The organism is Pseudomonas sp. 21615526 (genome assembly GCF_013386245.1).
In the GTDB taxonomy this organism is placed as follows: domain Bacteria; phylum Pseudomonadota; class Gammaproteobacteria; order Pseudomonadales; family Pseudomonadaceae; genus Aquipseudomonas.
Genome location: NZ_JACAOM010000063.1, coordinates 110,915 through 167,064, shown reverse-complemented (window position 1 = coordinate 167,064; position 56,150 = coordinate 110,915). Strand labels below are relative to the sequence as shown.

Genomic DNA, 56,150 nt, shown 5'->3' with positions numbered 1-56,150 from the left:
CGATGCGCGAAACGGTGGCAATCGGGTCGTGGAGCATTTCGCCGAACACCGGCAAGGTGCCCGAGACGATCACCACGGTGACCAGGGAGAACGCCAGGAAATTTACCGGCAAGCCCCAGAAACTTCCGCGACGCACGTCTCTCATCGTGCGGCAGTAGCGGCTGAAATCACCGAAGTTCAAGGTCGGCCCGGAAAAGTACGACACCACCAACGCGGTTGCCACGATGATTTGGCCAAACGCCTGCCAGCCTGAGAGGGATTTTTCCGCCAGGGTGAAGCTGATATTGGCCCAGCCAGCCTTCCAGACGATCCAGCCTGCCAGGGCAAACATCACCGCATAGACCACAGGCCCCGCCCAGTCGATGAAACGACGGATGGACTCCATGCCCGCCCAGAACACCAGCGCCTGGAGCGTCCACAGGCTGAGGAAACCGAACCAGCCCAGGTACGACAGGCCGGCAAAGTGCGGCTCTGCGTATACCGCCATCTGTGGGAAAAAGCGCAGCACCACGATGATCAATGCACTGGACGCCAGGTATGTCTGGATCCCGTACCAGGCCACTGCGATCAACCCACGAATCACCGCCGGGATATTCGCCCCGAATACCCCAAAGGCCAACCGGCAGATTACCGGGTACGGCACTGCCGCCTGCTGGCTCGGCTTGGCCACCAGGTTGGCGATCAATTGCACAATACAAATCCCGGCGAGCAAGGCGATCAATACCTGCCAACTGGCCAGCCCCAGGGCGAACAGGCTGGCGGCGAATACGTAGCCGCCGACGCTGTGCACGTCGCTCATCCAGAAGGCGAAGATGTTGTACCAGTTCCATTTTTGCGGCAGCGGTCCCAGGTCCTGGTTGTACAGGCGCGGGCTGTAGCCTTTGGGCAATTGTTCGGTCATCGCAGGGCTCCTCGTAAATACCGGCCTGCCACCCGCGACGGGAGTGCGTACGGGAGGCGGCATGGTTTGTATACGAGTTGTTGAGCAGAATGCGTGCCAATGCAATAAAACTCGGCACAATCCCCCGTGGAGCTTGGCTCTTCAGGAGGCGTAGAGACGATTGAACGGTGGAGATTCGCTCAGGGATGGTGCAGGGCAATACTGTACACAATCAATTGTGCACCCTGCGCGCACATTGATAGCCCACGGTGCAGCAAACGGCAGTCAGGAAGGTGCCCCAGGCGATGTCCATGAAGGCCAAACCGGCCGACCAGCCCTGCAGGGTTGCCCAATTGCTCAGGTCATAGGTGCCGTAGGCTACCAATCCCAGGAGTGCACCATGCCGCGCGGCACGCTGCCAGCCGCCGCTCGCCAACGCAGGCAGGACGACAAGCACCACACAACCGAATACATAGAGGAGATAGAACGCCACGGCTGGGAACAGGCGCGGCTGGTCAAGCATCAACGGGCCGAGCAGCGCTTTGTAGGTCGGGCCCATGAGGACACCGAGCCACAGGCCGTCAAGAATCAGAAAGGCAAGCAACGTACCGAGGTAGGCGAAAAGCGTTTTTCTGGACATTGAGGCGGCCTTCTGCAGGAGCAAGCGTGCTCCTACAGAAGAGCAAACCGCGATCAGCTTAGTTCAATGCGATCCGCGTGGATCACGATGTGCCCCTGCTTGTAGAGGGCGCCGATGGCCTTCTTGAAGTTGCCTTTGCTGACACCGAACAAACTGCTGATCAGTGCCGGGTCGCTTTTATCGCTGACCGGCAAGGTGCCGTTGTTGTCGCGCAACTTGGCGAGGATCTTCGAGTTCAGGCTGGAGGCCGCTTCTTCACCCACAGGCTGCAGGCTCAGGCTGATATTGCCGTCGGCGCGGATTTCCTTGATGAAGCCTTTCTCTTCCTTGCCCGGGCGCAGGAACTTGAACACTTCGTTCTTGTGGATCAGGCCCCAGTGCTTGTTGTTGATAATGGCCTTGAAGCCCATGTCGGTGGCTTCAGCCACCAGCAAGTCAACTTCCTGGCCGACCTTGTAGGTGGCCGGGGTCTTGTCCAGGTAGCGGTCAAGGCGTGCGGTGGCGGTGATGCGCTTGGTGTGTTTGTCGAGGTAGACGTGTACCACGCAATACTCACCGGCGGTCAGCTGGCGCTTTTCTTCGGAGTAAGGCAGCAGCAGATCCTTGGGCAGGCCCCAATCGAGGAATACACCGATACTGTTGACTTCAACCACTTTCAGACTGGCAAATTCACCCACCTGTACTTTTGGTTTTTCGGTGGTCGCGATAAGTTTGTCATCGCTGTCCAGATAAATGAAAACGTTGAGCCAGTCTTCATCTTCACTGGGAATATCTTTGGGGATATATCGGTTGGGCAAGAGGATTTCGCCCTCTTGATCACCATCCAGGTACAAACCAAAGTTAGTGTGTTTAACCACTTGCAAGCTGTTGTAGCGCCCGACTAAAGCCATCTCAAATACCCTCATTGCGTGGGCGGCATTCTACCCGAGTTGACGACGGCGGTCCCGCGTACCGGCGTACAGGCCTGAAAAATCATGGGTTTGCCGAGAAGCGCCCCGCTCGTCAGGTCATCGGGCTGAATCCAGCCAGTACCCACGGCCGGATTTCCTCGAGGGATTCGAGTTAAAACAGCAAGTTAGGTGAGTATTTCACTTAATAATCCAGGCGAATCATAAACCCTGCGTATATTTCAGGGGGATATTTGCCAAGCAATTGTCAAGCATTTCATGTACGATGCATGGCCAAGTTAATTCTCTACAGGTTAGTGGCCGCCATGCGCGTAAAAGCATCCAACAGCAAAGCAAAGCCAGCTCCCGCCGTTGAAACCAGCGAATCGATCAACAGCCAAATTGCTGCATTCCTCAAGCAGGGCGGCGAAATCCAGCAGATTGCCAAAGGCGTAAGCGGCCAGACTTTCGGCCCGTCCAAGCAGATCACCCTGGGTAAAAAGTAAGACTCGCGCATTACACCTGGTCCCTATGCGCTTTGCCTTTCAAGGCGCTAGGACTAGAGCCCGCACTACCCCCTGATACACCCCTTTATTACGCCAATCGACGAACGGGCCTCATCTGCGAACCATCGCCGGTATGCTTGCACACGTCTAGATCGGGCATTTGCCTGATATTTCCCGTTACTGCTCCTCGCTTTTCATGGAGTGAAGCATGCTCAAATCCTGCATATTCCTGGCCGGTGCCCTGTTGGCCAGCCCCCTCGCCGAAGCGCAGGTTTTCCAGCGTGAATTGGGTGATTTCGACCTGAAATTGGGCACGACACCCAGCCGAAGCATGGCTCAAGGCCTGGTAAAGCCCACGGCACCCGGGAGCGACTCGTTCCATGGCGGCCTGGACCTGAGCCACGGCAGCGGCCTGTACCTCGGCCAATTCTCACCGAGCATGGGCATTTCCCCTACCAGCAACCTGGAAGTCGACTCCTACCTGGGTTTCAAACGCCCCTTCGACCAGACCCTGGGTTATGAACTGGGGATGATTCACTACAGCTATCCCAAGCTGAGCCTCCTCGACAGCCAGGAGTTCTACGGCGGCCTGACCTTGCTGGGCAATCGCTTCGGCGCCTCCTTCAGCAACGACCCGGACCGGCAGGACAGCACCCTGTTCGCCGACCTCGGCGGCACCAAGCCGTTCGGCATCGGCGTCAGCATGAAATACACCACCCACCAGCTCGGCACCCCGGTCTCGGTGGCCGATGGCAGCTCGATCCGCAGCTTCAGCGACTGGTCGGTACAATTTTCCAGGCCATGGATGGGCGTCGACCTGAACCTGATCTACAGCGACTCCAGCCTCAGCGGCGGCGATTGCTCGGCCTACTCCGGACACAACTCGCAATGCGACGGGCTGTTGACCCTGAAGGCCGAGCGGGCGTTTTATTGATGGGCTGAACTGTCGCTGCCCTGACGGGTTCAGATGCAATACTCTCGTCTGCGCAAGGACTCGCTCATGCTGCGTCGGTTAAAATTTCTGGTGATGTTGCTGACCCTCAGCCTGGTGCTTGCCGGCTGCAATCGGGTGGGCCTGGCCTATCGCAATCTGGATGTGATCATCCCCTGGACCCTCAGCGACTACCTGGAAATGAACGCCGGGCAGAAGAGCTGGTTCAACGACACACTCAAGGAACACCTGGCCTGGCATTGCACCACCCAGCTGCCGGGCTACCTGGACTGGCTCGATCGCCTGCAACAGATGGTCGACACCAACCAGGTGACCGACGCCGCCCTGCAAACCCGTACCGCCGAAGCCAAACAAGCTATTGCCGAGAGCGCCCGGGCGATCACGCCGTCCGCCGTCGAGCTACTGCAGGGGCTGGACGACCAGCAAGTACAGGATATGGAGCAAGCGTTCGCCAAGGACCTGCGCAAGCGTCAGGACGAATACCTGAAACCGCCCCTCGAGCAGCAGATCAAGGAACGCGCCGAGCGCATGAACAAGCGCCTCGATGCGTGGCTCGGGCCGTTAAGTGCCAGCCAGCAGAATCGCGTCACCGCCTGGTCGATCGCCTTGGGTGAGCAGAACCAACAATGGATTGGCAACCGCGCCCACTGGCAAACACTATTTATCGCAGCCGTCAAAGACCGCCACAGCAGCGATTTCCCACAGAAGATCGAGCAACTGCTGGTGAACCGCGAAAGCCTGTGGACGCCGGAATATCGCCAGGCCTACGCCCAGACCGAAGCCGCTGCCCGCAGCCTGATCGTCGACCTGATGGCGGAAAGCACCGTGCAACAACGCCAGAAGCTGACACAAAAGATCGACAAGGTGCGCAGCGACTTCAAGGCCCTTAAATGCCTGAAGGCTGGCACCCCATAGTCATCAGGCAATCTGTGGTTTGGAAGCCAGTTCATCAAACGTCGCCGGATCCAGAGCATCCGCCTGCTCGTCCAGCACCTGACGCGGGTGATTATCACCGGGGATACAGCTGTCGATCAGGCTCAGCAACTGTGAGCCGCGCTGGGTCAATTTGAAGTTCTCACCATTGCCGCACTCTTCCTCTGACCGCGACTCAATAAAGCCGTGCTTGAACAACAACGCCTCGTAATCCGCCGCGAGCTTTTTAAATTCATCGAGATTACCGATGGGCTCTCCGGCGGCGGCCCTTTTAGTCGCTTCTTCCTCGGCGTATTTGCGTGGGGCGAAGCTGGCGCCACCGTTCTGTACCTCATGCAGCAGTCGTTCGATCAAATCCCAATCGTAAGTCGTCATCCTGATTCCTCCTGAAGGCACACGAAATAGGCCCTTCAAAGGTGTGACATGCCGGACCCGTCGTCCGTTCAGCCTAGCGGACGGACGCGATTTCGCTGAACTTTTCAGTGCTCACGGCCCTCAACCGTTCATCACCGCCATGGAGGTCCGAATCATGAAAACCCTGCTGAATATGGCCGTCGCCGCCACGCTGCTTGCCGCCCTGCCCGCCTGGGCCTGCACGCCGGAAGAAGCCACCGCCAAACGTGAGCAACTGGCCAAGAAGGTGACCGAGCTCACCCAACAGAATCCAGAGAAGGCCAAGGAGATCAACGAAGAACTGCAGAACATGAAGCTGGAAACCGCCAGCGCAGACCTGCCCGACAAGTGCCAACTGATCGACCAGCGCCTCACGGAACTCAATGAGGCGACCGACAAAACTAAAAACTGAGGCGAAAAAAAACCGGACATTGTCCGGTTTTTTTATGGCTCAAGCCTTACTCGGCAGCCGGTGCTTCCGGCTTGCGGCGCTTCAGAGGCGCCATGCCGTCCTTGCTGACCAACGACAGGTTGTCGGTCTTTGGACGGTTGGCAATCTTGCGCTTGGTCGGCGACTTGGCACCGGCCTTCTTCTTGTCGCCCTTGGCGTCGACCTTTTTCTTCTTCACGCCAACGGCCTTGCCCGATGCCTTGACCTTCTTCGGCCCGCCGTAGGTGCCTTTGACTTCCTTGATGGTGCGGCGCTCGAACGACTGCTTCAAGTAGCGCTCGATGCTCGACATCAGGTTCCAGTCGCCATGGCAGATCAGCGAGATCGCCAGGCCATCGTTGCCGGCACGCCCGGTACGACCGATACGGTGCACGTATTCGTCGCCGCTGCGGGGCATATCAAAGTTGATCACCATGTCCAGGCCATCCACGTCCAGGCCGCGGGCGGCAACGTCGGTGGCGACCAGGATCTTCACGCCGCCTTGCTTGAGGCGGTCGATGGCCAGCTTGCGGTCCTTCTGGTCTTTCTCACCGTGCAGGACGAACGCCTTGTACTCCTGAGCCACCAGGCGACCGTAGATGCGGTCGGCCATGGCCCGGGTGTTGGTGAACACGATAGCCTTCTGATAGGTCTCGTTGGCCAGCAACCAGTTTAGGATCTGCTCTTTGTGCACGTTGTGGTCAGCAGTGATGATCTGCTGACGGGTGGTCGAGTTCAGGTCGCTGACGTTGTTGACCTGCAGGTGCTCAGGGTTGTTCAGGACCTTGGCGACCATCTCGCGCAGGGTCGAACCACCGGTGGTGGCCGAGAACAGCATGGTCTGCTGGCGATTGACGCACTCTTGCACCAGGCGCTGCACGTCGTCGGCAAAGCCCATGTCGAGCATGCGGTCGGCTTCGTCGAGCACCAGCACTTCAACTTCCTTGAGGTCCAGGTTGCCGGCGTTCAGTTGTTCGATCATCCGGCCCGGGGTGCCGATCAGGATGTCCGGCACCTTGCGCAGCATGGCAGCCTGGACCTTGAAGTCTTCGCCGCCGGTGATCAGGCCGGACTTGATGAAAGTGAACTGCGAGAAGCGCTCCACTTCCTTCAAGGTCTGCTGGGCCAGTTCGCGGGTCGGCAGCAGGATCAGGGTCTTGATGCTGACACGGACTTTCGCCGGGCCGATCAGACGGTTAAGGATCGGCAGGACGAAAGCGGCAGTCTTGCCACTCCCGGTTTGAGCCGTCACCCGCAGGTCACGCCCTTCGAGCGCGAGCGGGATGGCCGCTGCTTGCACAGGCGTTGGCTCGACAAATTTAAGCTCGGCCACGGCTTTGAGCAGGCGTTCGTGCAGGGCGAATTGGGAAAACACGGGTGCTACCTCGAAGAAATACAAAAAAACAGCTGCATAGGGTAACGGTTTCGGGCGCCGAGGCCGAGTTTCTTTACGCGAACTGCGTTAATCAGGCGCTTTTTTGTCAGGGGATTTGTCCACAACCACAACTTTGACGTACTTAAATGCTCTAATCGGCCCGTCACGTCTTACAGAAGAATCGCGTTTACCCATGGATATCAAACAGCTCTGGCTCAACGTCAAAGACCTTTGGGGCACCCTCGACGAACACCCGCTGCTGCATTCCAGCCTCGCGCTGATGGTGTTGCTGGTAGTGGCATTGCTGCTCGGACGAGTGGCCCGCTACCTCATCCTGCACGCCGTCAAGCTGCTGGGCCGGCAACCCGCGCTGCACTGGCTCAATGACCTGCGGCACAACAAAGTCTTCCATCGCCTGGCGCAGATGACGCCGTCACTGGTGATCCAGTTCGGCCTGTACCTGGTGCCGGACCTGAGCAAGACCGCCACCCTGTTCATCGGCAATGTCGCCCTGGCGTTCACCATTCTGTTCATGGTGCTGGCGATCAGTGCACTGCTCAACGCCCTGCTGGACATCTATGCCCGCACCGAACACGCCCGCACCCGCTCGATCAAGGGCTATGTGCAGTTGGCGAAGATGGTGCTGTTCGTGTTTGGCGCAATCATCATCGTCGCCACGTTGATCGACCGCTCGCCACTGCTGCTGCTTTCCGGTCTGGGTGCAATGTCGGCGGTGATTCTGTTGGTCTACAAGGACACCCTGCTGTCGTTCGTCGCCAGTGTGCAACTGACCAGCAACGACATGCTGCGGGTCGGCGACTGGATCGAAATGCCCCAGGTCGGCGCCGACGGTGACGTGGTCGACATCACCCTGCACACCGTCAAAGTGCAGAACTTCGACAAGACCATCGTCTCGATTCCCACCTGGCGCCTGATGTCCGAGTCGTTCAAGAACTGGCGCGGCATGCAGGCCTCCGGTGGCCGGCGGATCAAGCGCAGCCTGTATATCGACGCCAGCGGCGTGCGTTTCATCCGCGACGACGAAGAGCTGAAGCTCACCCAGGTACACCTGCTGACCGACTACATGAGCCGCAAGAAGGCCGAGCTCAAGGCCTGGAACGAAGCCCAGGGCAATGTCGCGGCGATGTCCGCCAACCGCCGACGCATGACCAATATCGGCACCTTCCGCGCGTATGCCTTGGCCTATCTGAAAAGCCATCCGGAGATCCAGCCGAACATGACCTGCATGGTGCGGCAGATGCAGACCACCGCCCAGGGCATTCCGCTGGAGATCTACTGCTTCACCCGCACCACCGCATGGGCCGACTACGAGCGGATCCAGGGCGATATCTTCGACTACCTGCTGGCGGTGCTGCCGGAATTTGGTTTGAGCCTGTACCAGCAGCCGAGCGGCGGTGACTTGCGGGCGGGGATGTTACCGGCGGTGCTGGGGGCCAGTCACCTGCCCCCGGCGGAAAAGGCAGTGATGTAACAACAAAAAACGGCACAACCCGAGTTGTGCCGTTTTTTTTGCGTTGGACCTTACTTGACCTGACGCTGCGGCGCGCCGTGAACCATGGTGTAGGCGTAATCCACGCCCATGCCGTAAGCGCCGCTGTGCTCCTGTACCAGGCCCATCACCGCGTCGTAGGTTTCCTTGTGAGCCCAGTCACGCTGGTATTCCAACAGCACTTGCTGCCAGGTGACCGGTACCGCGCCCGCCTGAATCATCCGTTGCACCGACATGTCATGCGCTTCTTTGCTGGTGCCGCCGGAGGCGTCGGTGACGATGTACACCTCGTAGCCTTCGGCCAGGGCTTCCAGGGCCGGGAAGTTCAGGCACACCTCGGTCCACAGGGCCGCCATGATCAGCTTCTTGCGCCCGGTGGCCTTCACCGCGGCCACCAGCGCCTTGTCTTCCCAGGAGTTCATCGAGGTGCGCTCGATCGGCTGCTGGTCCGGGAACACGTCCAGCAGTTCCGGCCAGATGTAGCCGCTGAAGCTCTTGGTCTCAACCGAGGTCAGGATGGTCGGCACGTTGAAGATCCTGGCGGCCTTGGCCAGCGCCACCGTGTTGTTCTTCAGAGTCTGGCGATCGATCGACTGCACGCCAAAGGCCATCTGCGGCTGGTGGTCGATCAGGATCAGGGTGGAGTTGGCTGGGTTGAGCAATTCGCGAATAGACATGGTGACTTCCTTTTAATGGTTTCGATTCGGTAAGGGGTGCGTTCAGCGCCGCTGTGAAGCTTGGCTGGCGGCTTGGAAGTAACTTTATGGGATGGATAAAATCGAGACAATTACCTAAAATAGAGAATCATTGATTCTAAAAAAGGGACAATAATGGACCGTATCGAATGCATGCGGGCGTTTGTCGTCACGGTCGGCGAGAACGGCTTCGCGGCCGCCGCGCGAGCCATGGACGTACCGCGCTCAAAAGTCAGCAAACAGATTCAGGCGCTGGAAGAAGCCATAGGCGTGCAACTGCTTCAGCGCACCACCCGCAGCCTGCATTTGACGGAGGCCGGGGCCGAGTATTTTGAAGCTGCGCGTGAAGTACTGGCCGCCCTGGACGAAGCCGAACAGCGGGCCCGGGATGGTATCGGTGAGCTACGGGGCGTGTTGCGGGTCAATGCGCCGATGTCGTTCGGGCTGCATCGCCTGGGGCGGTTGATTCCGCTGTTCCATGAACAGCATCCGCATATCGAGCTGCAACTGGTGCTCAGCGACCAACAGGTCGACCCGGTACGCGGTGGTTTCGACGTGACCATCCGCATCGCCAGCATGCCCGACTCAACGATGATCGCCCGCCAGTTGGCACCTGCGCCACGGATCATGGTGGCTGCGCCAGCCTACCTGGCACGCGCGGGCATACCGCAGACCCCGCAAGACCTGCGCCAGCACCAGTGCCTCAATTATGGGTATCTGCAAAGCGGCGTCAGCCTGCAATTGAGCAAGGGCCAGGAAACCCAGCGGGTCAACGTTACCGGCCCTCTGCACGCCAACAACGGCGACCTGCTGGCCCAGGCGGCAGAGGCCGGGATGGGCATCGCGCTGTTGCCGGACTTTATCGTCGAAGACGCCCTGAGCGCCGGGCGCCTGGTGCCGGTGCTCTGCGAATGGCAGGCGCCGGCAATCACCATCAATGCGGTTTATTCGTCAGCGCGACGCGTGCCGCAAAAGACCCGCGCATTCATTGATTTTTTGCTGACGCAATTGGCGCCGACGACCGCAGGCCCAGCCGGCTGATCCACACCGCCCCGAGAATCACCAACCCGCCCAGCAGCAACCTGCCCAACGGTTCATGCTGATTCCAGATCAGCAAGTTCAGCAACAACCCCACCGGCACATGCAGGTTGTTCATCACCGCCAACGTGCCACCGTTGACCATGCACGCGCCCTTGTTCCACCAGTACATACCCAGTGCCGTGCTGACCAGCCCGAGGAATACCAGCACGCCCCATTGCAACGGCGCTTCCGGCAGGTAGTTGGCCTTGCCGAACATCAGGAACGCCGGCAACGCCACCGCCAACGCACCGAGGTAGAAGTAGCCAAAGCGCCGGTAATGCGGCAGATCACTTGGATGACGGGCCACCAGATGCTTATAAAGCACCTGCCCGGCGGCGTAGGTGAAGTTGGCCAGTTGCAGCAGCAGGAAACCCATGAAGAAGTTCGGGGTGATCTGGTCGAAGCGAATCACCGCTGCCCCCGCCACCGCCACCAGTGCGGCCACCAGCGCCCACGGGTTGAAGCGGCGGTTCAGGGCGTCTTCGATCAAGGTCACGTGCAACGGTGTCAGGATGGTGAACAGCAACACCTCCGGCACCGTCAGTACGCGAAAGCTCAGGTACAGGCACACGTAGGTCACGCCGAACTGCAGTGCGCCGATCAACAGCATGCCGCGCATGAACGCCGGCTCCACCGAGCGCCAGCGGGTCAGGGGGATAAACACCAGCCCGGCCAACAGTACACGCACCAGCACCGCGAAATAACTGTCGACGTGACCGGCCAGGTATTCGCCGATCAAGCTGAAGGAAAACGCCTGGATCAGCGTCACAACAAGTAGATAGCCCATGCTCGCCTCATTTTGAATGGGCGCGACATTAGCGGTTTTCCGCGCGTTACGAAACTCAAGGCAAAAAAAACCCGACCTCGCTAAAAGCGTCAGTCGGGCGGGAGCACTCAGGAGCAAAAAGTGCAAAGGGAGGTTCGATACGCGTACTTGAAGGGTTGCGTGGGGCTATCTAAACAGCGGGCGATTATCTGACGATTAACATCTCACGCCACTTGGGCCAACAACGCCTTGGCCTGGTTCAAACCCTTCTTCTGGAAATCACCGCCCAGGTTCACACCCTCGGCATGAATGAACGTGACGTCATGGATGCCGATAAAGCCCATGACCTGACGCAGGTACGGTTCCTGGTGGTCGGTGCTGCCACCGGCGTGAATGCCGCCGCGGGCGGTCAGCACAAAGGCGCGCTTGTCGGTCAGCAGGCCCTGGGGGCCGGTGGCGGTGTACTTGAAGGTCACACCGGCACGCAGCACATGGTCGAGCCAGGCTTTGAGGGTGCTGGGAATCGCGAAGTTGTACATCGGCGCGGCCATCACCAACACATCGGCGGCCAGCAACTCATCGGTCAGTTCGTTGGAGCGGTCCAGGGAGGCCTGCTCAACCGTGCTGCGCTGCTCGGCAGGTTTCATCCAGCCGCCCAACAGATTGGCATCCAGGTGCGGAACCGGGTTGATGGCGAGGTCTCGTACGGTGATCTGATCAGCCGGATGGGCGACTTTCCATTGGCTGATGAATTGTTGGGTCAGCTGCCGGGAGATTGAGTCCTGCTGACGGGCGCTGCTTTCGATGATCAGAACACGGGCCATGATTATGTAAGCTCCATCGGTGAATGCTGTAAGGCGATGGAGTGAAGGTTAGACAGGGTCCGTTCGATTAAAAAGCGTAAAAAACTGCTATAACCCATCTAGAAATTTGTTTATAAGCGGAGTATTGCTGTACGCAAGCTCCGCTTTTGCCTTATTTCGGTGCGCAGGTCAGCTGGATACGCATCTTGATGATGGCACGGCTGAAATTGGCCGTGGTGTTGGTGGTTTTCCCTGCCGCGACCGTGACCTTGCGCGTACGCGGGGCTTCCGGACCATTGGTAAAGCGTACCTTGCACTCCGCGTCATTGGGGCCGTAGTTGGTGAGTTGGATCGAACTGATAGTGCTGTCGACGTCCGACGCGCTGTAATCGATCTTCACGCCCTGAATGTCTTTCGTCACATCGGTACTGAATGCAAACGCACTCAACGGCAGCAACGCCAGCAGCACACAACAGAATTTTCTCATTCGGCAGTCTCCAATAAGGACCGCCAGCTTAGGACAAGAGGAGCTCATCTTGAAAGCGCCCCGCGTTACCCTTGATCAATGGCGCACCTTGCAAGCCGTGGTCGACCATGGCGGCTTCGCCCAGGCGGCCGAAGCGCTGCACCGCTCGCAATCCTCGGTGAGCTACACCGTGGCCCGCATGCAGGATCAGCTCGGCGTGCCGCTGCTGCGCATTGACGGGCGCAAGGCCGTGCTCACCGAAGCCGGTGAAGTGCTGCTGCGCCGCTCCCGGCAACTGGTGAAAAACGCCAGCCAACTGGAAGACCTGGCCCACCATATGGAACAAGGCTGGGAAGCCGAGGTGCGGCTGGTGGTCGATGCCGCTTACCCCAACGCCCGCCTGGTGCGCGCCCTCACTGCCTTTATGCCGCAAAGCCGTGGCTGCCGGGTGCGTTTGCGCGAAGAGGTGTTGTCCGGCGTCGAAGAGCTGTTGATGGACGGCATGGCCGACCTCGCCATCAGCGGGTTCATCATTCCCGGTTACCTCGGTACGGAAATGAGCGACGTCGAATTTGTCGCCGTGGCCCACCCCGAACATCCACTGCATCAATTGCACCGCGAACTGAGCTTCCAGGATCTGGAAAGCCACATGCAGGTGGTGATCCGCGACTCCGGCCGCCAGCAGCCACGGGACGTCGGCTGGCTCGGCGCCGAGCAGCGCTGGACCGTCGGCAGCCTGCCCACCGCCGCCACCTTCGTCAGCAGCGGCCTGGGCTTCGCCTGGCTGCCGCGACACCTGATCGAACGCGAACTCAAGGAAGGCCTGCTCAAGCTACTGCCCCTGGAACGGGGTGGCAGCCGCAACCCGACCTTCTATCTTTACTCGAACAAGGACAAACCCCTGGGCCCGGCCACGCAGATTCTCGTCGAGTTGCTGCGCACCTTCGACACTGCACCACTGGACGCGCCATTCGCCGCACCGCAGCAAGCCTGAACAAGGAGTTTACGTGGCCTATTTCGAACATGAAGGTTGCACCCTGCATTACGAGGAATATGGCCACGGCGCGCCGCTGATCCTGATCCACGGCCTGGGCTCCAGTTGCCTGGACTGGGAACTGCAAGTGCCCGTGCTGTCCCAACACTATCGCCTGGTGGTGGTGGATGTGCGCGGTCACGGCCGCTCCGACAAACCCCGTGAGCGCTACAGCATCGCCGGCTTCACCGCCGACCTGGTGGCCTTGATCGAACACCTGCATTTGCCGCCGGCCCACGTGGTCGGCCTGTCCATGGGCGGCATGATCGCCTTTCAACTGGCAGTGGATGAGCCGCAAATGCTCAAGAGCCTGTGCATCGTCAACAGTGCGCCCCAGGTCAAGGTTCGCAGCGCCAGCGACTATTGGCAGTGGGCCAAGCGCTGGAGCCTGGCGCGCATCCTCAGCCTGAACACTATCGGCAAGGCCCTGGGCAGCCTGCTGTTTCCCAAGCCCGAACAGGCCGAACTGCGGCGCAAGATGGCCGAACGCTGGGCAAAAAACGACAAACGTGCTTACCTCGCCAGCTTCGATGCGATTGTTGGCTGGGGCGTACAGGAACAACTTTCGAAAATATCCTGTCCAACCCTGGTCATCAGCGCCGACCACGACTACACCCCCGTGGCGCAAAAAGAAATCTATGTAAAACTGCTGCCCGATGCGCGGCTGGTGGTGATCGAGGATTCCCGCCATGCCACGCCGCTGGACCAACCCGAACGCTTCAACAACACCCTGCTCGATTTTCTCAAGACAGTCGAAACCACAACCCAGGATCACTGACCCATGCTGAAAAAAATCGCCTTCTTTGCCGGTTCCGTACTGTTCGCTGCCAACCTGATGGCGGCCGAACCCGCCAAGGCCCCCCACGTCTTGATCACCACCACCAATGGCGACATCGAGATCGAACTGGACCCGGTCAAAGCCCCGATCAGTACCAAGAACTTCCTGGCCTATGTCGACAAGGGCTTCTACACCAACACCATTTTTCACCGGGTAATCCCGGGCTTCATGGTGCAGGGCGGTGGTTTTACCCAGCAAATGTCGCAAAAGCCGACCGAAGCACCGATCAAGAACGAAGCCAGCAACGGCCTGCATAACGTGCGCGGCACCCTGTCGATGGCGCGTACCAACGACCCGAACTCCGCCACCAGCCAATTCTTCATCAACGTTGCGGACAATGCCTTCCTCGACCCGGGCCGTGATGCCGGTTACGCGGTGTTCGCCAAAGTGGTCAAGGGCATGGACGTGGTCGACATCATCGTCAACTCGCAGACCACCACCAAACAGGGCATGCAGAACGTGCCAATCGATCCTGTCCTGATCAAGTCGGCCAAGCGCATCGACTGAAGGCTACAGGGAGTTTCGCGCGGGGCCCGCAAGGCGTCGCGCGCATTTGAACAGGAGAGCCCGCCGCGCGGGCGTCAGACCTAATGCTCTATCGTCGTTTTGAACAACTGATCGACATCTTCCGCGAACCTCCCAGCGCGGCCCCTCCAGACAAAGTCCTACCCTTCTACGTCTATTACCTGCGCCAGGTATGGCCAAGCTTTGCCGCCTTGCTGGTGGTGGGCCTGATCGGCGCGCTGATCGAAGTGGCGCTGTTCAGCTACCTGAGCCGCATCATCGACCTGGCCCAGGGCACGCCGCCCGCCAACTTCTTCCAGATCCACGCCACCGAGCTGATCTGGATGGCCGTGGTCGCCCTGCTGTTGCGCCCGATCTTCGGCGCCCTGCATGACCTGCTGGTGCACCAGACCATCAGCCCCGGCATGACCAGCCTGATCCGCTGGCAAAACCACAGCTATGTGCTCAAACAGAGCCTGAACTTCTTCCAGAACGATTTCGCCGGGCGCATTGCCCAGCGCATCATGCAAACCGGCAACTCCCTGCGCGACTCCGCAGTGGCCGCCGTGGACGCGATCTGGCACGTGGCGATCTACGCCATCAGCGCCCTGGTGCTGTTCGCCGAAGCCGACTGGCGCCTGATGATCCCGCTGATCACCTGGATCGTCGCCTACAGCCTGGCCCTGCGGTACTTCGTGCCACGGGTCAAGGAGCGCTCGGTCATCTCCTCCGAGGCACGCTCAAAACTGATGGGGCGGATCGTCGACGGCTACACCAACATCACCACCTTGAAGCTGTTCGCTCATACCAATTTCGAGCAGAACTACGCCAGGGAAGCGATCGTCGAGCAGACCGAGAAAACCCAGCTGGCCAGCCGCGTCGTGACCAGCATGGACATCGTGATTACCACCATGAACGGCCTGCTGATTGTCACCACCACCGGCCTTGCCCTGTGGCTGTGGACCCAATCCCTGATTTCGGTGGGCGCCATCGCCCTGGCCACCGGCCTGGTGATTCGTATCGTCAACATGTCCGGCTGGATCATGTGGGTGGTCAACGGCATTTTCGAAAACATCGGCATGGTCCAGGACGGCCTGAAAACCATCGCCCAGCCGCTGGCAGTGACCGACCGGGAAAATGCCCCGCGCCTGGAAGTGCCCCATGGCGAGGTGCGGTTCGATCAGGTGGATTTCCACTACGGCAAGAAGAGCGGGATCATCAGCGGCTTGAACCTGGCGATTGAACCGGGTGAAAAGATCGGCCTGATCGGTCCGTCCGGCGCGGGTAAATCCACCCTGGTCAACCTGCTGTTGCGCCTGTACGACCTGCAAGGCGGCCGTATCCTGATCGACGGCCAGAACATCGCCGACGTCGCCCAGGAAACCTTGCGCGAACAGATCGGCATGATCACCCAGGACACCTCGCTGCTGCACCGTTCGATCCGCGACAACTTGCTGTATGGCAAGCCGGACGCCACCGACGAAGAGCTTTGGGCCGCCGTGCACAAGGCCCGCGCCGACGAGTTCATCCCATTGCTGTCGGACGCCGAGGGCCGCACCGGCCTCGACGCCCACGTCGGCGAACGCGGGGTGAAACTCTCCGGCGGGCAACGTCAGCGCATCGCCATCGCCCGGGTACTGCTCAAGGATGCGCCAATCCTGATCATGGACGAAGCCACCTCCGCGCTGGATTCGGAAGTCGAAGCGGCGATCCAGGAAAGCCTGGAAACCCTGATGCAGGGCAAGACGGTAATCGCAATCGCCCACCGGCTTTCCACCATTGCCAGAATGGACAGGCTGGTGGTGCTGGAAAAAGGCCAGATCGCCGAGACCGGCAGCCATGCCGAATTGCTCGCACACGGCGGTTTGTATGCGCGATTGTGGCAACACCAGACCGGTGGCTTCGTCGGAATAGACTGATTCCGTTGGTTAACCGCGACCTCAATTCCGAACAATTCTGACAGTTTTCTCTATCCCGCTGGTCTTGCGACACAATCCTGCTGTACTCCAATCAGGCCCCAGGAGGGCCCTGATTTAAGGCAGCAGGGATGCATCACAGACCCGTTAATCAGATAGAGCAATCTATTAAGGATGTGTTCATGTCACTGTTCAAACGTTCCGTTACGGAAGGACTGGGTACGTTTTGGCTGGTGTTGGGTGGCTGCGGCAGTGCGGTACTGGCCGCATCGTCCCCGGTCGGGATCGGTGTGCTCGGTGTGGCCCTGGCGTTCGGGCTCACGGTGCTGACCATGGCATTTGCCATCGGGCACATCAGCGGTTGTCACCTGAACCCTGCAGTGTCGGTGGGGCTGGTAGTGGGCGGAAGATTTCCGGCCAGGGAGTTACCGGCGTACATCGTGTCCCAGGTAATCGGCGGCGTCGTTGCCGCTGCACTGTTGTACTTCATAGCCAGCGGCAAGCCGGGGTTCGAACTGGCTTCGGGCCTGGCCAGCAACGGCTACGGCGAGCATTCGCCTGGTGGTTATTCGATGGCAGCGGGGTTTGTGTGCGAGCTGGTGATGACGGCGATGTTCGTGTTGATCATCCTCGGCGCCACCGACCGCCGTGTGCCGACGGGCTTCGCGCCCATTGCCATTGGCCTGGCGCTGACGCTGATCCACCTGATCTCGATCCCGGTCACCAACACCTCGGTCAACCCGGCCCGCAGTACCGGCCCGGCGCTGATTGTCGGCGGTTGGGCGCTGCAGCAGTTGTGGATGTTCTGGCTGGCGCCGATCCTCGGTGCAGTGGTCGGCGGCATTACCTATCGATGGCTCGGCACGGAAAAAACCGCCTGAGCCAGACAGGTTCAGCCCTGCCGATAAGGCAGGGCTGCTCTCGCCTCCTCGGCATACGCCAGGATCCCCACGCTTTCGCGCTCCAGGAAATCCGCCACGGCGGTCTTCAATCCCGGGTGTCGCAGGTAATGCCAGGAGTGCGTGATCACCGGCTCAAACCCGCGAATCAACTTGTGCTCGCCCTGGGCGCCGGCGTCGAAACGCTGCAGGCCATGGGCAATCGCGTAATCCATGCCTTGGTAGAAGCAAGTCTCGAAATGCAGCCGGTCGAACTCGGCCAGGCAGCCCCAGTAACGCCCATAAAAGCTGTCGCCGCCGATCAGGCTGAAGGCCATGGCCACCGGCCGTGAACCTTGCTTGGCCAGCACCACGCGAATCGCCTCGGGCATGCGCTCGGCCAGCAGGCTGAAAAAATTCCGGGACAGGTAGGGCGATTGTCGGCGTATGGCGTAGGTATTGGCGTAACAGGCGTAGACAAAATCCCACTGCGCCTCGCTCAACTCATGACCTTGCAGCCACTCGAACTCGATGCCCTGCCCCGCCACTTGCTCGCGCTCCTTGCGCATCTGTTTACGCTTGCGCGAACTCAGGGCGTCGAGAAAGTCCTGGAAGTCGCGGTAGCCGCGGTTTTGCCAATGAAACTGGCAGCCCAGGCGTTGCAGCCAGCCCGGCTGCCGGGCCAGTGCGGTGTCTGCGAGGGCGTCGGTAAAGTTGATATGGGCGCTGGAAAGGCCTTCGATTTCCAGGTAACCGGGCAGGCTTTTAAGCAATTCGAAACCGTCCTCGGCGCTGGCGGCCAAAAGGCGCGGGCCGCTGACCGGGCTGAAGGGCACGGCCGTCAGCAATTTCGGGTAGTAGTCGATGCCCGCCCGCTCGCAGGCATCGGCCCAACCGTGGTCGAACACGTACTCGCCATAGGAATGCCATTTGCGATAGCTGGGCAACGCGGCAATCAGCCGTCCACCTTCATAGTGCAGCAAATGCTCGGGCTGCCAGCCGGAGTGCGGGCCGATGCTGGCGCTGTCTTCCAGGGCACTGAGGAACGCATGGCGCAGAAACGGCTGATCGACGGGGACCAACGCGTTCCATTCATCGGGCGCAATCTCGGACAGGTTATTCAAACGTTGTAACGGCATCCCATTCCCCGACGGTCACGGCTTTGTGTAGGAGCGAGCGTGCTCGCGATGATCGTTAACGACAACGCGACCATTCTGACAGAACGCGGTGATCTCGGGTTCTTCGCGAGCAAGCTCGCGCCTACAGGACACGGCGCAAAGAAAAGCCCCGCCAAACGGCGGGGCAAACCAAATGAGGAGCGCTTTGACGGATGAGGAAAGAGCGCTTTGGAGCGGTATTACAGGTTGCCTAGAACACGTATTGCACGCGGGCCACGATGGCGTCGCCGCTGTCGTCGCCATTGGCGTTCTGGATCTTGTCAGTGCTGACCTTGAGGTAGTTGGCAGACACCTTCACCGCTTCGTTGGCGTACCAGTTGACACCGATGGTGTTCAGGCTTGCCTTGGCGTCACCCACTTCACGGGTCGCGCTGTTACGCACCACGTTTTTGTCGTCAACGCTGATGTTGTCGTAGCGGTAGAACACTTCCCACGCACCGAACTGCTTGTTCTGCGGCTTGATGGTGTCGAACTTGGCGCCGTCGAGCTTGTAGACCCGGGACTCGCCGGTCAGCGTGTAGGCCACCTGGCCGTAGAAACCCGTGGCCTTCACATCCTGATAAGCGCTGCTGTCGGCCTTCATCTTGCGGTTCAGGTATTCGGCCTGCAGGGACAGCGGACCGCGGGCGAAGGCAAATTCGCCGCCGAACACCGTGTCGGTGTCGTAGGCGTCGTTCGCGGTCAGGTTGCCGGAGTCCAGCCCTACACCGCCGCCGAAGGTCGCACGGTTGCCGTTGGCCCCGGCATCGTTACCGCCGTTGGTGGCAACGCCACGAGCGTCCAGGCGAGGACGGATCCGCGAGTCGAACGAGGTGTCCTTCAGGTCACGCACCGCCACATCCACACCCAGGTGCAAGACGTTGCCGCTGTCGTGCATCGGCGCAAACACGGCACGGCCGTTGAACTGCTTCACGCCTTTGCCGTCCTTGTCGTTGATGTCCTTGGACGACACGCTGGAGGACAGGTAGGCCATGTCAGCCACCACGGCGCTGACCTGCAGGCCCATGCCGTTCTCGTGGGAGTTGATCCAGTCGGCGACTTCATAACCGAGGTTACGCTCGATGGCGGTCACCCATTTGGAACTGGTGGCTTTTTCCAGGCCGAAGTCCTGGTCGAAACGACCCGCGCGGATCACCACTGGCTTGAAGCCTACGTACGAGAAGGACGCTTCGTCGAAGTAGCCATCATCGGCATTGCCGGAGTTGTGGGAAAAGTCGTAGTTGATCTGGTATTTCCAGTCCTTGTACACCGTGCCGCCCAATTCGAGGTAGGCACGTCGGAAGTATGTGGCGTCAGCCGAGTTGCCATTCTTGGTGTAAAAACCATCAAACGTGCCGTAATCAGCCTGCAAACGACCACCCAGCTTGAAGCTGAAATTCTGGTCGGTGGTTGCAACCTCAAGGCCGCCCTTGGTTTTGACAACGATATCGGCACCGTCAGTAGTGACAGTACCGGCGAAAGCCTGGGCGGTGACGGCCAGGGCCAAGGCGCTGGCCGCGAAACCGGCGAAGTGCTTGCGGATCATCGAAAAATTCCCCTAATTGATGGTCTTGTGCATTGGTAAAACACGCGGTTTAGAGCCGCTGGTGTTGGGGGGCGATCTTGGCGAGGGGATATTTCAGCCGGGTTGCTGGAACATAAAGATTTTGTTACTCGGGAACTTTTTAATAGCCATTCGAAATAAGCCAGAGCCTACGGAAATCAAGGCTACAGCCCTGAAAACTGGCGAAAATGGCAGATGATACAAAATGTAAAAACATCTGATAAAAATGAAATATTTTTCATCTTGGTTGTTTTTTGAGCAAAAAAAAGCCCGCATCTTTTGTCGATGCGGGCTTCGTTTCAGTGTGAAAAGTGATGGATATTATTGGTCGCGGGAGCGCTCGGCGGCCAGGCGTTCGGCCAACGCATCAACATCGGCGATAGGCGGCTCGGGCAGGATCTTCAGCGTCGCCTGCATCAAGCGCATCTGCCGGATAAAGCGCCGGCAGTTGGGGCAGAACATCAGGTGATGGCGCACCAGCAGGCGCTCGCGAAAGGTCAGTTGCCCATCGAGATAGTCACTGGAACGTGCCACTTGTTCCTTACAGGTCAACATTCGCCGGTTTCCTCAAAATGCTCCACCGTGGCGAAGACTTTAAGCCGTGCTCGATGCAACAGCACACGAACATTGGAGAGCGATAGCGTCAGAAGATTACAAATCTCCTCCAACTCCAGCCCCTGGCGCTCACGCAGCAGCAGTACGCTGCTTTGCAGCTCGGAAAGACTGGCCAGTGTGTGCTCCAGGCATTTACGCAATTCGTCTTCAGTGAGCAGGGCTTCGGGCGTGTCCTGGTGCCAGGCAAACGGCGCGACGGCCCAGTGGCCATCTTCGGGCACAAAGCGATCATCACCGATGGTGCCATGGGGCGCCGGCAAGTCATCGAGCAGTACTTCCCGGCGGTTTTGCTTGTAGCGGCCCTTTGCCGAGTTGGCAGTGATGGTCAGCAGCCAGGTCTTGAGGCTGGAACGCCCCTCAAACTTCGCCAGGTTACGCACCACCGACAGCCAGGCGTCCTGCACCACCTCGTCGGCATGGCGCTGGCCAACGATGGCATAGGCCACGGCGCGCATGGCGCTCTGGTAAGTGGTGACCAACTCCTTGTAGGCCCGCTGCTCACCCTTGAGCAATCGTTCAAGCAGGTGCGCGTCGTCCGCTGCTGCCATTCAAGACCTCGATTTCAAAACATGATCAGCGTTTGCGCAGGATCACGCTACCAATCGAATACCCGGCGCCAAACGAGCTAAGCACAGCCACAGCGCCCTTGGGCAAGTCGTCCTGGTAGGTGTGGAACGCAATCACCGAACCCGCCGAACTGGTGTTGGCGTAAGTATCGAGGATCACCGGCGCCTCTTCCACAGAAGCCTCGCGGCCCAGCAGTTTCTTCACGATCAGGTGATTCATGCTGAGGTTGGCCTGGTGCAGCCAGAAACGCTTCACATCGCCGACATTCAGCTGGTTTTCCGACAGGTGCTTGCCGATCAACTCGGCGACCATCGGGCAGACATCACGGAAGACCTTGCGGCCTTCCTGCACGAACAGCTTGTCCGGGGCACCAATCCCCTCTTCCGCCGCGCGGTTGAGGAAGCCGAAGTTATTGCGGATGTTGTTGGAGAACTTGGTCAGCAACTTGGTGCTCACCACGTCGAACTGATGCTCGGAAGTGGCCAGGTCGGCCCGCTCCAGGATCACGGCGGTGGCCGCATCGCCAAAGATGAAATGGCTGTCGCGGTCGCGGAAATTCAGGTGGCCGGTGCAGATCTCCGGGTTGACCATCAGGATCGCCCGCGCCTGGCCCAGCTGGATGCTGTTGGCGGCGTTCTGGATACCGAAGGTCGCCGAGGAACACGCCACGTTCATGTCAAAGCCAAAACCCTGGATACCCAGCGCTTCCTGGACTTCGATGGCAATCGCCGGGTACGCCCGCTGCAGGTTGGAACAGGCGACGATCACACCGTCGATATCGGCGGCGGTCTTGCCGGCACGCTGCAACGCTTGCTCGGCAGCACTGACGGCCATCTGGCAGAGGATCGACCATTCGTCGTTGGAGCGCTCGGGCAGGCGTGGCGCCATGCGTTGCGGGTCGAGAATGCCGGCCTTGTCCATGACAAAGCGGCTCTTGATGCCCGAGGCCTTCTCGATAAAGGCGGCGCTGGATTCGGTCAGGGCCTCCACGTCACCGCGTTCAATGGCGGCGGCGTTATCCAGGTTGAACTGTTGCACGTAAGCATTGAAAGACTGCACCAGCTCTTCGTTGGAGATGCTGTTGGCCGGGGTGTACAGGCCTGTGCCGCTGATGACGACGTTATGCACGGTCGTTCCTCTAAATCTGTTCAGGCAGAAGGGTATTGGTACCGTCGTACCAAACCGTAAGTAGTTTTATGCCGCCCAGCGGCCTTCAAACTGGAAACGCTTTATTCCATCGCGCCACGGCTGCACCAGCCCAACTCGACGATCCCGGCATTTATAACCGCGAAGTTTGCCACAACATCGGACACTTGGCGCCTATCCCGCACAAACACCTTCCCTGTGGCGAGCGAGCAAGCTCGCTCGCCACAGTTGCTTGCCGCACGTCGGTCACGCTTCGACCAGGCTCCATTGCTTGCTCAGGCGCTTGTCGGAAATCGGTACCTTGGTGCCCAACTGCTGGGCAAACAGCGAAACCCGGTATTCCTCCAGCCACCAGCGATACAGCTCCAGCTGAGGGTCGCGCTTGCCTTCCTGGGCGTGTTTGTTCAGGCGGTTCTGATACTGGCTCCACAAGCCGCCCAACTCGGTACTCCAGACCCGGTCCTTCTGCACCTGGCTTGGCAATTTCTCCAGGCGCAGCTCGATGGCCTTGAGGAAGCGCGGCAGTTCCTTGAACCATTGCGCCGGGGTTTCCCGTACGAAACCGGGGTACACCAGATTGCTCAGTTGCTGCTTGATATCATTCAGCGCCACCGCCTGGGCCAGGTCAATCCTGCCCTTGAAGCGTTTTTGCAGGCCATGCCACAATTTCAAAATTTCGAGGGTCAGGCGCGCCTGGCGCTCGGCGTGCTCGGTCCAACTGCCACGCTTGCGCTCGGCCAGGGCGGCCAGGCCGGCGCCGTCCCGCGGCAGGCTGGCTTCGCCTTCCAGCACGCAACTGTCGAGGCTGGCCAACAGAATGTCTTCCACCAGGGCTTCGATACGCCCCAGCTCGCGGTACATCAACCCCAACTCGGTCAGGCCCGGCAATTTGCCCCGCAGGAACTTTGCCGGCTCGGCCAGTTGTTGCAGCAGCAGGCGCTGCAAGGCTCGACGGTGCTGGAACTCAGCCTCGGCAGCGGTAGAGAAACGCCCTTCCTTGACCGTGCCGTTTTCTTCGACCAAGGCCGGATACACCGTCATCGAAAGCCCGGCGATGTTTTGCTGGGTTTTCTCGGCCACCGCCGCGAACACCTTGGCCTCCACCGGCTGCTGGCTCTTCGCAGTCTGCGGCACCGCCAACGCAGCTTGGCTGGCCTCGGCGAAACGCGCGGTCAACTCGGCCAGGTCGCGGCCTTCACCGAGGAACTTGCCCTGGCCGTCGACCACTTCCAGGTTCATCTTCAGGTGGCTCTCCACCTGCTGCGCAGCCTCGGCCCAGGCTTCATCGCTGACCCGTGCCCCGGTCATGCGCAGCAACTCGCGCCCCAAGGCCTGAGGCAACGAGCCTTGGCCAAACTCGATACGTTGCAACGCCGCCTTGACGAAATCCGGCACCGGCACGAAGTTCTTGCGCAGGGCCTTGGGCAAGTTGCGCACCAGGGCAATGCACTTGGCCTCGATCACACCCGGCACCAGCCATTCCAGGCGCTCGGGCGGCAAGGCCGGCAACAACGGCGCCGGTACGCGCAGGGTCACACCGTCCCGTGGATGGTTGGGTTCGAAGTGATAACTCAAGGCCAGCGCCAGGTCGCCCAGGTGCAAGGTGTCGGGGTAATGGGCGGCGGTGACTTCGCTGGCCTCGCGGGCCAGTACGTCTTCTTCGCGCATGATCAACAGCTGCGGGTCTTTCTGGCTGTTGACCTTGTACCAACTGTCGAAGGTCGCGGTCTGGTGAATCTCCGCCGGCAGGCGCGCGTCGTAGAAGGCGTACAGGGTTTCTTCGTCCGCCAGGATGTCGCGCCGGCGGGCCTTGGCTTCCAGTTCGTCGAGCTGCTCCAGCAATTGCTGGTTGGCCGTCAGGCAGCGCGCTCGGGACTGGATCTCGCCGCGCACCAGGCCTTCGCGGATAAACAGCTCGCGGGACGTCACCGGATCAATCGGCCCGTAATGCACCGGCCGGCGCCCGACGATGATCAACCCGAACAGGGTGATCTGCTCAAACGCCACCACCTGGCCGCGCTTCTTTTCCCAATGGGGCTCGAAGTGGTTTTTCTTGATCAGGTGCCCGGCCAACGGCTCGATCCAGTCGGCGTCGATCTTGGCCACCATCCGCGCGTACAGCTTGGTGGTTTCCACCAGCTCGGCGGTCATCAGCCATTGCGGACGCTTCTTGCCAATACCCGACGACGGGTGAATCCAGAAACGCCGCTGACGCGCGCCGAGGTAATCGCCCTCTTCGGTCTTCTGGCCAATCTGGCTGAGCAGGCCGGACAGCACCGCCTTGTGCAGTTTGGGGAAGTCCGCCGGTTCTTTGTTGACGGTCAACTGCATGTCGCGACAGATCAGGCTCAACTGGCGGTGGGAGTCACGCCACTCCCGCAAGCGCAGGTAGTTCAGGAAATTCTTGCGGCACCAATTGCGCAGCGGGCTGGCGGTCAATTCCTGGCGCTGCTCTTCAAAACCACGCCACAGGTTCACCAACCCGGCGAAGTCCGAATCCGCGTCCTTCCATTGTGCGTGAGCCTGGTCGGCGGCTTGCTGGCGCTCCGGCGGACGCTCGCGCGGGTCCTGGATCGACATGGCGCTGGCGACGATCAGCACTTCCTGCAGGCTGCCAAGCTTGGCTGCCTCCAGCAACATGCGGCCCATGCGTGGGTCCACCGGCAGACGCGCCAACTGGCGGCCCATCGGTGTCAGCTGGCTGTTGCGGTCAACGGCGGACAACTCTTGCAGCAGGTTGAAACCGTCGCTGATGGCCTTGCCGTCCGGCGGCTCGATAAACGGGAAATCGGTGATCTCGCCCAGGCGCAGGTGCAGCATCTGCAGGATTACGGCCGCGAGGTTTGTGCGAAGAATCTCGGGGTCGGTAAATTCCGGGCGCCCGATAAAATCCTCTTCGCTGTACAAGCGCACGCAGATACCGGGTTCGACCCGCCCGCACCGGCCTTTACGCTGGTTGGCACTGGCCTGGGAAATCGCCTCGATCGGCAGTCGCTGCACCTTGGCCCGGTAGCTGTAGCGGCTGATGCGCGCGGTGCCACTGTCGATCACATAACGAATGCCTGGCACGGTCAGCGAGGTTTCCGCGACGTTGGTCGCCAGCACCACACGCCGGCCTGGGTGCGACTGGAAGATCCGCTGCTGCTCCGCCGGAGACAGGCGCGCATACAGCGGCAGGATTTCAGTGTGCTTGAGCTGGGCCTTGCGCAGCATGTCGGCAGCGTCGCGAATCTCGCGCTCGCCGGGCAGGAACACCAGCACATCGCCGGGGCTCTTGCGCTCGCTGCGCTCGAAGGCGGCGATCTCATCGAGAGTGGCGAGAATCGCCTGGTCGACGGTCAGGTCGTCCTCGACGCGGTTGCCCTCCTCGTCCTGCTCCAGGGTCAGCGGGCGGTACCAGGTTTCCACCGGGAAGGTGCGGCCCGACACCTCGACAATCGGCGCATCGTCGAAGTGCTTGGAAAAGCGCTCCAGGTCGATGGTGGCCGAGGTGATGATGACCTTGAGATCCGGGCGACGCGGCAGCAGGGTTTTCAGATAACCCAGCAGGAAGTCGATGTTCAGGCTGCGTTCGTGGGCTTCGTCGACGATGATCGTGTCGTAGCGTTCGAGATAGCGGTCGTTCTGGGTTTCGGCCAGCAGGATGCCGTCGGTCATCAGCTTGATCAGGGTGTTGGAATCACTCTGGTCTTCAAACCGCACCTGATAACCCACCAGGGAACCCAGCGGCGTTGCCAACTCTTCCGCGACCCGGCTCGCCACGCTGCGCGCCGCAATCCGCCGCGGCTGGGTGTGGCCGATCAGGCCGTATTGGCCGCGGCCGATTTCCAGGCAGATTTTCGGCAACTGGGTGGTTTTACCCGAACCGGTCTCACCGGCAATGATCAGCACCTGATGCTTGAGCAACGCTTCCTTGATCTCGTCACGCTTGGCGGCGATCGGCAGGCTGTCGTCATAGCGAATCACCGGAAGGCTGGCGCGCCGCGCCGTCACCTGAGCGCAGGAGGCCTGCATCCGCGTCACCCACTGCGCAAGTTTTTCCTCATCGGGTTTCTTGCGCAGCTCAAGCAGCTGCCGCCGCAAGCGGTGGCGGTCGGCGAGCATGGCGTGATCGAGGTTTTTCAGCAGTTGGTCGATAGCGGGCGCTTGGTCAGTCATCAGGTACGCAAAGGTCGTCTATGTAGGCAGGGGGCGGATTGTCGCAGAAAAGCGCCGCCGCGCGCTCCCCTCATTCATTGTCCAGGCCCTTGCGCCGGTAAGGAAACACATCGATTACCTTGCCGGCGCGAATCGCCTCTTGCAGGCCTTTCCAGTAGTCGGCGTTGTACAACTCGCCGTGCAGTTCGTCGAACAGGCGGCGCTGGTCGGAATCAGCAAACAGGAATGGCGGGAACTCCTCGGGGAACACGTCCAGCGGACCGATGGAATACCAGGGCTCGGAGGCCATTTCATCTTCCGGGGTACGCGGCGCCGGGATGTGGCGGAAGTTGGCCTCGGTCAGGAAACAGATTTCGTCATAGTCATAGAACACCACGCGACCGTGGCGGGTGACGCCAAAATTCTTCAGCAGCATGTCGCCCGGGAAAATATTCGCCGCCGCCAGTTGCTTGATCGCCAGGCCGTAGTCTTCCAGGGCTTCGCGCACCTGGGCTTCGTTGGCGTTTTCCAGGTAGAGGTTCAGCGGGGTCATGCGCCGCTCGGTCCAGCAGTGGCGGATCAGTACCGTATCGCCTTCGACTTCGACGGTACCGGCGGCGACTTCCAGCAGTTCGGCCAGGCATTCAGGCTCGAATTTGCTCAACGGAAAACGGAAGTCGGCGAACTCCTGGGTGTCGGCCATGCGCCCTACCCGGTCGACACTTTTCACCAACCGGTACTTCTCGATCACGGTGGCGCGGTTGACGTTTTTCGACGGTGAAAACCGGTCCTTGATGATCTTGAACACGGTATTGAAGCCCGGCAGGGTAAACACGCTCATGACCATGCCGCGCACGCCCGGCGCCATGATGAACTGGTCATCGGTGGTGGCAAGGTGGTTGATCAGCGCCCGGTAGAATTCGGATTTGCCGTGTTTGTAGAAGCCGATGGAGGTGTACAACTCGGCGATGTGCTTGCCCGGCAGGATGCGCTTGAGGAAGCCGATAAACTCCGCCGGCACCGGCACGTCCACCATGAAATAGGAGCGGGTGAACGAGAAGATGATCGACACATCGGCCTCGTCGGTGATCAGCGCGTCGATCTGGATGCCGCGCCCTTCCCGATGCAGCAGCGGGATCACCAGCGGCCACTGTTCGTCGCGGGTGTAGATGCGCCCGACGAGGTACGCGCCTTTGTTGCGGTACAGCACCGAGGAGAATAGTTCGACGTTGAGGTCCGGGTCCTTGCACACCCAGTCCGGCAGGTTTTCGCGCAATTGCGCCTCCAGGCGGCGCAGGTCGGCGGGCAAGTCGGCGTAGGGTTCGCTGAAACGGTAGTCGGCGAAAATCTGCTCCAGCATGCCCGCCAGCTTGCCGCCCGGCTTGTAGGTGCGGGTTTGCGCCGCCCGGGCGCGGCGCAGGCTGGGCCGGGTGGTGTGGATGAACATGCAGCCATCGCTGATCAGGTCATGGCTGAACAGGCCGCAAAACGTCGAGTTGTACCAGGTCTCGGACAGCTCATCGTCAAACCGCAGGTCGATCAGGCTGATGTAGGCACTTTTCACCAGCGGCCAGGCGGCAATGTCGAGCAACATGGCTTCATCGAAAGCTGCCCGCAGCCGCGCCGTGACTTCGCTGACCTTCTCTTCGTAAAGATTGATGCGCGCAGCCGATGCCGCCTGCCCTTGCTGCCACTGCGCCTTTTCAAAACGCTCCCGGGCGCCGTCGGTGATCTGGCGGAAGTGCTCGCGGTAGTCGTCGAAGCCGTCGAGGATCATCTGCGCAATGTCGAGGGCGGGCGTTGGCTGCGGCATTCGGGAAACCTCTGCGGGCATTTGGAGTGAGCTGAGCTTAGCCAGTGTGCGGGAACAGGAGAAGGATCATTTTTCATTCAGACTTGTACAAGATTGTTCATTTCGTACATTTATTTACTCTTTATTTAATTCGACTAACTGGTCAACAAAAAACCCGCGCGTCACCCTCCCCGCATTAAACGGTTCATCTACAGGCCTTGTGTGACGTGGCCTGCCTGTGCGAGCCGGGGTAAATAAGAGTCTTTGCTCTACTGCCCCGGTACTGCTGGCTTCTCGACCATTGGATCCAACGTAAGGGAAACCCTGACTACCCTAGCTAGTGGCACTTTGCTATATAGCGCGCCCTCTCCCACCTAACAAGGTCAGAAGACCGATCCGGGAACAGGTTCTAACCGCCAAAGGAGCATTGAGATGTCATTGAGGAATATGGGGATCGGCCTGCGCGCCAGTCTGAGTTTTGGGGTTTTGGCCAGCCTGTTGATCGTGGTCGGCCTGTTTGGTTTAGGCCAGATGGCCAAGCTGCGGGAAAGCGCACTGATCATCGAAGAGGCGTGGATGCCGAGTATTGAAAACATTCACGACAGCGCCGCCTACGTCGCCAGCATCCGTCTGGAAGCGTTGCGCTTGCTCACCACCGATGAGTCCCGGGTGCGTGACAACAGCAAAAACCTGATCACCCGCCAGCGTGGCGACCTTGAAGAACTGCTGAACCGTCACGAAACCCTGCTGAGCAACGAGCAGGAACGCGACCTGCTCAAACAGTTGAAAGCCAACGTTGCGAGCTATATGACGATCGTCGGCCAGATGATTCAACTGGTCGACCAGGACCAGCAGCAAAACGCCATGGACCTGCTCAACAGCCGCCTCGCCCCCCAAGGCATGGTCCTCAACAAAAGCCTGGAAGACATGATCACCTTCAACCAAAAAGGTGTGGAAGACGCCGCAACATCGGCGGCGCAGATGTACACCAGCGCCCAATGGGTGGTCGGCACCATCATCGTCACCGCCCTGATGGCAACTTTGCTGCTGGCCTGGCTGCTGACCCGCAGCATCACCGCGCCCATTGGTCAGGCACTGACAGTGGCCCGCACCATCGCCTCCGGCGATCTGAGCCGGCCGATCGTCGTGGAGGGCAAGGATGAGCCGGCGCAACTGCTCACCGCGCTGGCCACCATGCAGGCCAACCTGCAGGAAACCATCCGTGGCATCAGCGAATCGTCGCAGCAGTTGGCCTCGGCGGCGGAGGAGATGAGTTCGGTAATGGAGCAGAGCACCCGCGGCCTGCAAGCGCAGAACGACGAGATCGAACAGGCTGCCACCGCCGTGACGCAGATGAGCGCGGCAGTCGATGAAGTGGCGGGCAATGCGGTGTCCAGCGCCGAAGCCTCCAAGGCCTCCGACGAAGACAGCAAGCACGGTCACTACCAGATCAGCGAAACCATCAGCTCGATCCAGAACCTGGTGGACGAAGTCCTCGGTGCCTCGACCAAGGCCGAGGGCCTGGCGGCGCAGGCCCAGGACATCAGCAAGGTGCTTGAAGTGATTCGCGGGATTGCCGGGCAAACCAACCTGCTGGCACTCAACGCGGCGATTGAGGCGGCACGCGCGGGCGAGGCCGGTCGTGGTTTTGCCGTGGTGGCTGACGAAGTGCGCTCCCTGGCACAACGCACCCAGGACTCCACCGAAGAAATCGAGCAGATGATCAACGGTATCCAGCAAGGTACCCAGGACACCGTCGGCGCCCTGAACAGCAGCGCCGAACACGCCGGCCAGACCTTGCAGCGGGCCAACAGCGCCGGCAGTGCACTGGAGAAAATCACGGCGGCGATCTCGCAGATCAGCCAGCGCAACCTGGTGATCGCCAGCGCCGCCGAGCAGCAAGCGTTGGTGGCCCGTGAGGTGGACCGCAGCCTGGTGAACATCCGGGACCTGTCGACGCAAACCGCCGCCGGTGCCACCCAGACCTCGGCGGCCAGCCAGGAACTGTCGCGGCTGGCGGTGGACCTCAATGGCTTGGTGACGCGTTTCGTGCTGTAAAACATGTATTAGCGATTGTGTCAGACAGGTCGGTGGGCAACACTTCCGCCCTTATCAAACTGGAGTTCCTCCGTGAGACCTGTCGACACCCTGCACCTGTTGGTGCTGGCCGCTATCTGGGGCGCGAGTTTTTTGTTCATGCGAATTATCGCGCCGGAAATCGGCACCCTTCCTACCGCGTTTTTCCGGGTGTCGATTGCCGCCACCGGCCTGCTGGTGATCCTCGCCATGATGCGGGTGAGTTGGGATTTCCAGGGCAAGTTCAAGACGGTCCTGTTGCTCGGGGTGATCAACTCGGGCATTCCCGCGACCATGTATTCAGTGGCGGCCCAAGTGCTGCCGGCCGGTTACTCGGCGATCTTCAATGCCACGACGCCACTGATGGGCGTGCTGATTGGCGGGTTGTTTTTCAGTGAGCGCCTCACGCCGTCGAAAATCGCCGGGGTATGCCTGGGCCTGTTCGGCGTTGGCATCCTGACCCGCGCCGGGCCGGTGGCCTTCGACATGGAATTGTTGATGGGTGCGCTGGCATGCCTGTTGGCGACCACCTGCTATGGCTTTGCCGGCTTTTTGGCACGCCGCTGGCTCGATCAACAGGGCGGGCTGGACAGTCGCCTGGCGGCCCTGGGCAGCATGCTCGGGGCCACGCTGTTCCTGCTGCCGCTGTTTGCCTGGAGTGCCATCAGCCATCCACCGGTCAGCTGGGGTGGCTGGCCTGTATGGTTGTCGCTGCTGGGGTTGGGGCTGGTATGCACGGCGTTTGCCTACATCCTGTACTTCCGCTTGCTGACGTCCATCGGCCCGGTGAAGTCGATGACCGTGACCTTCATGATTCCGCCATTCGGGGTGTTGTGGGGCGCGTTGCTGCTGGATGAGCCGTTGTCCATGGCGCATCTGTATGGCGGGTTGTTGATTGCGGGGGCGTTGTGGCTGGTGCTTCGGCCGGGGAAATTGGCCCGCAAGCTGTAGGAGCTTTTTGGCTCCTACAGCGTTGGTTTTATCAGCCCTTACGGAACACAAAAGCCAATCCGACGATGATCAAGCCCATCCCCAGCAAGCTCAACATTGCCAGCTTGTTGCCGAAGATCAGGTAGTCCATCACCGCCGTCACCGCGGGCACCAGGTAGAACAAGCTGGTGACATTCACCAGGTTGCCCCGGGCAATCAGCCGGTACAGCAACAGCGTCGCCAGCAACGACACCACCAGCCCCATCCACAGCACCGGCACGAAAAAGCCGGTGTTGTGTTCAAAGTGGAACGGCTGGAACGGCACAAACACCGAGCACAACAGCAAGCCGGCCAGGTATTGCACAGGCAGCGTGCCCAACGGGTTATCGGTGATGCGCTTCTGCATGATCGAACCAAAGGTCATGCTGGCCAGGGCCAACAGGCCAAAAAGCATGCCTGCCAGGGACATGCCGGACATCCCGATGCCCTGGTACACCACCATGATCAACCCCGCCAATCCCAGCGCGAGGCCGAACATCCGGCTCCAGGAGCGCCGGCGCTCCATCAACACCACGGTCAGGATCGGTTGCACGCCCATGATGGTTGCCATCATGCCGGGCGTGACTTTGAGGTCCAGGGCCAGCAGATAGAAAATCTGGTAGGCCCCCAACAGCACCAGCCCGGTAGCCGCCGCGTAAAGCATCGGCTTGCCGGGACGCGGCAACCTCAGCTTGAGGATCGGTACCAGTATCACCAACCCCGCCAGGGCGATGGCGAAACGGATCAGCAGAAACGCAAAGGGTGAAGCGTGGGCCAGGCCCCATTTGGAGAAAATCGCCCCGCTGCTCCACAGCAAGACAAACAGGCTCGTCGAGGCCGCCGCGGCCACGGATTGTTTCGAAAGAACAGACATGGATACCACCTGTGATCAGGCAAAAAGCCAACTCAGCAACAGCTGAAATTCAGTAGGTTTTTTCAGGCGGGCACAGGGGAACAGCCATCAGCTGATCAGCCCGAAATGCCAACACCCGGCGGTGATACGACTGCGTACACCGGCGTGCTACTGACAGGTGGGGGGTAGTGACTGATCTGCGCAGGCTGCTGGCTCCCGCACGGCACGACCGCAGCGTTGACCGCTGAATCGACTACCGCTATGCGCAGGGAAGCTGGCATGTGCTGATCTTTTATGGAGGGATGAACAAGGTGTCTGGAAACACCTGCGGCCGACTATAACCAGCTGGGGACATGCTTTGCAATAACTTCGCCCGCACAAATCCAGCGCATAAAAAAACCGCTCATCGGAGCGGTTTTTTCGAGCCTGCAAACGCCTTAACCAAACAACCAATACCCCAGCGCCGTCAGCACCACCACCGCCAGCACTGGCCGCAGGATGCGATAAGCCTTCGGATGCTTGCGCTTCCACTGCTTGACCACGCCACTGAAGCTGTCGCTGAAGCGCTTGCTCCAGGCATACGCCTGGTTGATCCCGCCAACGCGTTCGTCATCCAGGTTCTGCGGTGCGGTGGCGCGCCCCAGTTGCGCGCTGACCCAACGGTTGATGCGGGTCATAAGGCGGTTGCTCAGCGGGCGTTCGATGTCGCAGAACAGGATCACCCGGGTGTGCTCGGTTTCGTTCTTCACCCAGTGCACGTAGGTCTCGTCGAACATTACGTCTTCACCGTCGCGCCAGGCGTACACCTGGCCGTCGACGAAAATACGGCAGTCATCGGAGTTCGGCGTGGACAGCCCCAGGTGATAACGCAGCGAACCGGCAAACGGGTCACGGTGCGGGTTGAGGTGGCTGCCACCTGGCAACAGGGCGAACATCGCGCCCTTGACGTTGGGAATACTGCTGACCAGGGCCACGGTTTTCGGGCACAGCAGTTCAGCCGACGGCAACGGTTTGTCGTACCACTTGAGGTAGAAACGCTTCCAGCCCTTCTTGAAGAACGAGCCGAAACCGGCGTCGTTGTTCTTCTCCGCGGCGCGGATGTAGCCCTCGTCGAACAGGTGCATGGCCTCTTCGCGAATCACTTCCCAGTTGTCCTTGAGCACGTCCAGCTCCGGGAACTTGCTGCGGTCCAGGTACGGCTTGGACGGCACGGCGGAGAAGATGTACATCAAGGCGTTGTACGGGGCGAACAGCGCTGAATGGTTGACGAACTGACGCAACATCGGCAAACGGGCCTTGCCACGCAAATGCACATACAGCGTGCTGCCGATAAACAGCAGCAACACCGACAGTTTGGCGGCCAAAGAAAAGGTCATGCAGCAACTCCTGGAAATAGGCGTCTGGCCATTAGCCTCCCGTTAAGGGGAAACCAGACGTAGCAGCCGGCCATGATAAACACTCCGGGCCTCGGGAAAAACCCGCGCACTCCAACAATCAGCATCTAGCGGTGCGCGATAACGGGCCAATTATGCATAAGGGCCACGCCATCGCGCTGATTTGAATCAAGCCTGGTTTTCCTGATCGGTGAACAAATCGGCGAACAGCATGCTCGACAGGTAGCGTTCACCGGAGTCCGGCAGCACCACGACGATGGTCTTGCCCTGCATTTCCGGCTTCTCCGCCAGTCGCACCGCCACGGCCATCGCCGCGCCGCAGGAGATACCACACAGAATCCCCTCCTCCTGCATCAGGCGCAACGCCATGGCCTTGGATTCTTCGTCGCTGACCAGTTCGACCCGGTCGACCATCGACAGGTCGAGGTTCTTCGGCACAAAACCGGCGCCGATACCCTGGATCTTGTGGGGGCTGGGCTTGATCTCTTCACCGGCCAGCGCCTGGGTAATCACCGGCGAACTGATCGGCTCGACCGCCACCGACAGGATCGGCTTGCCCTGGATGTTCTTGATATAGCGCGACACCCCGGTGATGGTGCCGCCAGTGCCCACGCCCGCTACCAGCACGTCCACCGCGCCATCAGTGTCATTCCAGATTTCCGGACCGGTGGTTTTCTCGTGGATCGCCGGGTTGGCCGGGTTTTCGAACTGGGCCGGCATAAAGTACTTGGCCGGGTCGCTGGCAAGGATTTCGCCGGCTTTTTCAATCGCGCCCTTCATGCCCTTGGCCGGCTCGGTCAACACCAGTTCGGCGCCGAGGGCCTTGAGCACCTTGCGGCGCTCGATGCTCATGGAGGCGGGCATGGTCAGCAACAGCTTGTAACCACGGGCGGCGGCAACAAATGCCAGGCCGATCCCGGTGTTGCCGGAAGTCGGCTCGACAATGGTCATGCCCGGCTTGAGTTTGCCGCTGCCTTCGGCATCCCAGATCATGTTTGCGCCAATCCGGCACTTCACCGAATACCCCGGGTTACGCCCTTCGATCTTGGCCAGGATAGTCACGCCACGCGGCGCGATACGGTTGATCTGAACCAGGGGCGTGTTACCGATGGAGTGCGCGTTGTCTGCAAAAATGCGGCTCATGACGGGTCCTTAAGGCAATTTCAGGAAGGCCCCAAGGGTATGCCTCGTGCTGCAAGGCGTCCAGTCAAGCGAACGTCCGGCGGCGCCAGCAGTCAATCGCCTACACGGATGGAGAATTTTCCTATGAAACGTCGCTACAGTTGGCCGCTCTGGACCCTCGTCGGGGTCGTGGTACTGCTGGTCGTCCTGGATATCGCCCTGCCCTATCTGGTGCGCAATTACCTGAATGACAAACTCGCCGACATGGGCGATTACCGCGGCCAGGTCACCGATGTCGACCTCGCACTGTGGCGCGGCGCCTATCGGATCAACGGCTTGCAGATCGTCAAGGTCGACGGCAAGGTGCCGGTACCGTTCGTCAAGGCGCCGGTGATCGACCTGTCGGTCAGCTGGCATTCGCTGTGGTACGACCACGCAGTGGTGGCCGAGGCACAGTTCATCAAGCCGGAGCTGAACTTCGTCGACGGCGGCACCAACAAACAGGCGTCCCAGACCGGTCAGGGCACCGACTGGCGGGCACAACTGAGCAAACTGTTGCCGATCACCCTCAACGAGGTACGCATCGACGACGGAAAGATCGCGTTCCATAACTTCAGTTCGAAACCGCCGGTCAATATGTACGCAACCCAGGTCAACGCCAGCTTCTACAACCTGACCAACGTGGTGGATGTCAAAGGCCAGCGCGACGCACGTTTCGACGGCAAGGCGCTGTTCCTGGGCCAGGCACCGCTGGAAGCCACCGCCACGTTCGACCCCTTGAGCAATTTCGAAAACTTCGAATTCCGCTTCCGGGCCCGGGATATCGAACTCAAGCGCATGAATGACTTCGCCTCGGCCTACGGCAAGTTCGACTTCAATGCCGGCACCGGCGACCTGGTGGTGGAAGCCCAGGCCGAAAAAGGCCAGTTGACCGGCTACATCAAGCCTTTGCTGCGCAATGTCGAAGTGTTCAACTGGCAGCAGGATGTCGAGAACAAGGACAAGGGCATCTTCCGGTCGATCTGGGAGGCGGTGGTTGGCGTCAGCGAAACCGTGCTGAAGAACCAGCAGAAAAACCAGTTCGCCACCCGCGTGGAGCTCAGCGGCAACGTGCACCAGCAAGATATCAGCGCGTTCCAGGCGTTTTTGCAGATTTTGCGCAATGGTTTTGTCCAGGCCTTCAACGCCCGCTATGAACAACCCAAGCCCTCGACAGATTGATCTTCAACGTGACTGCCCATTCAGAGACTGAATAGCCCGTCTGCGTTCACAGTCGCCGGGGCTGCGCGGTATAGTCGGGCCAAGCTGATTACTCGCCCGCTTCGGTCCTGCACCGTTCGGCGTCACGTTCGAGGATTGATAGATGAAGTTCGAAGGCACCCAGGCCTACGTTGCCACCGATGACCTGAAACTGGCCGTCAACGCCGCCATCACCTTGGAGCGGCCACTGCTGGTCAAGGGCGAACCGGGCACCGGCAAGACCATGCTCGCCGAGCAACTGGCCGAATCCTTTGGCGCCAAGCTGATCACCTGGCACATCAAGTCCACCACCAAGGCGCACCAGGGCCTGTACGAGTACGACGCGGTGAGCCGCCTGCGGGACTCGCAGCTGGGCGTGGACAAGGTGCACGACGTACGCAACTACCTGAAAAAGGGCAAGCTCTGGGAAGCCTTCGAGTCCGAGGAGCGGGTCATCCTGCTGATCGACGAAATCGACAAGGCCGACATCGAGTTCCCCAACGACCTGCTGCAAGAACTCGACAAGATGGAGTTCTACGTCTACGAAATCGACGAGACCATCAAGGCCAAGAAGCGCCCGATCATCATCATTACCTCCAACAACGAAAAAGAGCTGCCGGACGCGTTCCTGCGCCGCTGCTTTTTCCACTACATCGCCTTCCCGGACCGCACCACTCTGCAAAAGATCGTCGACGTGCACTACCCGGACATCAAGAAAGACCTGGTCAGCGAAGCCCTCGACGTATTCTTTGACGTGCGCAAAGTACCGGGCCTGAAGAAAAAACCGTCCACCTCCGAACTGGTGGACTGGCTGAAACTGCTGATGGCCGACAACATCGGCGAAGCGGTACTGCGCGAGCGCGACCCCACCAAGGCCATCCCGCCCCTGGCCGGTGCCCTGGTGAAGAACGAGCAGGACGTGCAGTTGCTGGAACGCCTGGCGTTCATGAGCCGTCGCGGTAACCGATAAGGGCGATTGCCATGCTGCTCAACCTGTTCAATGAAATGCGTGCAGCCAAGGTGCCGGTGTCGGTGCGTGAGCTGCTGGACCTGATCAACGCGCTGAAACAGCGCGTGACCTTCGCCGACATGGACGAGTTCTACTACCTGGCCCGGGCGATCCTGGTGAAGGACGAACGGCATTTCGACAAGTTCGACCGGGCCTTCGGCGCCTACTTCAACGGCCTGGAAAAACTCGACGATCACCTGCAGGCGCTGATCCCCGAAGACTGGCTGCGCAAGGAATTCGAACGCTCGCTGACCGACGAAGAGCGCGCACAGATCCAGTCCCTCGGCGGCCTCGACAAGCTCATCGAAGAATTCAAGAAACGTCTCGAAGAACAGAAAGAACGCCACGCCGGCGGCAACAAGTGGATCGGCACCGGCGGTACCAGCCCCTTCGGCTCTGGCGGCTTCAACCCCGAAGGCATACGCGTGGGGGATGCCGGCAAGCGCCAGGGCAAGGCGGTCAAGGTCTGGGACCAGCGCGAGTACAAGAACCTCGATGATTCGGTGGAACTGGGCACGCGCAACATCAAGATCGCCCTGCGCCGCCTGCGCAAGTTCGCACGCCAGGGTGCGGCGGAAGAGCTCGACATTGACGGCACCATCGACCATACGGCCCGCGATGCCGGGCTGCTGAATATCCAGATGCGCCCGGAGCGGCGCAACACCATCAAGCTGTTGCTGCTGTTCGACATCGGCGGCTCGATGGATGCCCATGTGAAGACTTGCGAAGAGTTGTTCTCGGCGTGCAAGACCGAGTTCAAGCACCTGGAGTATTTCTACTTCCACAATTTCATTTATGAATCGGTGTGGAAGAACAACATGCGCCGGGGCTCGGAACGCACCTCGACCCAGGATTTGCTGCACAAGTACGGTGCCGACTACAAAGTGATCTTTATCGGCGATGCGGCCATGGCGCCGTATGAAATCACCCAGGCCGGCGGCAGCGTCGAGCACTGGAATGAAGAGCCCGGGTATGTGTGGATGCAGCGGTTCATGGAGAAGTACAAGAAGCTGATCTGGATTAATCCGTACCCGAAAGATACCTGGGGCTATACGGCGTCCACCGGGATTGTCCGGGATTTGATCGAAGACCAGATGTTTCCGTTGACGTTGCGCGGGCTTGAGGAAGGGATGCGCTTTTTGTCGAAGTAAGTTGTTTCCCAGACAACCACGATCAAATGTGGGAGCGGTCTTGCGCGCGAAAGCGCAGTGTCAGTCACCGAATATATTGGCTGATACACCGCCTTCGCGAGCAAGCCCGCTCCCACATTTTGTCCTGCGGCGGTCTTTAGTTTCTGGCAAGGTACTGCAAATACTCCACTTGCTGGCGATGCGCCGTCTCCTGCACCACCGGCGCCAACCTCACCTTCTCCCCCGGCAAGCACTGCGCCAGCCGCGCCAACGCCAATGGCGTCAACGCGCCCAATCGTGGGTAGCCGCCAATGGTCTGCCGGTCATTGAGCAACACAATCGGCTGCCCATCCGGCGGCACCTGGATCGCCCCCAGCGGGATGCCTTCCGAGATCAGCGACGGCCCCTGATACTCCAGCGGCGTACCCAGCAAGCGCATGCCCATGCGGTCGGCACGGCTGTCGAGGGTCCACTCGCTGTTGAACACATCAAACAGACTCTGCCCGCCAAACTGACCGATCTGCGCCCCGAGGATCACCTCCAGTGGCGCCTTGGAATCCAGCTTCGGCAATTGCCCGGCGGACAACACCTGCATCGCACCGCCCACGCCCGAATAGGTCAATTGCGCACCTTCGGCCAGTGACCGGCCAAAGCCATCCAGCCCGCCCAGTTCTTCACGGCCCACCGTGGCGCAGCTGCCCAGCACCTGCGGCGCATCAAACCCGCCCGGCGCTGCCAGGTAAGCCCGCGCACCGCTGAATGGCTGGGTAAAACGCAAGCGCTGGCCCTTTTGCAGAATAAAGCTGCGCCCCGGGCTGATCGCGCGCTCGTCGACATACGCGCCCAAGTCCGCCCCGGCCAGCGCCAGCAGGCAATAGTCCTCGGCCTGCACGGTGAAGCCACCCAAGGTGATTTCCACCACCGGCGCATCCAGGGCATTGCCCAGCAACCAATTGGCCCACGACATCGACACCCAATCCAGCGCGCCGCCCTGGGTCACGCCCAAATGCCTGACGCCAAAACGTCCGGCGTCCTGCAACAGGCACAGCGGTGTGCTGGCCTCGATCAGCAAGCGGCTCATGCCTGCGCCTCCAACGGCGTGTCATCGCCGCCCAGGTTGATGAATTCGCGATGGCTGACCGCTTCGTAGCGCACGGTATCCCCCGGCTGCATCAGGCTGTAGCCCTCGCGTTCACGGTCAAACAGCTTGGCCGGCGTGCGGCCAATCAGGTTCCAGCCACCTGGCGAGACCACCGGATAAGCCGCCGTCTGCCGCTCGGCGATGCCCACGCTGCCCGCCGCCACCCGCTTGCGCGGGGTGTTGAGCCGCGGTGTCGCGAGCTGTTCATCCACCAGCCCCATAAAAGCAAACCCCGGGGCGAAGCCCAAGGCGAATACCTGGTACTCGTGCTGGCTGTGACAGCGAATCACCTCCTCCACTGCCAGGCCACTGCGCTGCGCCAGCAACGCCAACTCCGGACCGACACTCAGGTCATACCAGACCGGCAACACATGGCATTGCCCGCTGCCCTTGGGTTCGGGCTGCAATTCCTTGAGCGCCTGGTCGATCAACGCCCGTGCCTGGCCAGGGTCCAGCGCCAGCAGGTCGTAGTGCACCATCAGGGTCGTGTAGGACGGCACCAGGTCCACCAGCGCCGGGCCAAAACCTTCGCGCAAACGGCGGGTGGCGGCGAGCATCCAGGGCATGTTGTCTTCGGCGATCACCTCAAACAGGCGCACCATCAGGCAGTCGATGGCCACCACTTCAATCCGTGGCTTCATGCTGGGGTCAACGCCTCGCGGATGCGCTGCACGGCAGCCACTGAGCTGGCGTTATCACCATGCACGCACAAGGTATTGGCTTGCAGGTGCAATGGACTGCCATCACTGGCGACCAACTGTTCTCCCCGGGCGATGATCAAGGCCTGCTGGATGATCTTTTCCGGGGCATGATGCACCGCGCCCGGCAACTGGCGGGAGACCAGATGGCCGGCGCTGTCGTAGGCACGGTCGGCAAAGGCTTCGAACCACAGGGTCACGCCATATTCGTCACCCAGGGCCTGGGCGGCGCTGTTGTCACGGGTGGCCATCAGCATCAATGGCAGGCTGGCGTCGTAGGCCGCCACGGCCTGGATCACCGCTCGCAATTGCGCAGGCTTGGCCATCATGTCGTTGTACATCGCGCCATGGGGTTTGACGTAGCTGACCCGTCCGCCCTGGGCCCGGCAAATACCGTCGAGGGCGCCGACCTGGTAGTGCAACAGGTCCTGGATTTCCTGCGGGGTGTAGGCCATGGATCGGCGGCCGAAACCCTGCAGGTCCTGGTACGCCGGGTGCGCGCCCACCTGCACGCCATGCTCGAAGGCCAGGCTGACGGTCTTGCGCATGATGCTCGGGTCGCCGGCGTGGAAACCGCAGGCTACGTTGGCGCAATCAATGAACGGCATGACTTCGGCGTCCAGACCCAAGGTCCAGTTGCCAAAGCTTTCGCCGATGTCGCAGTTCAATAGCAGGCGGCTCACGGTAGGGCTCCTGTAGGCTTTATTTTTTTGTAGTGTGGGATCTTTTACCAAGATCTCGCAACGATGTTGTCCCGAGCCCCAACGACGCTTATCGTGAGACAGCTCGATTTTTGGCGGTTGCGGCACGCTGCGTCCAACTAATAAAAAACAATCCATGCATAAGAAAAGTTGATCCCATGAATTTGAAGTTCCTCGAAACCTTCGTCTGGGTGGCCAAGCTCAAGAGCTTTCGCCTCACGGCAGAGAAGCTGTTCACTACCCAGGCCTCGATCTCCAGCCGCATCGCCGTGCTGGAAAGCGAGTTGGGGGTAAAGCTGTTCCTGCGCGATTCCCGAGGTGTGAGCCTGACGCCGGAAGGCTTGAAGGTGCTCGATTATGCCGAGCAGATGATGGCGACCATGCAAGGGCTCAAGCAGTCCCTGGAAACCACCAGCAGCAAGGTCGGGCGTATCCGCATCGGAGTGATGGACACGGTGATTCACACTTGGCTGAGCGCGCTGGTGGCAGAACTGACGGACAACTTTCCGCGGGTAGAAATCGAGTTGGTCGCCGATACCGCGCTGAACCTCAGCGATCAGTTGCAAAAAGGCTTTCTCGACCTGATCCTGCAAACCGACCTGCTGCGCCAGGAAACCTTGCGCAGCCTGGAACTCGCCAGCCACCCCATGGGCTGGATCGTCGCCAGCCACTCGATCTACAACCGCGACTACGCGTCCCTCGCCGAACTGGCCCAGGAGCGCATCATCACCTACTCGAAAAACTCCTGTCCGCACCAGGACGTGCTCAGCCTGATGCAGGCTAACGGCGTATCCGCCCCACGGATGAACTGTGTGAACTCGGTGTCAGCGATCACCCGCCTGCTGCGGGACGGGTTCGGGATTGGTGCGTTCCCGCCCGTATTGGTCAGTGAAGAGCTGGCACGAGGTGAATTGACCATGCTGCCCATGGAACAACGGCCGCCGAACCTGCAGGTGGTGGTGTCGTGGCGAGTGGGCGTGGAGTTGGTGGAGGAGATTGTGGCGCTGTGCCAGAGCGTGGTGCAGCAGTACGCGCAGAAGGTGGGCGAGGACTTGATGGTGTTGAGCAAACCCATGCCACTGAAGGAACCGATTTAAAACTGTGGGAGCGGGCTTGCGCGCGAATGCGGTGTGCCAGCCACCCCATATGTCACTGACGCACCGCATTCGCGAGCAAGCCCGCTCCCACAATTTGACCGCGTCAGCCTTTAAAGCCCCTTGAGGTCCCGCTCTTCAATCGGTCGGCTCTGGCGCAGGCGCTTGCCGCCCAACACCACCCAGTCGATCAGGCGGAACAGGCACTCGATGCCGAACGACAAAAACATCGCCCCGCCCAGGCCCCAGCCCATGGCTTCCGGGGTCAGCAACAGCATGTAGCTGTAGCCGTTCCAGGTTTCCTGGCGAATCGCCGGGTCGGCGGCCACCGCCACTTGCAGCGCGCGGATGTACCACGGGCCCTGCATCGCCTGGAACTGCTTATCCAGCGCTGCCTGGCGGTCGAGCAAGGTGCCCAGGCTGTTGGCATCGCTGCGAAACACCGGGTCGTCACTGGCACGGTAATGGGCCACCAGCGCCTGCAAGTCACCGTTGAAGAACTGTTGCGCCGTGGCATCGAAGCCGCGCAAGCCGGTCTGGGCTTCGATCAAGTGGGCTTCGACGCGCTTGGCGTAGTCGCTGATAAACCCCGGCACCTGCACACCGACCAACAGACCCACGGCAAACAACACCAGTCGCAAATAGCTGAGCAACATATTCGACGTCCTTATTCCGTTTTACCTTGGCTGACACATTCGCCGCGTCGCCACAGGCTCCACTGGCCCGGTTCGTAGCGGGTCCAGGTCTCGTTTTCGGTCAGGGGTTCGGTGGCAATTACCGTCACCACGTCATTGGGGGTGGTTTCGGCCTGAAAATCGACGATCACGTCGACATCTTTCAACCGTGCAGGGCCAAATGGCGCACGCCGGGTGATCTGTGCCAGTTTGGTCGAGCAATAGCAGAACAGCCAGTCACCGTCGCTGAGCAGGCAGTTGAACACGCCCTTGCTGCGGTATTCGCTGCAGGCGGCGATCAGGTCCGGCAGCACCTGTTCGATGTCCACCGGTTCCGGGAACGCTTCACGGACTCGGTTGAGCAAATCGCAGAACGCCGCTTCGCTGTCGGTATCGCCCACCGGGCGGTAGAACGTGGCGCGGGGGTTGAAGTCCGCCAGTTGACCGTTATGCGCAAAGCACCAGTTGCGGCCCCACAGTTCACGGACGAACGGATGGGTATTGGACAGGCACACCTTGCCCACATTGGCCTGGCGGATATGGCCAATCACCACTTCACTCTTGATGGGATAACGCTGCACCAGCAGCGCGACTTCCGATTCGCTGCTGGCCGCCGGGTCCTGGAACAACCGCAGGCCACGGCCCTCGTAGAAGGCGATGCCCCAACCGTCGCGGTGGGGCCCGGTACGTCCGCCGCGCTGCATCAGCCCGGTGAAGCTGAAGACGATATCGGTCGGTACGTTGGCACTCATGCCCAATAATTCACACATGCCAGGCTTCTCGATACAGGGCGTACAACGTTAAAGGCGCGGTTCGACCCGCATACCGCTGACAGGTGCCGGGCGACCGTAACGCTCATCGGCGAAGGGTTCGTCGTCATCCTCCGGCTCGGCAGCAGCGGCTGCCGCAGCGGCGGCCTTCTGCTCACGACGAACCCTGGCGGCACGCTCGATGGGCCAGCGGATCAGCACGAACACCAGGTACACGCCGAACGCGATCATGCAATACATGAACAGATCGGAAATCGCCCGCCAGGCGTTGTTGCCGACCTTGAGCACCAGGTCCAGGGCGGTGATGGCCACGGCCGGGGCGAACTGGGTCTTCACCGGGTCGACGATGGTCGGGCTGAACAGCAGCACCGCCACCAGCAACCGCAGTGGCTCGCGCAGCCAGCGCCACATCCAGCGGGTCATGGCAAACCACACCAACAGGCAACCCAGGGCTGCGAAGGCGTAGAGGCCCCAAGCGATCAGATAGTCGTTCTCGGTCATGGTGTCCATGGCAAGGTAGGCAAACAGGCCGCTATGATAACGGCTTTTCAGTGCCGAGGCTGCAATGCCGTCGGCCAACCGCCAGACAGAGAGTGATCCATGCCCCCATCGACCCACATCACTGCCGCCCCGATCGCCCGCAAGGCCCCAGGCACCGACCCGTATGCCTGGTTGCAAGCGCGTGACAGCGCCGAGGTGCTCGATTACCTCAAGGCGGAAAATGCCTGGCAAGAAGCACAATTGTCCGACCAGCAGGCGCGGCGCGAGACCCTGTTCGAGGAGATCAAGGGCCGCATTCTCGAAACCGACCTGTCCCTGCCCTCGCCCTGGGGCCCGTACCTGTATTACACCCGCACCACCGCCGGCGACGAATACGCCCGCCACTACCGCTGCCCGCGCCCGGCGGACGACAGCCAACAGGTCGACGAAAGCGCGGAAGAGCTGCTGCTGGACCCGAACGTACTGGCCAATGGCGGCTTTTTCTCCCTCGGCGCCTTCAGCATCAGCCCGGACCACCAGCGCCTGGCCTACAGCCTGGATACCAGCGGCGAAGAGATCTACACCCTCTATGTGAAGGAATTGGCCACCGGCAAGGTCAGCGAACTGGAGTTTGAAGACTGCGATGGCAGCATGACCTGGGCCAACGACAGCCTGACCCTGTTCTTCACCGAGCTGGACGACACCCATCGCCCGCACAAGCTGTATCGCTATCGCCTGGACGGCACTGCCGCCGAAGAAGTGTTCCACGAGCCTGACGGACGTTTCTTCCTGCACTGCTACCGCTCCAGCTCCGAGCGTCAGTTGCTGCTGGCCCTGGGCAGCAAGACCACCAGCGAGATCTGGGCCCTGGACGCCGAAAAGCCGCAGCAGGCGTTTACCTGCATGGCGCCACGGGTCGAGGGCCATGAATATGACGTCGACCACGGCAAGCTGGACGACCAGTGGACCTGGTTTATCCGCAGCAACCGTGACGGCATCAACTTTGCGCTGTTCCAGGCGGCCGACACCGGCAGTGTGCCGACCCAGGACGACTGGCTGAACCTGATCCCCCACGACGACGCGGTAATGCTCGATGGCGTAAGCCTCAATGCCCGGGCCATGACCCTGAGCCTGCGGATCGGCGGCCTGCCGATCATCGAAGTGCACCCACAGGGGCAAGCCGCTTATCGCGTGGAGTTACCGGACGCGGCCTACAGCCTCTATGTGCAAAACAGCCTGGAATTTGCCAGCGACAAGATCCGCCTGCGCTATGAGGCGCTGAACCGCCCGGCCCAGGTTCGTCAGCTGGAACTGGCCGGCGGCGCACAACAAGTGCTCAAGGAAACCCCGGTGCTGGGCGTGTTCAACGCCGACGACTACGTCAGCCAACGCCTGTGGGCAACGTCGGCCGATGGCACTCAGGTGCCGATCAGTCTTGTCGTCCGACGCGATCAGTTGGGTAAGCCGACGCCCCTGTATCTGTACGGCTACGGCGCCTACGGCCACAGCCTCGACCCGTGGTTCTCCCACGCCCGCCTGAGCCTGCTGGACCGTGGCGTGGCCTTCGCCATTGCCCATGTACGCGGCGGCGGCGAACTGGGTGAGGCCTGGTATCGCGGCGGCAAGCAGGAGCACAAGCAAAACACCTTCAGCGACTTTATCGCGTGCGCCGAACACTTGATCGCCCAGGGCCTGACCACCTCCAAGCAACTGGCCATCAGCGGCGGCAGCGCCGGCGGCCTGTTGATCGGCGCGGTGCTCAATCAACGCCCGGAGCTGTTCCAGGCGGCGATTGCCGAAGTGCCGTTCGTCGATGTGCTCAACACCATGCTCGACCCCGAGTTGCCGCTGACCATCACCGAGTACGACGAATGGGGCAACCCGCAGGAGCCCGAGGTGTATGAGCGGATCAAGGCGTACGCACCGTACGAAAACGTCAGCGCCCAGGCCTATCCGGCCACGCTGGTGATCGCCGGCTACAACGACAGCCGCGTACAGTATTGGGAAGCGGCGAAGTGGGTGGCCAAGCTGCGCGACACCAGGACCGACGACAACCTGTTGCTGCTCAAGACCGAGCTGGGCGCCGGCCACGGCGGCATGAGTGGGCGTTACCAGGGATTACGTGACGTAGCACTCGAATATGCATTTGTTTTCAAGGCGCTGGGGCTGATTTAAGGAACTCCGCCTGGCGGGCCGGTCTGAACACTTGACCGCCGGGCGCGCCCTGCACGATTTATGGACAAAGACTGTAAGCCTCATGCCAGAACCGACCTTACTCAATAACGAAATCCGCGACATGCTGATGGATTGCGGCCTGTTCGACCCGTTGCTGCCGGAAGACTTCCACGTAGCGGCGGGCTATTTCAACATCAGCAGCATCGCCCGCGATGAGGTGATTTTCCTCGAGGGCGACGCGGGCACCTTCATGTGCATCATTCACTCAGGCCAGGTGGCGGTGCAGAAGACCAACCATGCAGGCCAGCGCCTGACTATCGCCACCTTGCGCAGCGGGCGGACCTTTGGCGAGATGGCTGTGCTGGACGGCGAGCGCCGCTCCGCCAGCTGTGTGGCGGCCAGCGATTGCGTGCTGTTGAACCTGGGCAAGGATTCCCTGGAAAAGATGCTCAACGATGCACCGAAAATCGCGGCCAAGATCATTCGTGCGATTGCTATCGCCCTGTCCAGGCGCCTGCGCATGGCGGACGGGCAATTGCTGTCCCAGCAGTTTTAGCCGCCTGGGGTCTTGGGCTTGATGTCGTTTTGCTGCAAGCCGGGGATCGTCTGGTCCTTCGGCGGCGCGGGCAGCACGATCGGCGCCAACAATGGCTCACCGCTGCCGGCCGCCTTTGGTGTCGCCGGTGGCGTGACTTGCGGGTAAGGCGTGGGCGTTGCAGTACCCGGTGAACCCGCCGTGGGCGCGGGGGTAATCGGCACGGTTTGCGACTCCTGAGCCTGGGCCACACCGCCAAGGGCGAGCGCGCTCCACACAATGACCGTTAGAATGCTGCACTTCATCGATGGCTCCATGGCCTGACCGTAAAGTCGTAAGGCTACTCCCAACCGCGCAAGAATGCCCTTCCCAATGAGATTTCCATGAAACGTTTCGTTCTGCTGGACACCACTCCGATCCCCGACAACGGCGGTGCCTTGTGCCTGTTCGAATACGGTGAGGACTTTGTCATCAAGATTCAGGGCGGTGACGGTGGCCAGTTGATGAACACGCGCATGCACGGTTCCGAGGATGCGCTGGCGGAGATTCCGTGCCGCAAAGTCGCCGGTCGGCCCGGCTCCAGGGTGTTGATTGGCGGCCTGGGCATGGGCTTCACCCTGGCGGCAGCGCTCAAGCATTTGGGCAAGACTGCCGAAGTGGTGGTTGCCGAGCTGGTGCCCGGCGTGGTCGAGTGGAATCGTGGCCCTCTGGGGGAAAAGTCCGGCCGCCCGCTGCTGGACCCGCGCACCGTGATCCGTATGGAAGACGTGGCCAAGGTGCTGCAGGCCGAGCCCCAGGGGTTTGACGCGATCATGCTGGACGTCGACAACGGCCCCGAAGGCCTGACGCAAAAAGCCAACAGCTGGCTGTATTCCGCCGGTGGCCTAAGCGCCTGCGCCAAGGCGCTACGGCCCAAGGGCGTGCTGGCGGTATGGTCGGCCAGCGCCGACAAGCAGTTCAGCGACAAACTGCGCAAGGCCGGCTTCAAGGCCGAGGAAGTGCAAGTGTTTGCCCATGGCAACAAGGGCACGCGGCATACCATCTGGATTGCTGAAAAGCTCAAGGGCTAAGCATTAACTGCGTGGGTTGAAGTCAGATCGACCGGCGCAGTCGATTCAAATGCCTCAAGCCTTCCAGCACCAACACCACCACCGCCAGCCAGATCGGCAGGTAGGTCATCCATTGGCCCGGTTTGAGGGCGTCTCCCAGCATCAGCGACACGGCCACCAGCAGCACCGGTTCCGCGTAACTGAGCAAACCGAACAGGCTGAACGGCAACAGCCGGCTGGCCAGGATGTAGGAATAACCCGCCGCCGCGCTGACCAACCCCATCAGTGGCACCAGCCAATAGAGCGCCGGGCGCTGCGCCAGGGTCTCGTTGATGGGCTCACTACCGAGGACGAACCACAGCGCGACCGGAATCATCAGCATCATGTCCAGCCACAGCCCGCCGAGGTTGTCGGTGCCACAACGCCTGCGCAGCACGAAATACAGCGGATAACCGACGCACACCACCAGGGTGGTCCAGGAGAACCCGCCCGTGCGATACAGCTCGTTGGCCACGCCCACCGCCGCCAGCGCTGCGGCAATTTTTTGCAGATGGGAAAGGCGTTCGCCGTAAACGATGCGCCCGGTGATGACCATGGTCAGCGGTAACAGGAAATAGCCCAGCGACACATCCAGGCCGTGGCCATTGAGGGGCGCCCACATGAATATCCACAACTGCACACCCACCAGGGCACTGGTGAGCACGACACAGGGCAGCAACGCGGGTTTCTCCCGCAGACGCTTGTAGATCAACGGCACCCACTTCCAATCCCCGGACAGGCACAACAGCAACGTCATGAAGGGCAACGAGATGAGCATTCGCCAGCCAAATATCTGCTGGCCATTCAAGGGTTCAAGAAGGGAGGTAAAGAAATACAGCACACCAAACAGGAAGGAAGCGGAAACCGCCAGAACAACGCCTTTAGACACAACAGCCTCTACAAAAAATTGCATGTATTCAATTGAAGCAGGCCGTTGCATTCACGCAGTGTGAATGTCAGTGAGATGAACATCAGAAGTTTATTAACGGGCACCATAAACTTACAACTTGCACGGGACACCTATCCCGAATCTTCAAGTTATAACAACAGGGTAACGCGTCGATCTTTTATTATTTGCACGACGATCATCAGACACTTCAACCACCCGACTTCGGTTATTGGAAGCAGTACGCTCTGGATGAGCGCTTCTGATTTGAAACGCCACAACGTCAACCACGGGGGTTGATATCGTGAAAGGAAAGCCCGGCTTGCGGGAAACTGACAGTCGCCAGGAAAGACCTGACGTATTGACTACCTGACGCCACCACAGAACACACTAACGGCAGTAGGCCAAGAGGCGCCACATTAAACAAACTGGCAAAGTTAGTCCAACACTTTATCACCCTGAAGCCAATTAAATGCCCCACGGCATTTAAATCGATATTTGCCGGATCTTTACTGTATATTAAGCCGTTATACGCCCGACAGAAACAGCACAAGGCCGCCCCTGCCGGTTCGTCACTTAGTTACTTCTACTGTCGATAACGTAGGGCACTTTCTTCTTGAACGTATCGTTCAGTTCTTTGCAGTCAAGTGACGTGAAGCCGCCCAACTGCCGGGCGCTGAAGCCGCTGTCCCCTACCGGTGCCTCGGGCGCCAGGCTGACCATGCGCTTGGCTACCGCCTCGATTGCCTTTTCATACCCGCCTTGCTTGTTCAGGTTGAACGCGCCGAGGTCAATCTGCGTGCGCAACCATCCTCCCCAGTAAAACTCCAGGAATTCCGGCACCACCTCACCAGAGGTCGGCTTGCCGTAGGACGCCTTGCGGGAGAAGTAAACCAGGCTGCGGAACATATCGTCGCCGAGGTCCTTGAAGCCCAGGTGTGCCGGAATTTGCTCAGGCGTGATGGTCTTGCCCTGGCCGTCCTTGAGCCAGACCTTGCGGCCCTGCTCCATGCGTTTCCAGAAAGTCGCCAGGTCGGGACTGTCGCTGAAGTTATCGGTGACCCGCACCCACATCTTCAGTTTGGCGCCGGCACCCGGCTGCTCCCACAAGGTACTGAACGAGTGGTGGCCGTCAGTGAGGTACAACTGGCCAGCAGGGCCGACCACCACGGTTTTCATATCCGCCGGGTGAGCGCCCACCGGGTCTTTGCAGGTGAAGCTGCCTGGCTTATGCAGATCGGCATCTTCAGGCACCTTGTCGACACCGCCCTGGCCGTTGGTTTCACAATATTCGTCGAACACTTTTTTGCGCGCCTCGGCAAATACCCCCAGCTTGTAATGAATCTGATCAAAACCGATGACGGCCTGGGCCGGGTGGAGCTGCTCCAGCGCCACATTGATCACCTGGCCTGGCTGGGGCGTGGAAAACGCCTGGACCTGAACACTGACGGCGCACAACAGCAGCGCCCACAACCATGAATGCATCCGCATGAGTACCGCTCCTTATGAATTCAGTTCGTCGATACTACAAACAATCCCCCTCCCCGGCATGACCGCGCCTGAAAAAGCCGGAGGTTTATTAGCCCGCAAGCAGCTAGAATCAACGCTATCCGTGATCCACTAAAGACAGGAGCCATGATGAGCTCGACCAACCCGCCCTCCCACACCGCCAAGCTGGACCGCATCCTCGCCGATGCCCAGCGCGACCGGGAAATGGGCTACCGCGACAAAGCCCTGAAGATGTACCCCCACGTATGTGGCCGCTGCGCCCGTGAATTCGCCGGCAAGCGCCTGAGCGAACTGACCGTGCACCACCGCAACCACAACCATGACGACAACCCCCAGGACGGCTCCAACTGGGAGTTGCTGTGCCTGTATTGCCACGACAACGAACACTCGCGTTATACCGACCAGCAGTATTTCGGCGAAGGCTCCACCAGCAGCCCGACGATCGCCAAGGCGACGCACAACCCGTTTGCGGCGTTGGCCGGGTTGATGAAGAAAGACGACTGAAGCGATGTAATGAACGACCTGCTGTGGGAGATGGCTCGCAGTGGGAGAAGGCTTGTTGTGGCGAGGGAGCTTGCTCCCGCTGGGCTGCGTAGCGGCCCCACGTTTTTTGGGAGCGCTTCGCACTCCAGCGGGAGCAAGCTCCCTCGCCACAGCAAGCCCCTTTGCCATAGCAAGCTCCCTTGCCACAGTGTTGCAACACGTGCCGCTCAAACTGACCGCCTTTCGAGCAATCCCCGTATAATCGCGGTTTTTCTCGAAGGCACCCTCTCCCGTGGGCAATAAACGCTACAGCTGCATCGGTCTGTACAACCCCAAATCCCCCGAAAACGTCGGCTCGGTGATGCGCGCCGCCGGCTGCTACGGCGTGGCCTCGGTGTTCTACACCGGCAAGCGCTATGAGCGGGCCCGGGACTTTATTACCGACACCAAGAAGGTCCACCACGACATTCCGCTGATCGGTATCGACGACCTGAAAAAGATCCTGCCCCTGGGCTGCATCCCCGTCGCCGTCGAGCTGGTGGAAGGCGCCCGCCCTCTCCCCGAATACACCCATCCGGACCGTGCGCTGTATATCTTCGGCCCGGAAGACGGCTCCCTCGACAAAGAGATTCGCGACTGGTGTGAAGACGTGATCTACATCCCGACCACCGGTTGCATGAACCTCGCCGCCACCGTCAACGTGGTGCTTTACGACCGTCTGGCCAAGGGCAACAACACCCGTTCGGGCCCCAAATACTGATTTTTTGGGAACATCCGCGGCCTGTGTGCAGTCAGCTGCATATCAATCAGCCCTTGTTGGAGACAGATCATGAGCGACAGCAAAACCCTGCGACCCGTTATCCGGTCCACCCCGTTCGAGCCCCAACCCACGCAAAACGTCCAGGGCTGGGAACGCATCGGCTCCCTGGCTGGCGGTGTGGTGATGATGGGCAAAGGCCTGCGCCGTGGCGGCTTTTTCGGTTTGATCCAGGTGGCGATTGGCGGCGTAGCGCTGGCACGCGGGATCAGCGGGCATAGCTCGGCGAAAGAGTTGCTGGAGCGCAGCCGCCAGGAAATGAACAGCGTGCGAACCAAGATCGAACGCGCCGGTGAGGAACTGAAAAACCTCAAGACCAAGGCTGAAGTGGCGGCTGAAAACGCCAGCAAAACTGTGGGTTAACCCCGATCAAAAGTGGGAGCGGGCTTGCTCGCGAAAGCGGAGTGTCAGTCGCTGACTGTGTTTCTGATACACCGCTTTCGCGAGCAAGCCCGCTCCCACCTTGGTTTCAGTGCAGCAGTTTGGTATCGAGTACTACCGACGACTCGCCAATAATGCTCTCCCCCAGCTGCACGAATTCCTTGGTGCTGATGCTGTTCAGGCGCATCACCGCCTGGGTCAAATCATCCAGCGAACGCTTGTTGTGGGTTTTCACACGAATCTCGCGGTCCAGCTCCTGCAACAACACCACCGCTCGTGAGACGGTCGCGCTATTGGCGTGCTCGACCCGCAGGGTGGTCACGTCCTTGCCTTCGCTGGCCAGCCGGGCCTGCAGGGCGGCATAACGATCGTCGCTGATCCCCCCTGCGCGGCGCATCAGCTCAATGGCGTAGTACTGCGCCAAGCCCTCGCTGATCCAATCGCTGCCCTGATGGTCGTTGAAGCGGCCGATAGCCTGCACCACTTCACGGATCAACGGGCTGCTGCCGTTCTCGCTGACCAACGGCGTACGGCTGTTGAGGTAGATCGAGTCCCGCGCCGAATACGCACCGCGGCGCATCGGGTCACTGGCGCCCACCACCAGCAATTTCGCCGGGTGCCGTGGGAATGCCGCTTGCACTTGCGGCCAGACAAACGTCAGCAAGGTCAGCACATCCATGCGATGCATGCCTTGCCCTTTGGGCGACGCCACGGTGATTTCGGTTTCCCCCAGGCGCATCCTGCGACTGCCCAGCGTACCCGCGAGCATCCAGCCGGTGGGCCGGTCAAACAGGCGGGAAACGTTATCGATGCGGAATTTGTTCTTGCCGATGCGCGGCCAGGACGTCTCGACGCTTTTCCAGCCGGCAGGCAGTTCAAACACCAGGCGCGACACCAGTTCAATGCCGTCCTGTTGATCCAGACGTGCAGTGGGCACCAGGTCTTCGCCGCGAAACAGCGCCCAACTCGGGGTCATCCGCGCTTCATAGACGCCTTTCTTGCGGGCGTGGGTGAGGCGTACACGGTAGGTCAGGCTGGCCTTGTCGGCACTCGGTTGCCACAGGCCGCGGCTGTCACCCGGGGTATTGCCCGGCAACACTTGCCACTGGCCATCGGCCTTGAAGTCGCTGTAGTCGCCGTCGCGGCCCAGGTCGAAGTTGAGGCTGCGCACCGCCGAGCCCTGGGACAGGCTCAGGCGCACTTCTGCCTGATCACTTTGGGGCAACAGCTTGACGTGATAGTCCAGGTCAACTTTCTTCGCCGCCCACGCCGTCGCACTCAATACCAACAACAGCAGGCTCGCCGCCAGCCTGGCTCCAACCGTCATACACACTCCTTCTCAGCCTGCACGAAAAATCAGGTAATCCTCCCAGTCATCCTCGGGCACGCTGCCTTCGCTGAGCATGCGCCCGGACTGGGAAATGCGTTCCTGGTGCACAGCGTCGCGATCGCCGCAGACCAGGTGGTGCCACAGCGGCAAATCCTTGCGCTCGCTGACCAGCCGGTAACCGCAGGTGGGCGGCAGCCATTTGAACTGGTCGGCCTGGCCCGGAGTGAGCTGGATGCAATCGGGCACCGAGGCGCGACGGTTGGGGTAATCGGTGCACTGGCAGGTTTTCAGGTCCAGCAGTTTGCAGGCGATGCGCGTGTAGTAGACGCTGTTGTCGTCTTCATCCTCGAGCTTTTGCAGGCAGCACAGGCCGCAGCCGTCGCACAACGACTCCCACTCATCCTGGTCGAGTTGTTCGAGGGTTTTGCGGATCCAGAAAGGTTCGACTTTGGCGGCCATGGCTCTACATCAATATCGGTATGTTAAAAGGCCGCCAGTCTAGTGCCCATGGCCCCCGGGGCCAAGCGCTTACGACTGTCGGTAGAACAAGACTTGTCAGCCACCCGGCGGCGAAGTAGTTTTGAACCCCGGTTTTTCATCAGGATCAGCCCAATGAGCAGCAACCCACGCGTCGCCGACTATCCGATCCACCCACAATTCACCGACCGCTGGTCGCCGCGCGCCTTCACCGGCGAAAGCATCCCGGTGGACACCCTGTTGAGCTTCTTCGAAGCCGCGCGCTGGTCACCTTCGGCCTACAACTCGCAGCCATGGCGTTTTCTCTATGCGCGCCGCGACACGCCGAACTGGGAACGTTTCCTGGGCCTGCTGAACGAATTCAACCGTGGCTGGGCGCAGCATGCCTCGGCCCTGGTGATCGTCGCGTCGAAGACGACCTTTGCCGTGCCTGGTGCCACCGAAGAAACCCCGGCCCTGTGGCACACCTTTGACACCGGCTCGGCCTGGGGCCACCTGGCGCTGCAAGCCAGCCTCAGCGGCTGGCACACCCACGGCATGGCCGGTTTCGACCAGGAACTGACCCGCAAGGAACTGAAGATTCCTGAAGGTTACGCCCTGCACGCTGCGGTGGCGATTGGCAAGCTCGGCGACAAATCGACCCTGGCCGACTACCTGCAAGCCCGGGAAACCCCGAGCCCGCGTCGTCCATTGAACGAGCTGGTGTCCGAAGGCGACTTCAACCACCAGGACTGAACACGCTCTGGCAGTCGTTGACGGTCACGTCAAAACCCTGCTGCTGCGATCACAGCAGGGTACACCGGCCACAAGTGCAGCTACGCCTTGGCGATCAGCGCGTAATAGGCCCTGCGCAGCTCGTCTCGATCACGCTTGTACATACTGGCGAGAAACGGTGTCATGTCTTCAAGACCGTTTGCGTTCAAGTCCACTGGATAGATTTTATTATCCCTCGCTGAATACAGGAAATTACTTAACTGCAGATCGTTGTGGTAAAGATTTTTCTGTTCCATGCGCCGAAATGCGTCATCCAGTAAAAGCCTGGCCTCTGGGGGCAAACTTCCCCTTGCCAGGGTATTTACATCCACCCCGTCCAGCTTGCCCATTTTCAAATAACGGCGACCATTTTCAAATATCGTGGTTGCAAAGCCGTCACCGTAATAGCTGTTCAGGCACAGGGTCTCGTTATCGACAAAGTCGTCGGCAGAAGTCATGGATGAAGGGCCATAGTCCTTATAGACACTTTTCCCGTCGAGACTGTCGTAGATCGTCCCCTCACCGCCCCCGCCAATTTCCGGCCCCAGGTCTGATGCCACAGAAGGCGGGTTACCGCCGCGTGCCCCCAGGCGCTGCCATTGGTCCCCCTGAAGGTGCTGCACCAGCAGCGGCGTTTGCCGGTTGTTGTGATAAATCTGCGCCTGTACGGCACCGTCGGCGGTGCGAGTCACTTGCCGCACTTCGTAGACCGCAGTGTTGCCGGCAGTATCGGTATGGCGGATGTGGGACAAGTGACCGTCCGCCGCCACATAGATCCCCTGACTGTTGCGCGCAAGCCCGGCTATTTTCGATTCGGCCACGCTGTAGTCGCCAAGCAACCGGTTGTTCAGGGCGCTGCCCGGCTCGGCAGGCGTGGTGATGATCGCCCCATCCATCGCACTCGTTTTTGCGGTGAAGCCTTCAAGAGGGCTGCCGTAAGGCCGCATCCTGTCCACATCAAACGCATACCATCGACCGTTCTGGAGTACCGCGCCTCCATCAACGCTTTGCCCGGCGACCTTGAAGGTACCCGTCGCTGCTGCGTCATAGTGTTTACTGGCAGCCTTCAACAGGTCATAGCTGCCGCTCGCGCCCCTGAGCTTGTTGACCACCTCTGCACCCGTGGCGCGTACAAAGTTGGCGCCTTTGCCCAGCAACCGGGCACCGCCCGCGACCAGTTCGCTGAAGCCATCCAATGGGTTGAATGCTTGAATGGCAGCCACACCGATGACTTTTGCCACTTGAATGGCCTTGGCGGCGGCGCTCGCGACCTTGGCTCCCGCCTTCGTGACTTTCGCCGCCACACCCGCGCCCGCCGTGACAAAACCAAAGACATCCAGCGCCAGGTCACTGGCCCCTTCCAGGTGGTTGCCCCTGGAAAAATTCGCGATGGCTGACCTGAGCGGAATCAGGTCAAGAAAAAAGTGGGTGACGTTCCACTCGGTTGCCATTTGTTTATCGAACGAGGTGACACCCCGGGCATAGGTTTTTATGTCATCACTGTCGAGATCAAGATGCTCAACAAAGGCATCGGCGATGTGCTGGGTTCGCGCACTGGAAAAACTGGGGGGCGGCGTTGACAAGCCGTCCTGGCTCTTTTGGCCAAGGGCAGCCTCGCTCACGGTCTTGGGCTTGAAGGGCTCCGTCTTGAACTCCTTGTTGGCCTGCCGCTCGCGTTTTGTTGTTAACTCCGAGGCCGGCACCGACTTGATTGCACCTGCGTTCAAATCAATTTCATAAACGGTGTTGCCATTTCTTCCGGTGGCCTTGACCCACAGTTTGTTTTCCGCGCCCTGCCGTTTTTTAGAGGTGAAGTCGAGGCCCAGTTCATAAGTGTTTTTCTGAAAAAACTCGAGCTTTGCAAACTCCAGGTTTTCCCGGTCAACCAAGGGCAGTGTTGCGA

The 56,150-nt window shown here is 60.3% G+C and carries 56 protein-coding genes (2 of these 56 running past the window's edge); 25 read left to right on the top strand and 31 right to left on the bottom strand.

The window, feature by feature from the left end; translation table 11 throughout:
- The 3 genes from HX786_RS18685 to HX786_RS18675 all read right to left on the bottom strand — a co-directional run.
- Nucleotides 1-901, bottom strand: the 5' portion of a protein-coding gene (locus tag HX786_RS18685; RefSeq protein WP_178912445.1) for an NCS1 family nucleobase:cation symporter-1. The gene continues 542 nt to the left of window position 1, outside the view; the window shows 901 of its 1,443 coding nt (coding positions 1-901); the start codon lies at nt 899-901; its stop codon lies off the left edge, out of view.
- Nucleotides 902-1,112: 211 nt separating this feature from the next.
- Nucleotides 1,113-1,520, bottom strand: a complete 408-nt coding sequence (locus HX786_RS18680) for a DUF2177 family protein (protein WP_178912451.1) — start codon at nt 1,518-1,520, stop codon at nt 1,113-1,115.
- 53 nt (nt 1,521-1,573) lie between these two features.
- The gene (locus HX786_RS18675) at nt 1,574-2,410 is read right to left on the bottom strand and encodes a S1 RNA-binding domain-containing protein (RefSeq protein ID WP_076014775.1); all 837 of its coding nucleotides are present in this window, start codon (nt 2,408-2,410) and stop codon (nt 1,574-1,576) included.
- Between the two features lie 323 nt (nt 2,411-2,733).
- Here HX786_RS18675 and HX786_RS18670 point away from each other — a divergent pair, with 323 nt between their 5' ends.
- From HX786_RS18670 to HX786_RS18660, 3 genes are all read left to right on the top strand, one after another.
- Nucleotides 2,734-2,913 carry a hypothetical protein gene (locus HX786_RS18670; RefSeq protein WP_003210722.1) on the top strand — a complete coding sequence of 60 codons (180 nt, stop codon included), beginning with the start codon at nt 2,734-2,736 and terminating at the stop codon, nt 2,911-2,913.
- A 208-nt stretch (nt 2,914-3,121) separates the two neighbouring features.
- Nucleotides 3,122-3,847: a TorF family putative porin gene (locus tag HX786_RS18665; RefSeq protein WP_178912444.1), complete on the top strand. Its 726-nt coding sequence runs from the start codon at nt 3,122-3,124 to the stop codon at nt 3,845-3,847.
- Nucleotides 3,848-3,913: 66 nt separating this feature from the next.
- Nucleotides 3,914-4,780 carry a DUF6279 family lipoprotein gene (locus HX786_RS18660; protein WP_003210720.1) on the top strand — a complete coding sequence of 289 codons (867 nt, stop codon included), beginning with the start codon at nt 3,914-3,916 and terminating at the stop codon, nt 4,778-4,780.
- 3 nt (nt 4,781-4,783) lie between these two features.
- Here the strand turns inward: HX786_RS18660 and HX786_RS18655 are convergent, their stop codons facing one another.
- Nucleotides 4,784-5,173, bottom strand: coding sequence for a hypothetical protein (locus tag HX786_RS18655; protein ID WP_003210719.1), 390 nt, complete (start codon nt 5,171-5,173; stop codon nt 4,784-4,786).
- A gap of 154 nt (nt 5,174-5,327) precedes the next feature.
- On the opposite strand from HX786_RS18655, the gene HX786_RS18650 reads away from it, so the two are divergent.
- Nucleotides 5,328-5,603 (top strand): hypothetical protein, encoded by a 276-nt coding sequence (locus HX786_RS18650; RefSeq protein WP_102368338.1) that lies wholly within the window; start codon nt 5,328-5,330, stop codon nt 5,601-5,603.
- Nucleotides 5,604-5,649: 46 nt separating this feature from the next.
- Here HX786_RS18650 and HX786_RS18645 read toward each other — a convergent pair whose 3' ends face one another.
- Nucleotides 5,650-6,996 (bottom strand): DEAD/DEAH box helicase, encoded by a 1,347-nt coding sequence (locus HX786_RS18645; protein ID WP_003210717.1) that lies wholly within the window; start codon nt 6,994-6,996, stop codon nt 5,650-5,652.
- Nucleotides 6,997-7,189: 193 nt separating this feature from the next.
- Here HX786_RS18645 and HX786_RS18640 point away from each other — a divergent pair, with 193 nt between their 5' ends.
- The gene (locus HX786_RS18640; RefSeq protein WP_003210716.1) at nt 7,190-8,488 is read left to right on the top strand and encodes a mechanosensitive ion channel family protein; all 1,299 of its coding nucleotides are present in this window, start codon (nt 7,190-7,192) and stop codon (nt 8,486-8,488) included.
- A gap of 50 nt (nt 8,489-8,538) precedes the next feature.
- Here HX786_RS18640 and HX786_RS18635 read toward each other — a convergent pair whose 3' ends face one another.
- A complete protein-coding gene (locus HX786_RS18635) occupies nt 8,539-9,183 on the bottom strand; it encodes a hydrolase (RefSeq protein WP_003210715.1) in 645 nt (214 codons plus the stop codon).
- Between the two features lie 153 nt (nt 9,184-9,336).
- On the opposite strand from HX786_RS18635, the gene HX786_RS18630 reads away from it, so the two are divergent.
- The gene (locus HX786_RS18630) at nt 9,337-10,242 is read left to right on the top strand and encodes a LysR family transcriptional regulator (RefSeq protein WP_032899700.1); all 906 of its coding nucleotides are present in this window, start codon (nt 9,337-9,339) and stop codon (nt 10,240-10,242) included.
- On the opposite strand, the gene HX786_RS18625 is transcribed toward HX786_RS18630, so the two are convergent.
- From HX786_RS18625 to HX786_RS18615, 3 genes are all read right to left on the bottom strand, one after another.
- Entirely contained in the window at nt 10,187-11,068 is an 882-nt protein-coding gene (locus tag HX786_RS18625) for a carboxylate/amino acid/amine transporter (RefSeq protein ID WP_102368336.1), read from the bottom strand. The genes HX786_RS18630 and HX786_RS18625 overlap by 56 nt on opposite strands.
- 203 nt (nt 11,069-11,271) lie before the next feature.
- Nucleotides 11,272-11,871, bottom strand: a complete 600-nt coding sequence (locus HX786_RS18620; RefSeq protein ID WP_178912443.1) for an FMN-dependent NADH-azoreductase — start codon at nt 11,869-11,871, stop codon at nt 11,272-11,274.
- A 151-nt stretch (nt 11,872-12,022) separates the two neighbouring features.
- Nucleotides 12,023-12,337: a 3-phosphoglycerate kinase gene (locus tag HX786_RS18615; protein ID WP_177035903.1), complete on the bottom strand. Its 315-nt coding sequence runs from the start codon at nt 12,335-12,337 to the stop codon at nt 12,023-12,025.
- Between the two features lie 49 nt (nt 12,338-12,386).
- Between HX786_RS18615 and HX786_RS18610 the strand changes: the two genes are divergently transcribed.
- The 5 genes from HX786_RS18610 to aqpZ all read left to right on the top strand — a co-directional run bounded on the left by HX786_RS18610 (nt 12,387) and on the right by aqpZ (nt 17,488).
- Nucleotides 12,387-13,310 carry a LysR family transcriptional regulator gene (locus HX786_RS18610; RefSeq protein WP_003210710.1) on the top strand — a complete coding sequence of 308 codons (924 nt, stop codon included), beginning with the start codon at nt 12,387-12,389 and terminating at the stop codon, nt 13,308-13,310.
- 13 nt (nt 13,311-13,323) lie between these two features.
- A complete protein-coding gene (locus HX786_RS18605; RefSeq protein ID WP_087692557.1) occupies nt 13,324-14,127 on the top strand; it encodes an alpha/beta fold hydrolase in 804 nt (267 codons plus the stop codon).
- Between the two features lie 3 nt (nt 14,128-14,130).
- Nucleotides 14,131-14,694 (top strand): peptidylprolyl isomerase A, encoded by a 564-nt coding sequence (locus HX786_RS18600; protein WP_003210708.1) that lies wholly within the window; start codon nt 14,131-14,133, stop codon nt 14,692-14,694.
- Between the two features lie 83 nt (nt 14,695-14,777).
- Nucleotides 14,778-16,610: an ABC transporter ATP-binding protein gene (locus tag HX786_RS18595; RefSeq protein ID WP_102605387.1), complete on the top strand. Its 1,833-nt coding sequence runs from the start codon at nt 14,778-14,780 to the stop codon at nt 16,608-16,610.
- Nucleotides 16,611-16,789: 179 nt separating this feature from the next.
- Nucleotides 16,790-17,488 (top strand): aquaporin Z, encoded by a 699-nt coding sequence (gene aqpZ, locus HX786_RS18590; protein ID WP_087692558.1) that lies wholly within the window; start codon nt 16,790-16,792, stop codon nt 17,486-17,488.
- Nucleotides 17,489-17,499: 11 nt separating this feature from the next.
- Here the strand turns inward: aqpZ and HX786_RS18585 are convergent, their stop codons facing one another.
- Nucleotides 17,500-18,624 (bottom strand): GNAT family N-acetyltransferase, encoded by a 1,125-nt coding sequence (locus HX786_RS18585; RefSeq protein WP_177068357.1) that lies wholly within the window; start codon nt 18,622-18,624, stop codon nt 17,500-17,502.
- Nucleotides 18,625-18,663: 39 nt separating this feature from the next.
- Between HX786_RS18585 and HX786_RS31940 the strand changes: the two genes are divergently transcribed.
- On the top strand, nt 18,664-18,819 hold the full coding sequence (locus tag HX786_RS31940) for a hypothetical protein (protein ID WP_157222855.1): 156 nt from the start codon (nt 18,664-18,666) through the stop codon (nt 18,817-18,819).
- A gap of 34 nt (nt 18,820-18,853) precedes the next feature.
- On the opposite strand, the gene HX786_RS18575 is transcribed toward HX786_RS31940, so the two are convergent.
- From HX786_RS18575 to aceK, 6 genes are all read right to left on the bottom strand, one after another.
- On the bottom strand, nt 18,854-20,188 hold the full coding sequence (locus HX786_RS18575) for an OprO/OprP family phosphate-selective porin (protein ID WP_003210703.1): 1,335 nt from the start codon (nt 20,186-20,188) through the stop codon (nt 18,854-18,856).
- Between the two features lie 339 nt (nt 20,189-20,527).
- Entirely contained in the window at nt 20,528-20,761 is a 234-nt protein-coding gene (locus HX786_RS18570; RefSeq protein WP_003210701.1) for an anti-sigma factor, read from the bottom strand.
- On the bottom strand, nt 20,755-21,369 hold the full coding sequence (locus HX786_RS18565) for an RNA polymerase sigma factor (protein WP_003210700.1): 615 nt from the start codon (nt 21,367-21,369) through the stop codon (nt 20,755-20,757). Before HX786_RS18565 ends, HX786_RS18570 begins: the two co-directional genes overlap by 7 nt.
- Before the next feature lie 25 nt (nt 21,370-21,394).
- Nucleotides 21,395-22,516, bottom strand: coding sequence for a beta-ketoacyl-ACP synthase III (locus HX786_RS18560; protein ID WP_003210699.1), 1,122 nt, complete (start codon nt 22,514-22,516; stop codon nt 21,395-21,397).
- Nucleotides 22,517-22,780: 264 nt separating this feature from the next.
- The gene (hrpA, locus tag HX786_RS18555) at nt 22,781-26,692 is read right to left on the bottom strand and encodes an ATP-dependent RNA helicase HrpA (protein WP_178912442.1); all 3,912 of its coding nucleotides are present in this window, start codon (nt 26,690-26,692) and stop codon (nt 22,781-22,783) included.
- A 70-nt stretch (nt 26,693-26,762) separates the two neighbouring features.
- Entirely contained in the window at nt 26,763-28,484 is a 1,722-nt protein-coding gene (gene aceK, locus HX786_RS18550) for a bifunctional isocitrate dehydrogenase kinase/phosphatase (protein WP_178912441.1), read from the bottom strand.
- Nucleotides 28,485-28,895: 411 nt separating this feature from the next.
- Here aceK and HX786_RS18545 point away from each other — a divergent pair, with 411 nt between their 5' ends.
- Both HX786_RS18545 and HX786_RS18540 read left to right on the top strand, forming a co-directional pair.
- Nucleotides 28,896-30,521 (top strand): methyl-accepting chemotaxis protein, encoded by a 1,626-nt coding sequence (locus HX786_RS18545; protein ID WP_177040342.1) that lies wholly within the window; start codon nt 28,896-28,898, stop codon nt 30,519-30,521.
- 72 nt (nt 30,522-30,593) lie between these two features.
- A complete protein-coding gene (locus HX786_RS18540) occupies nt 30,594-31,490 on the top strand; it encodes a DMT family transporter (RefSeq protein WP_003210695.1) in 897 nt (298 codons plus the stop codon).
- A 31-nt stretch (nt 31,491-31,521) separates the two neighbouring features.
- Here HX786_RS18540 and HX786_RS18535 read toward each other — a convergent pair whose 3' ends face one another.
- The 3 genes from HX786_RS18535 to cysK form a co-directional block, all read right to left on the bottom strand.
- The gene (locus tag HX786_RS18535) at nt 31,522-32,382 is read right to left on the bottom strand and encodes a DMT family transporter (protein WP_178912440.1); all 861 of its coding nucleotides are present in this window, start codon (nt 32,380-32,382) and stop codon (nt 31,522-31,524) included.
- A gap of 416 nt (nt 32,383-32,798) precedes the next feature.
- Nucleotides 32,799-33,737 (bottom strand): aspartyl/asparaginyl beta-hydroxylase domain-containing protein, encoded by a 939-nt coding sequence (locus HX786_RS18530; protein ID WP_003210693.1) that lies wholly within the window; start codon nt 33,735-33,737, stop codon nt 32,799-32,801.
- A gap of 186 nt (nt 33,738-33,923) precedes the next feature.
- A complete protein-coding gene (gene cysK, locus HX786_RS18525; RefSeq protein ID WP_010176514.1) occupies nt 33,924-34,898 on the bottom strand; it encodes a cysteine synthase A in 975 nt (324 codons plus the stop codon).
- A 123-nt stretch (nt 34,899-35,021) separates the two neighbouring features.
- On the opposite strand from cysK, the gene HX786_RS18520 reads away from it, so the two are divergent.
- The 3 genes from HX786_RS18520 (at nt 35,022) to HX786_RS18510 (ending at nt 38,276) form a co-directional block, all read left to right on the top strand.
- Nucleotides 35,022-36,098, top strand: a complete 1,077-nt coding sequence (locus tag HX786_RS18520; RefSeq protein WP_087692565.1) for a DUF748 domain-containing protein — start codon at nt 35,022-35,024, stop codon at nt 36,096-36,098.
- Nucleotides 36,099-36,240: 142 nt separating this feature from the next.
- Nucleotides 36,241-37,086, top strand: coding sequence for a MoxR family ATPase (locus tag HX786_RS18515; RefSeq protein WP_003210690.1), 846 nt, complete (start codon nt 36,241-36,243; stop codon nt 37,084-37,086).
- Between the two features lie 11 nt (nt 37,087-37,097).
- Complete coding sequence (locus HX786_RS18510) at nt 37,098-38,276, top strand: VWA domain-containing protein (RefSeq protein WP_003210689.1); 1,179 nt, start codon at nt 37,098-37,100, stop codon at nt 38,274-38,276.
- A 136-nt stretch (nt 38,277-38,412) separates the two neighbouring features.
- Here the strand turns inward: HX786_RS18510 and HX786_RS18505 are convergent, their stop codons facing one another.
- Genes HX786_RS18505 through HX786_RS18495 form a run of 3 tightly spaced genes read right to left on the bottom strand, consistent with a single transcriptional unit; the run spans nt 38,413 to nt 40,777 of the window.
- Complete coding sequence (locus HX786_RS18505; protein WP_008437952.1) at nt 38,413-39,336, bottom strand: biotin-dependent carboxyltransferase family protein; 924 nt, start codon at nt 39,334-39,336, stop codon at nt 38,413-38,415.
- Complete coding sequence (gene pxpB / locus HX786_RS18500; RefSeq protein WP_178912439.1) at nt 39,333-40,037, bottom strand: 5-oxoprolinase subunit PxpB; 705 nt, start codon at nt 40,035-40,037, stop codon at nt 39,333-39,335. The genes HX786_RS18505 and pxpB overlap by 4 nt, the downstream gene beginning before the upstream one ends.
- The gene (locus HX786_RS18495; RefSeq protein ID WP_178912438.1) at nt 40,034-40,777 is read right to left on the bottom strand and encodes a 5-oxoprolinase subunit PxpA; all 744 of its coding nucleotides are present in this window, start codon (nt 40,775-40,777) and stop codon (nt 40,034-40,036) included. Before HX786_RS18495 ends, pxpB begins: the two co-directional genes overlap by 4 nt.
- Nucleotides 40,778-40,953: 176 nt before the next feature.
- Between HX786_RS18495 and HX786_RS18490 the strand changes: the two genes are divergently transcribed.
- Nucleotides 40,954-41,892 (top strand): LysR family transcriptional regulator, encoded by a 939-nt coding sequence (locus HX786_RS18490; RefSeq protein WP_008437943.1) that lies wholly within the window; start codon nt 40,954-40,956, stop codon nt 41,890-41,892.
- A 110-nt stretch (nt 41,893-42,002) separates the two neighbouring features.
- Here the strand turns inward: HX786_RS18490 and HX786_RS18485 are convergent, their stop codons facing one another.
- Genes HX786_RS18485 through HX786_RS18475 form a run of 3 tightly spaced genes read right to left on the bottom strand, consistent with a single transcriptional unit; the run spans nt 42,003 to nt 43,912 of the window.
- Nucleotides 42,003-42,545 carry a DUF2937 family protein gene (locus HX786_RS18485; protein ID WP_178912437.1) on the bottom strand — a complete coding sequence of 181 codons (543 nt, stop codon included), beginning with the start codon at nt 42,543-42,545 and terminating at the stop codon, nt 42,003-42,005.
- Between the two features lie 11 nt (nt 42,546-42,556).
- The gene (locus HX786_RS18480; RefSeq protein WP_003210683.1) at nt 42,557-43,333 is read right to left on the bottom strand and encodes a class II glutamine amidotransferase; all 777 of its coding nucleotides are present in this window, start codon (nt 43,331-43,333) and stop codon (nt 42,557-42,559) included.
- Between the two features lie 30 nt (nt 43,334-43,363).
- Nucleotides 43,364-43,912: a hypothetical protein gene (locus HX786_RS18475; RefSeq protein ID WP_003210682.1), complete on the bottom strand. Its 549-nt coding sequence runs from the start codon at nt 43,910-43,912 to the stop codon at nt 43,364-43,366.
- A gap of 21 nt (nt 43,913-43,933) precedes the next feature.
- On the opposite strand from HX786_RS18475, the gene HX786_RS18470 reads away from it, so the two are divergent.
- Nucleotides 43,934-45,988, top strand: coding sequence for a S9 family peptidase (locus HX786_RS18470; RefSeq protein ID WP_178912436.1), 2,055 nt, complete (start codon nt 43,934-43,936; stop codon nt 45,986-45,988).
- Between the two features lie 82 nt (nt 45,989-46,070).
- Nucleotides 46,071-46,544, top strand: a complete 474-nt coding sequence (locus HX786_RS18465) for a cyclic nucleotide-binding domain-containing protein (protein WP_003210680.1) — start codon at nt 46,071-46,073, stop codon at nt 46,542-46,544.
- Here HX786_RS18465 and HX786_RS18460 read toward each other — a convergent pair.
- Nucleotides 46,541-46,828 carry a hypothetical protein gene (locus tag HX786_RS18460; protein ID WP_003210679.1) on the bottom strand — a complete coding sequence of 96 codons (288 nt, stop codon included), beginning with the start codon at nt 46,826-46,828 and terminating at the stop codon, nt 46,541-46,543. The genes HX786_RS18465 and HX786_RS18460 overlap by 4 nt on opposite strands.
- 78 nt (nt 46,829-46,906) lie before the next feature.
- On the opposite strand from HX786_RS18460, the gene HX786_RS18455 reads away from it, so the two are divergent.
- Nucleotides 46,907-47,593: a spermidine synthase gene (locus HX786_RS18455; protein WP_063032534.1), complete on the top strand. Its 687-nt coding sequence runs from the start codon at nt 46,907-46,909 to the stop codon at nt 47,591-47,593.
- A gap of 22 nt (nt 47,594-47,615) precedes the next feature.
- On the opposite strand, the gene rarD is transcribed toward HX786_RS18455, so the two are convergent.
- Entirely contained in the window at nt 47,616-48,500 is an 885-nt protein-coding gene (rarD, locus tag HX786_RS18450) for an EamA family transporter RarD (protein WP_023659097.1), read from the bottom strand.
- A gap of 573 nt (nt 48,501-49,073) precedes the next feature.
- Nucleotides 49,074-49,988 (bottom strand): ParB/Srx family N-terminal domain-containing protein, encoded by a 915-nt coding sequence (locus tag HX786_RS18445; RefSeq protein WP_178912435.1) that lies wholly within the window; start codon nt 49,986-49,988, stop codon nt 49,074-49,076.
- 147 nt (nt 49,989-50,135) lie between these two features.
- On the opposite strand from HX786_RS18445, the gene HX786_RS18440 reads away from it, so the two are divergent.
- The 3 genes from HX786_RS18440 (at nt 50,136) to HX786_RS18430 (ending at nt 51,669) form a co-directional block, all read left to right on the top strand.
- Nucleotides 50,136-50,510, top strand: a complete 375-nt coding sequence (locus tag HX786_RS18440) for a YajD family HNH nuclease (RefSeq protein WP_003210675.1) — start codon at nt 50,136-50,138, stop codon at nt 50,508-50,510.
- A gap of 271 nt (nt 50,511-50,781) precedes the next feature.
- Nucleotides 50,782-51,249, top strand: coding sequence for an RNA methyltransferase (locus HX786_RS18435; RefSeq protein WP_003210674.1), 468 nt, complete (start codon nt 50,782-50,784; stop codon nt 51,247-51,249).
- 69 nt (nt 51,250-51,318) lie between these two features.
- Complete coding sequence (locus HX786_RS18430) at nt 51,319-51,669, top strand: DUF2892 domain-containing protein (protein ID WP_003210673.1); 351 nt, start codon at nt 51,319-51,321, stop codon at nt 51,667-51,669.
- A gap of 106 nt (nt 51,670-51,775) precedes the next feature.
- Here HX786_RS18430 and HX786_RS18425 read toward each other — a convergent pair whose 3' ends face one another.
- Nucleotides 51,776-53,014, bottom strand: coding sequence for a hypothetical protein (locus HX786_RS18425; RefSeq protein ID WP_178912434.1), 1,239 nt, complete (start codon nt 53,012-53,014; stop codon nt 51,776-51,778).
- 12 nt (nt 53,015-53,026) lie between these two features.
- Nucleotides 53,027-53,476: a YcgN family cysteine cluster protein gene (locus HX786_RS18420; RefSeq protein ID WP_003210671.1), complete on the bottom strand. Its 450-nt coding sequence runs from the start codon at nt 53,474-53,476 to the stop codon at nt 53,027-53,029.
- A 153-nt stretch (nt 53,477-53,629) separates the two neighbouring features.
- Between HX786_RS18420 and HX786_RS18415 the strand changes: the two genes are divergently transcribed.
- Nucleotides 53,630-54,229: a nitroreductase family protein gene (locus HX786_RS18415; RefSeq protein WP_008437924.1), complete on the top strand. Its 600-nt coding sequence runs from the start codon at nt 53,630-53,632 to the stop codon at nt 54,227-54,229.
- Between the two features lie 80 nt (nt 54,230-54,309).
- Here the strand turns inward: HX786_RS18415 and HX786_RS18410 are convergent, their stop codons facing one another.
- Nucleotides 54,310-56,150 carry the 3' portion of a hypothetical protein gene (locus HX786_RS18410; protein ID WP_256735310.1) on the bottom strand. Its footprint extends 1,546 nt past the window's final position, so 1,841 of the gene's 3,387 nt are visible here — the last part of the coding sequence; the start codon falls outside the window, past its right edge; its stop codon occupies nt 54,310-54,312.

Bases quoted from the DNA above. Each gene is read 5' to 3' on its own strand.
- HX786_RS18655 (WP_003210719.1), bottom strand. From the start codon at position 5,173: ATGACGACTTACGATTGGGATTTGATCGAACGACTGCTGCATGAGGTA.
- HX786_RS18615 (WP_177035903.1), bottom strand. From the start codon at position 12,337: ATGAGAAAATTCTGTTGTGTGCTGCTGGCGTTGCTGCCGTTGAGTGCG.
- HX786_RS18575 (WP_003210703.1), bottom strand. From the start codon at position 20,188: ATGATCCGCAAGCACTTCGCCGGTTTCGCGGCCAGCGCCTTGGCCCTG.
- cysK (WP_010176514.1), bottom strand. From the start codon at position 34,898: ATGAGCCGCATTTTTGCAGACAACGCGCACTCCATCGGTAACACGCCC.
- HX786_RS18670 (WP_003210722.1), top strand. From the start codon at position 2,734: ATGCGCGTAAAAGCATCCAACAGCAAAGCAAAGCCAGCTCCCGCCGTT.
- HX786_RS18455 (WP_063032534.1), top strand. From the start codon at position 46,907: ATGAAACGTTTCGTTCTGCTGGACACCACTCCGATCCCCGACAACGGC.
- HX786_RS18585 (WP_177068357.1), bottom strand. From the start codon at position 18,624: ATGCCGTTACAACGTTTGAATAACCTGTCCGAGATTGCGCCCGATGAA.
- HX786_RS18680 (WP_178912451.1), bottom strand. From the start codon at position 1,520: ATGTCCAGAAAAACGCTTTTCGCCTACCTCGGTACGTTGCTTGCCTTT.
- HX786_RS18545 (WP_177040342.1), top strand. From the start codon at position 28,896: ATGTCATTGAGGAATATGGGGATCGGCCTGCGCGCCAGTCTGAGTTTT.
- HX786_RS18665 (WP_178912444.1), top strand. From the start codon at position 3,122: ATGCTCAAATCCTGCATATTCCTGGCCGGTGCCCTGTTGGCCAGCCCC.
- HX786_RS18620 (WP_178912443.1), bottom strand. From the start codon at position 11,871: ATGGCCCGTGTTCTGATCATCGAAAGCAGCGCCCGTCAGCAGGACTCA.
- HX786_RS18530 (WP_003210693.1), bottom strand. From the start codon at position 33,737: ATGACCTTTTCTTTGGCCGCCAAACTGTCGGTGTTGCTGCTGTTTATC.
- HX786_RS18480 (WP_003210683.1), bottom strand. From the start codon at position 43,333: ATGTGTGAATTATTGGGCATGAGTGCCAACGTACCGACCGATATCGTC.
- HX786_RS18625 (WP_102368336.1), bottom strand. From the start codon at position 11,068: ATGGGCTATCTACTTGTTGTGACGCTGATCCAGGCGTTTTCCTTCAGC.
- pxpB (WP_178912439.1), bottom strand. From the start codon at position 40,037: ATGAAGCCACGGATTGAAGTGGTGGCCATCGACTGCCTGATGGTGCGC.
- HX786_RS18415 (WP_008437924.1), top strand. From the start codon at position 53,630: ATGAGCAGCAACCCACGCGTCGCCGACTATCCGATCCACCCACAATTC.
- aceK (WP_178912441.1), bottom strand. From the start codon at position 28,484: ATGCCGCAGCCAACGCCCGCCCTCGACATTGCGCAGATGATCCTCGAC.
- HX786_RS18470 (WP_178912436.1), top strand. From the start codon at position 43,934: ATGCCCCCATCGACCCACATCACTGCCGCCCCGATCGCCCGCAAGGCC.
- HX786_RS18425 (WP_178912434.1), bottom strand. From the start codon at position 53,014: ATGACGGTTGGAGCCAGGCTGGCGGCGAGCCTGCTGTTGTTGGTATTG.
- HX786_RS18630 (WP_032899700.1), top strand. From the start codon at position 9,337: ATGGACCGTATCGAATGCATGCGGGCGTTTGTCGTCACGGTCGGCGAG.
- HX786_RS18675 (WP_076014775.1), bottom strand. From the start codon at position 2,410: ATGGCTTTAGTCGGGCGCTACAACAGCTTGCAAGTGGTTAAACACACT.
- HX786_RS18420 (WP_003210671.1), bottom strand. From the start codon at position 53,476: ATGGCCGCCAAAGTCGAACCTTTCTGGATCCGCAAAACCCTCGAACAA.
- HX786_RS18485 (WP_178912437.1), bottom strand. From the start codon at position 42,545: ATGTTGCTCAGCTATTTGCGACTGGTGTTGTTTGCCGTGGGTCTGTTG.
- HX786_RS18465 (WP_003210680.1), top strand. From the start codon at position 46,071: ATGCCAGAACCGACCTTACTCAATAACGAAATCCGCGACATGCTGATG.
- HX786_RS18650 (WP_102368338.1), top strand. From the start codon at position 5,328: ATGAAAACCCTGCTGAATATGGCCGTCGCCGCCACGCTGCTTGCCGCC.
- HX786_RS18640 (WP_003210716.1), top strand. From the start codon at position 7,190: ATGGATATCAAACAGCTCTGGCTCAACGTCAAAGACCTTTGGGGCACC.
- HX786_RS18490 (WP_008437943.1), top strand. From the start codon at position 40,954: ATGAATTTGAAGTTCCTCGAAACCTTCGTCTGGGTGGCCAAGCTCAAG.
- HX786_RS18445 (WP_178912435.1), bottom strand. From the start codon at position 49,988: ATGCGGATGCATTCATGGTTGTGGGCGCTGCTGTTGTGCGCCGTCAGT.
- HX786_RS18595 (WP_102605387.1), top strand. From the start codon at position 14,778: ATGCTCTATCGTCGTTTTGAACAACTGATCGACATCTTCCGCGAACCT.
- HX786_RS18515 (WP_003210690.1), top strand. From the start codon at position 36,241: ATGAAGTTCGAAGGCACCCAGGCCTACGTTGCCACCGATGACCTGAAA.
- HX786_RS18635 (WP_003210715.1), bottom strand. From the start codon at position 9,183: ATGTCTATTCGCGAATTGCTCAACCCAGCCAACTCCACCCTGATCCTG.
- HX786_RS18570 (WP_003210701.1), bottom strand. From the start codon at position 20,761: ATGTTGACCTGTAAGGAACAAGTGGCACGTTCCAGTGACTATCTCGAT.
- HX786_RS18440 (WP_003210675.1), top strand. From the start codon at position 50,136: ATGAGCTCGACCAACCCGCCCTCCCACACCGCCAAGCTGGACCGCATC.
- HX786_RS18565 (WP_003210700.1), bottom strand. From the start codon at position 21,369: ATGGCAGCAGCGGACGACGCGCACCTGCTTGAACGATTGCTCAAGGGT.
- HX786_RS18460 (WP_003210679.1), bottom strand. From the start codon at position 46,828: ATGAAGTGCAGCATTCTAACGGTCATTGTGTGGAGCGCGCTCGCCCTT.
- aqpZ (WP_087692558.1), top strand. From the start codon at position 16,790: ATGTCACTGTTCAAACGTTCCGTTACGGAAGGACTGGGTACGTTTTGG.
- HX786_RS18505 (WP_008437952.1), bottom strand. From the start codon at position 39,336: ATGAGCCGCTTGCTGATCGAGGCCAGCACACCGCTGTGCCTGTTGCAG.
- HX786_RS18520 (WP_087692565.1), top strand. From the start codon at position 35,022: ATGAAACGTCGCTACAGTTGGCCGCTCTGGACCCTCGTCGGGGTCGTG.
- hrpA (WP_178912442.1), bottom strand. From the start codon at position 26,692: ATGACTGACCAAGCGCCCGCTATCGACCAACTGCTGAAAAACCTCGAT.
- HX786_RS18510 (WP_003210689.1), top strand. From the start codon at position 37,098: ATGCTGCTCAACCTGTTCAATGAAATGCGTGCAGCCAAGGTGCCGGTG.
- HX786_RS18430 (WP_003210673.1), top strand. From the start codon at position 51,319: ATGAGCGACAGCAAAACCCTGCGACCCGTTATCCGGTCCACCCCGTTC.
- HX786_RS18600 (WP_003210708.1), top strand. From the start codon at position 14,131: ATGCTGAAAAAAATCGCCTTCTTTGCCGGTTCCGTACTGTTCGCTGCC.
- HX786_RS18535 (WP_178912440.1), bottom strand. From the start codon at position 32,382: ATGTCTGTTCTTTCGAAACAATCCGTGGCCGCGGCGGCCTCGACGAGC.
- HX786_RS18660 (WP_003210720.1), top strand. From the start codon at position 3,914: ATGCTGCGTCGGTTAAAATTTCTGGTGATGTTGCTGACCCTCAGCCTG.